Raw genomic sequence first — 57,671 nt, forward strand, 5'->3', positions numbered from 1 at the left:
ACGATTTTTCCCGCATGGACACAACACCCAATCCATGTCTCGCACTAGCGCATCGCCGTTGTTCATCCAGCCTGTGGCTGTTCCTGCTATTTCCCAAGCACCTTTACAGTAACCACATGTCGCCTTGTTTCCACTTCGCGCGTACGCCTTGCCTCCCTCGTTGAAGAAGTCGCTATAGGCCATTATTTGGCCGCCTGTAGTCGTGCGGTCGCCGTCGGCTGCAAGTCGATCAAACATTAGCATTCCCTGGAGGTTTGGTACAAAGGTTTGTCAAGTTCCGCGCGTCGACCCTCGCTAGCGCACGCATGTGCGCTTGCGTTCCTGCTGTTCCGGCATTCGCCATCCTCCCGGGAGACACGAACGCCAGCAATGGAACGTGGGCGAGTGATCGGCGCGGACATAGCTGCGGCTGCGTTTGCCGATCATGACGGACCGCTTGGCGAAGCCCATCAGAGAAATCCGAAAAAGGCCTCGGACAGGAAAATAAAGGCCAGGTCACCACACAGCGATAATTCTTGTGCCATTTGTGAATCAGACGCTCGCTGCTGTGCCTGCTAACAGAAGCCCGCGCAATGCGGGCTTTTCGTGTCCAGGTTTTCCGGCGTCCCTTTGCATGCGAGACCCTGTACTGCGGCCAAGCGGCCGCCCAGCGTGACATGCTGCGACACGCCGTCGAGCGTGGCGGCATGTCATCGTTGCGGGCGCTGCACCAGGACACTATGAGAGCGGACGTTGCTGACCGGGAACGATCCGATCACGCAGGTTTCACACGCACGACGCCAGCTCGGCCGCCTCCGCCACTGCCGCAGGCATTGGTCGTCGTCGCCTATGCTCGCTGTTCACGCAAATACTCACAGGCTCGCGGTGCTGTTTCCGTGCCTATTCGAGTTCCGCATGTAAGATGCGATGCGAGCAACTTTTGAACATGTCGCACGATTGCTCACGGGCGCACGGCGAATGAACGTCTGAACCGCGCTACCGTCGCGAATGCATCGACACGCACGAATGAAACTACGGAAAGTAAGCCTCACGGAACGCTGGCGGCTTGCATCGAGCCACCCTGGCCGCGCATATCGCGACCATCCAACCGGTGGGTCACCGGCCGACGGTCGAGCGCTTCAACCGTGCGAGCACGCGCATTAATGCCCTGTTACGGGAGGTTGGGATGGCGTGGGTCAATGCGCGACAGCGTCAAACGATTGACGGGGAAGGCAGCGTGACGTGTCCTGGTCTTTTCGTATTCGCGACGCCGCGCGCCAACCGGTACAGACACATATAGCGAGGCAAAACAGACAGACACAAAAAAACCCGCTCAAGGCGGGTTCATTTTTCGTGCATGTCAGCAATAAACACGGCGATTGTCCTGACAGCAAACTCAGGCAATCACTCCGGATTCAGGAAACCGTCTACATGCACTACGGCGATTGGTTGCGGGGACAGGATTTGAACCTGTGACCTTCGGGTTATGAGCCCGACGAGCTGCCAGACTGCTCCACCCCGCGTCAGAGAAAAGAGATTGTATAGGGACGCGGGTAAAACGTCAAACAATCGCACACGAATTCTGCGTGAAGCACGCAAGGGCGCAAGCCGGCACCGGCGCGCTCAAAGATCCTGAACCGTCGCGCCCTCGATCTTGCCGTCGATAATATCCGCACCGTACTGGCTCGCGCTGCGCTTGGCCACGCCGAAGTCCGCAAACGTGACCGGCAGCACGAGACGAAACACGCGGCTCGCCTTCGACCCGCTAATCGCGCCCGGCCGACACACGCGCACTGCGACGTCATAGCCTTCGGCATCACGCTTGTGACCGTCGAACTTGCCGAATTCCCGCGAAAAAACCAGCGGGTGCACTTCGAAGTCCTTATAAATCGCCGGGTAAGTTCGAGCCATGATGCCCTCCGCTGCACGCTGGTGCCTGAGTAGTCAAACTGTGAGTGTGATCCCTACTATACGCCGCGCGTGGCACACACCGGCTTTTTATTTTCAGTCGGCCATGCGCGCCCTCGCCGCGCGAAAATCGTCTGCCGCGCGTACACGCTGGTAAGCTACGGCTCCTGCGCCATTCAGCCCGAGAATTTCCCGTGAAAATCGCTACCTGGAACGTCAACTCTCTCAAGGTCCGCCAACAGCATGTGATCGACTGGCTCGAAACGAGCCGCACCGACGTGCTATGTCTTCAGGAACTGAAACTCCCCGACGAGAAGTTTCCGCGCGCGGAGCTGCAAGAGAAAGGCTACCGGAGCTGGTTCGCGGGCCAGAAAACGTACAACGGCGTAGGCATCCTCGTTCGCGAAGGAATCAGCGTCGACGAAACCACCATCGTGCGAAACATTCCGGGCTTTGACGACTTGCAGCAGCGCGTGGTGGCCGCGACGGTCGACGGCGTGCGCATCATCTCCGCCTATTTCCCGAACGGCCAGGCGCCCGGCACCGACAAATTCGCCTACAAGCTGCGCTGGCTCGCTGCGCTGCACGACTGGGTCCAAAGCGAAATGGCGCTGTATCCAAAGCTCGCGCTGCTTGGCGACTACAACATCGCACCGGACGACCGCGACGTGCACGATCCCAAGGCGTGGGAAGGCCAGAATCTGGTGTCGCCCGAAGAACGCGCGGAGTTCGTGCGCTTGACCGAGCTGGGCCTTGTCGACGCGTTCCGTCAGTTCGAGCAGCCCGAAAAAATCTACTCGTGGTGGGACTACCGGATGATGGCGTTTCGCCGCAACGCGGGTCTGCGTATCGACCACATCCTGCTGTCGAGGCCGCTTGCCGAAACCTGTACGTCATGCGAAGTCGACAAGGTGCCGCGCAAGTGGGATCAGCCGTCGGATCACGCCCCGGTCGTCGCGCAGCTCGGCTGATAGACCTCAAGCCGAAACGGCCAGCGTCTCCCACAAGAATCCGAACACCATCGCATCATGCTCGGCCTGCTCCAGTTCGTCGGAGCCGCCGTGACCGCCTTCGGTGTTCTCGCGATACCACACGTTGTCCACGCCAAGCGCCTGCATGCGCGCGGCCATCTTGCGCGCATGGCCGGGATGCACGCGGTCGTCGGCGCTCGAGGTGGTGAACAGCACCGGCGAATACTTCACTCCCGCCGACACCCGGTGATAGGGCGAGTAAGCGGCAAGCACGCGCGCGTCGTCGGGATTGTCAGGATCGCCGTATTCGTCGATCCATGAAGCACCCGCATGCAACAGGTGATAGCGGCTCATGTCGAGCAGCGGCACTTCGCAGACCACGGCGCCGAACAGCTCAGGCCGCTGCACCATGCACGCCGCCACCAGCAGCCCGCCGTTGCTGCCGCCCTGAATGCCGAGTTGCGCGGCACTCGTCACGCCGCTTGCCACGAGCGCTTCGGCCACCGCGATGAAATCGTCGAACGCGCGCTGCCGATGCCGGGCTTGCGCCGCCGTATGCCAGCGCGTGCCGAACTCGCCGCCGCCGCGTATGTGCGCGACCACGTACACGCCGCCGCGCTCGAGCCAGCCAATGCCCTGCCCCGTCAGGTAGCTCGGCAGCAAAGGAATCGCGAAGCCGCCATAGCCGCTTAACAGGCACGGCCGCGCGTGCGGGGCGGCGCCCGGCTGTTCTGTCTTGTCTGCGTGCTCAGCGGCCTGCATCTCGCGCGGCCCAATCACCGTGTAAGGCACACGTGTACCGTCCGCCGAAACGGCATGGCCGCGCGTCACCGCGAAGCGCGTCGCGTCGAATTGCGTCGGCCAGCGGTCGAGCAACTCCCAGTCGTTGAGATCATCGCGGGCAAGATCCGCGAGCCAATACGCCGGCGGTTGCAGGTAGTCGTCGGTATCGACGAACACCTCGTCATTCAGCGTCGACTCCACCGGGGAAACCTCCGCCTGGCCGTCCTCGCGCGACGGGAAAACGCGCTCATGCCACTGCCATGTGCCGTCGGCGGATTGTGTCGGCGCAAACAACAGGGTTTTGTTCTGCACGTCTTCGAGATACGAGACGATGAGCTGGCTGCGCGTATGGGTCCATTCGCACGCGGAAGTCTGCGACGTTGGCAGGAACAGCGGCGTGAGCTCACGCTCGCCACGCAGGAACGCGTCTTCGCGGATCGCCAGCAATGCGCCGCCTGGGTACACGTGATCATTGCAATGCCAGTCGAGGCGCGGCTCGAGCAACAGCCAACCGTGCCAGCCGCTCACCGCGACATGCGAGGGCACCTCGTAACGACGCCAGGCATCGGCGGCAACAGCGGCCTCCTTCGTTGTGTCGAGGTAATACGTGTGCGAGTCGAAGAAATCGACGCTGCTCACCACCGTATGCCGCTCTTCCACCGGATCGTAGTGTGCTTCCACGCCGATGTCGCTATACGCACCCCTGAACACCACCGGCGCGTCGGCGAGCGCCGTGCCGCGCGTCCAGCGCCGCACCTCGCGCGGATAACCGGAGCGCGTGAGGCTCTTGCGTCCATTGTCCCAGCCCACGTAAAGCGTGTCCCGGTTGATCCACGATGCGGTGTGCTTACCCGCCTTCGGGATCGCAAATCCGTCGTCGACGAAACGGCGCGCGTCGATATCGAACTCGCGCACCACCAGCGCGTCCGAGCCGCCCGGCGACATCGTGATCAACGCGCGATCGCCGTCGGGATAAAGAATATCGAGCTCGACACACATCCACGGCGTGCCTTCGGCCTCGCCCAGCGCGTCGAAGTCGATCAGGTTCTGCCAGTCGGGCTTGCCGCCGCGCCACGCTGCCCAACTGGTGCGCCGCCACAGACCTTTGGGGTTGCGCTCGTCCTGCCAGAGGTCGTACGCCCACTCTTTCCATCTGTCTGGAATAACCGGGCGTTCACGGGGCAAGTACGCATCGGCCAGCCGTTGCCGCAGCGTTTCGAATGGCGCGCCGCTGCACCACGCGACGCGCGTGCGGGCATTCTGCTGTTCGACCCATGCGAGAGCTTCGGGGTCGTCGAGCGCTTCGAGCCAGAGGAACGGATCGGGGGAAAGCGGCCAGGGTGAGGGAACGGCAGAAGCAGAAGGCATCGTAGGCTGTTGGAAGGAAACAGCGTTGATTATGCCTTGCCGGGTGAAGAGCCGCGGATGTGGTGCGGCCTGCGCCGCGATTCACACCCGCATGAGCGCTGCCGCCTGAACGCGAAGCCGCGCAGACAACGGCGGCCGACCGGACCACAACCAGGCCGGCCGCCGCATTCCAGCCAGGGGCGATCAGGGCTCGAGATTGAGTTCCTGAATCTTGCGCGTAATCGTGTTACGGCCAATGCCAAGACGCTCCGCCGCCTCTACCTTGCGCCCACGCGTGAAGTCGAGCGCCTCGCGAATCACTGCTGCTTCGAAACGGCGCGCGAGTTCGTCCATGACGTCCGCCGAATTCTCGCGCAACATGCGCGCGACTTCCGTGCGCAAGCCGCCTTCCCATGCGCTGACAGGCGCGGCGACCGGCATGCCCCCCGCCGGGCTCAGCTGCGCGGTCGGGCTCGCGCCATTGAGCGGCGCAGTCGCCGCGAGGCTTGCGTCCGCAGCGCCGATCACGGCGCCGCCACCGGCGAGATCCGTCGCGCCGGAATGAGCGGGACCGAGATCCGGCGGCAAGTCCTTGATCTCGATGGTCTGCGCAGGCGCCATCACCGTGAGCCAGTTAGCGAGGTTCTCCAACTGCCGCACGTTGCCCGGAAACGGCAGCGACGCGAGATAGGCGAGCGCTTCCTCGGACACGCGCTTCGGCTCCACGCCCAGGTCACGCGCGCTCTTTTGCAGAAAGTGTCGCGTGAGCAGCGGAATGTCCTCGCTGCGCTCGCGCAACGCCGGCAATCGCAGACGGATGACATTGAGGCGGTGATACAGGTCTTCGCGAAACAGCCCCTGACGCACGCGCGACTCGAGATTCTGGTGCGTCGCCGCGATCACGCGCACGTTCGCGCGCAGCGGATTGTGCCCGCCCACGCGATAGAACTGGCCGTCGGACAGCACACGCAGCAAGCGCGTCTGCAAATCGAACGGCATATCGCCAATTTCGTCGAGAAACAGCGTGCCGTTCTCGGCCTGTTCGAAGCGGCCCTGGCGCATCGCCTGCGCGCCGGTGAACGCCCCGCGCTCGTGACCGAATAGTTCGGATTCCAACAGATCTTTTGGAATTGCCGCGGTGTTCAGCGCAATGAAGGGACCGTTCGCGCGTGGGCTATGTCGGTGCAATGCACGAGCGACCAGTTCCTTTCCGGTGCCTGATTCGCCGGTAATGAGCACAGTTGCCGCGGAATGGGACAGGCGGCCGATCGCGCGAAACATGTCCTGCATCGCGGGCGCCTGGCCGAGCATTTCAGGTGCATCGGCGACGCGCTCGTCCCACGTCTGTTCGCCGCGCATGCTTTCGTCCACCGCGCGGCGGATCAACTCGACTGCCTTGTCGACGTCGAAGGGCTTCGCGAGATATTCGAACGCACCGCCCTGGAACGCGGCCACCGCGCTATCCAGATCGGAGAATGCCGTCATGATGATGACCGGCAAGCCCGGCACCTTGTCACGCACGGTTTGCAGCAATTCGAGGCCGGAGCCTCCGGGCATCCGGATGTCGGACACCAGCACCTGCGGGCTTTCGTGCTCGAGCGCCGCCGACGCCTCGCGCACATTTGCGAAGCTGCGCGTCGCGAAGTTTTCGCGAGCGAGCGCTTTTTCAAGCACCCAGCGAATCGATTGATCGTCGTCTACTATCCAGATCGGCTTCATATAGGTCTGTCAGAAGTCTTGAGATGCTTGCGATGTGCGCAGGCGTGTCAGTAGTCGAGCGGCAGCAGAATCTGAAACTCGGTATGGCCGGGCCGGCTTTCCACTTCGATCAGGCCGTCGTGTTGTTGCACGAACGTCTGCGCGAGCGTCAGACCGAGACCGCTGCCGTCCTCGCGCCCCGATACGAGCGGATAGAAAATGCGGTCACGAATGTCCTCGGGAATGCCCGGGCCGTTATCGACGATATGCAAGTCCAGTGCCAGCTTACATAAACGTTTCGAGATCGTGATCTTGCGCGCGATGCGCGTGCGCAACTCGATGCGCGCGTCGCCTTGCGAGATGCGTTCGCGCAATGCTTCGGCCGCGTTGCGCACGATGTTCAGCAGCGCCTGGATCAGTTGCTCCTTGTCGCCGCGCAGGTCGGGCACGCTCACGTCGTAATCGCGTTCGATAGTGAGGCCGCGCGGAAACTCGGCGAGAATCACCTGGCGCACACGCTCGCATACTTCGTGAATATTCACGTCGCCGACGATATGCGGATGACGGTGCGGCTCGAGCAAACGATCGACCAGCGTTTGCAGCCGGTCCGATTCCTTGATGATCACTTGCGTGTACTCGCGCAGCTCGTCGCGCTGCCGCTCTCCCAGTTCGAATTCGAGCAACTGCGCCGCGCCGCGAATGCCGCCGAGGGGATTCTTGATTTCGTGCGCGAGATTGCGAATGAGCTGCTTGTTGACCGCGGTGAGATCGTTGATGCGCTCTTCGCGGTCGGTGCGCAAATGCCGCTCGTTCTCGAACAGTTCCAGCAGCACATAGTCTTGCGCACTTTCCAGATAGCCGACAATCGCGTGCACGTGCAGCGGCTCGTGGCCAGGCCGCTCGAGTACGGCGTCCCGATGCGTCGCGTGGAAACGGTGCGCGGCAATCGCGGTGATAGTCGCGACGAGTTCGTCCGCATTCGAAAAGATGTCAGGCCACGCCATTTGCGTGAGCTGCTTGCGCGAGAGCTCGAGCATCGACTCCGCCGACGGATTCGCGAACGCCACCCGCAGCGTGCGCTTCTCGAGTATCAGCACGACGGTCGGCAGTGCCTCGAAGCCCTGCAACAGTCCGGAGGCGACTAGCTGTGCATCGTCCGACAGCGTCTCGACGTGCCCTTTTCTCGTCTTGATCAGATTCTTTAGAACCATCTTGCAGTCTGGCCGATAGGAGATGGTGGCAAATCCCTGCGCCGGTCTAACGAAAAAGGGACGGCGCCGCCGTCCCTTCGTGACCGATCGCGAGCGTCGGACAACGCGCTTCGCCGTTCAAAGGGCGAAGCGCCATTGCCGCTTACAGCGAGTAGTACATTTCGAATTCGATCGGGTGCACCGACTGACGATAACGTTGCAGCTCGTTCGTCTTCAGTTCGATGTACGCGTCGAGCATCGAATCCGTGAACACGCCGCCGCGAGTCAGGAATTCGCGGTCGCCGTCCAGCGCGTCGAGAGCCTGGTCGAGGCCGGCGCACACGGTCGGGATCTTTGCATCCTCTTCCGGCGGCAGGTCGTACAGGTTCTTGTCTGCGGCTTCGCCCGGGTGAATCTTGTTCTGGACGCCGTCCAGACCCGCCATCATCAGCGCGGAGAAGCACAGGTACGGGTTGGCCATCGGATCCGGGAAGCGCGTTTCGATACGGCGGCCCTTCGGATTCGACACGTGCGGAATGCGGATCGATGCCGAACGGTTGCGGGCCGAATAAGCCAGCTTCACCGGTGCTTCGAAGTGCGGCACGAGACGCTTGTACGAGTTCGTCGACGGGTTCGTGATCGCGTTCAGCGCGCGAGCATGCTTGATGATGCCGCCGATGTAGAACAGCGCGAATTCCGACAGGCCTGCGTAGCCGTTGCCCGCGAACAGGTTCTGGCCGTCCTTCCAGATCGACTGGTGAACGTGCATGCCCGAACCGTTATCGCCGACGATCGGCTTCGGCATGAACGTAGCCGTCTTGCCGTACGTGTGCGCGACGTTCTGAATGATGTACTTCATCTGCTGCAACCAGTCGGCGCGTTGCACGAGCGTCGAGAACTTGGTGCCGATTTCGTTCTGGCCCTGGCCCGCCACTTCGTGGTGATGCACTTCGACCGGAATGCCGATCTGCTCGAGCAGCAGACACATTTCCGAGCGCATGTCCTGGAACGTGTCGACCGGAGCGACCGGGAAGTAACCTCCCTTCGTGCCGGGACGGTGGCCGGTGTTGCCGCCTTCGAATTCCTTCGACGACGACCACGGTGCTTCTTCCGAACCGATCTTGACGAAGCAGCCCGACTGGTCCGTGTTCCACTGGACCGAGTCGAAAATGAAGAATTCCGGCTCCGGACCGAAGAAGGCGGTGTCGCCCAGACCCGAGCTCTTCAGATAGGCTTCAGCGCGCTTGGCGAGCGAGCGCGGGTCGCGCTCATAGCCCTTGCCGTCCGCCGGTTCGACGACGTCGCAGGTCAGCACGAGCGTGGACTCTTCGTAGAACGGATCGATGAAGGCCGTGTTCGCGTCCGGGACCAGCAACATGTCCGATGCTTCGATGCCCTTCCAACCGGCAATCGACGAACCGTCAAACGCATGGCCGCTTTCGAACTTGTCTTCATCGAATGCCGACACCGGCACCGAAACGTGTTGCTCTTTGCCGCGCGTGTCGGTGAAACGGAAGTCGACAAACTTGACGTCTTCGTCTTTGACGAGTTGAACGACGTCGGCCACGGATTTACTCATAACCTATCTCCTGATTAACGAATTCGGCGGGTTCAGCCGCCGCCCAATCTAGCTGACCCATCCCGGCGCGTCCACCCCTGTATCGTGAACAGCGAATGTGACGATTAGCCGGGGCAGATCGATCGGGACGAATTAAGCAGCAACCGTGCCATGCGTGCGCCAAGTCGGCGCGCCGCCACCTCACACGCGCTGTGGCGGGGAATGCGCGCACCGAAGGACATGCAGCCCTTATATCGCGAGCCCTACGCCAGCACCAAAGTGGGGCGTTTTGGGCGGCCCGCGTCTGCGGCCGTTTTATTTTGGTGCATGGCAGTGGAGATGCACCAGTTTAGGGCCTTGACGGTGCCGTCGTCGGCTTTCTTTTGCGGGGTTCCGGCAGTTCGGCAGGCACGGCGCGCTGCGCAAGCGCCGCGCTAAAATAGTCCTTTGACAAAGGAGACCGAGCCATGAGCACGCTGGAACAGCTGTACTCGCAAGCGGACAAACGCCGCACCGAAAACCAGTTGCCGTATGCCGGCGCGCTCTCGCCGGCCGAGGCGTTCGAGCTACTGCAACTCGATCCGCGCGCGCGTCTCGTGGATGTGCGCACGCGCGCCGAACTCGACTGGGTCGGCCGGCCGGTGATCGGCGATGGGCAGTACGCGCACGTCGAGTGGACGCGCTATCCGGGCGCGGTACCGAATCCGGAGTTCCTGCCTCAGCTGAGCGAGGTTGCGTCGCCCGATATGCCGGTGCTGTTTCTGTGCCGCAGCGCCGCGCGCTCGAAGCTCGCCGCCATCGCCGCGGCCCAGGCCGGCTTCTCGAAGGCCTACGACCTGCTGGAAGGATTCGAAGGCGACAAGGACGGCCAGGGGCATCGCAAGACCGTATCCGGGTGGTGCTTCCGCGGTCTGCCGTGGATCGGGGCTTGAGGGCTTGAGGGCTTGAGGGCTTGAGGGCTTGAGGGCTTGAGGGCTTGAGGGCTTGGGGGCTTGGGGGCTTGGGGGCTCGAGGACTGTAGGCTGATGGCTTGAGCGCTGTGGGTTCATCAGTAAGGCCAACCAGCCAGGCGCACCGGCCCGCCCTGGATTACGCTGATCGACCAAGCCAGGCCATCCCCCGTCGCTCACTCCCGCGGCTTTGCCGCCGCAGCCTCGTGCTCGACAATATCGCCGCCGAGCAGGTGCACCCCTTCGCGCAGCTTGACGAACGCCGCGGCTACCGCTTCCGGCTCGCCCTTCACGCCCAGGTCGATGTGATGACGCGCATAGACGCCGCCGCGCTCCGCGTCGCCCACGCTCGGCAAACTGAACACCCGCACGCCCGGGAAGTCCTGCTCGATCTTCTCCATGAGCGGCGTGAGACGCGACTCCGGCAATTCGAAAACCAGCAACGACTTCTCCGCGTGCGGCATCGCGTGGTGCAGATGCGCGTACTGCGTGTCGAGCACCCACTCGATCATCGGCCATGCCATGACCGGGAAACCCGGCACGAAGTAATGCTCGCGGATCGAGAAGCCAGGAATCTTGTTGTAGCCGTTCGGAATGATCTCCGCGCCTTGCGGGTACGTGCCCATATTCAGCCGATGCAGATTCTCCGGCGAGTTCAGGTCAAGCGGCGTGGTGGCCGTCGCCGGATACATGTCGCGGATGCGCTCCTGAATCAGCTTCTGCGCCTGCGGATGCAGTTGCAGCGGCACCCCGAGCGCGGCTGCCGCGCATTGACGCGTGTGGTCGTCGGGCGTGGCGCCAATGCCGCCCGTGGAGAATACGATGTCGCCGGACTCGAAAGTACGCCGCAGCGTCGCGGTAATGCGCTGGGGGTCGTCGCCGATGTACTCCGCCCAGCCGAGCGACAGCCCGCGCGCGCCGAGCAGTTCGATGACTTTCGGCAAATGCTTGTCGACGCGCCTGCCCGACAGAATTTCATCGCCGATGATGATGACGCCAAATGCCATTGCCGCCTCTTTGGTTGTCTGGTTCGTTGATCAATAAGGAATCGGGGCCGTCTGCCGCACGCCGCCGGCTTCGTCCGCGCGCATGCGCTGCAGCGCCCGCAGACAGTAGTAGCCGAACCACAGCGCCGAAAACACGAGGATGAACGCGTAAATCCAGATCGTCACCGCCGTGACGACCGGAAACAGCACCACGAGCCACACCGACGACGCCCACACCAGCGTGGGCAGCGACCCCAGCAGGCCGCTCGCGACGCCGATCAGCAGGAGCGGCAAGCGGAAGCGCCGCACCAGCGCCCGCCGCTCGTCGCGCGTGGCGTGCAGCGCGAGCGCGTCGTACGTCATCACGCGATAGGTGAGCCAGCCCCACAGCAGCGGCGGGATCAACGCAAAAAACGGCGGCACGAGCCACAGCGGCAGCGTCACGACCAGCAGCACGAGACATACCAGCGTCGTCCACAGCGCCTGGCCGAGGCTACCGTACCACGTTCCGCCGCGGCGCATTTCCAGGCCGGCGAACTGCCGCGTCGCCAGAAAGCGGATGACGGCCGGCATCGACAGTGTCGCAATCAGCAGCAGGACGGTCACGACAATGAGCGGGATCGTCATCGCAATCACGAGGAACGGCGCAATGGCCGCGTGCAGCGCCGAAAAACCGAGCGAGTCGAACAGACGGTAAAGCGTGACGGTAAACGACCAGCTTTCGAGCCAGCTGCGGGTCGCGCCGATCAGCGTCTGCCAGGAAAACCATAGGATCACGCCCCACCCGACCGTTGCCGCACAGAACGGCATGAAGGTCAGCCAGAGCATGCGCGGGTGGAGCGCGCTTGCGAGCGCACGCCCGAACGAGCGCAAAAGGTCATTCATGCGAGCTTGGTGCCGGTGAATGCAACGATGAAATGAAGGAAGCGGCGCGGCGGCCACTCAATACGGACCGCGCGCAAACGTGGACAGCATAAACCACGCAAGCGACCACCGGCGAGACCGGCAGCGCATCAAGCAGAAAGTCAGGCAGAAAGTCAGGCGGGTTCAGACCGCGGTCGCGCCGCTCTGGTTGCGGCGCCGCGCGGACAAACGCCGGCCGATGCGCACGAAAGCGAGCCAGTGCTGCGCCCAGAAACCTTCGCCGTAGGTGCGGCCCTGCAACTGGTCGCTGATACCGGTTGGCTCCATGTCGCGGCTCCACGACACGCTGCGAAACAACATGTCCCACCACGGAAACAGTACGCCGAAGTTGCAGCCGTATTTCAGACCTTCGTGACCATAGCCGATTGCATGATGGCGCCGATGAAACGTCGGGCTGACCAGCAAGCGCTCGCCGAGCCAGCCGAAGTACAGGCGGATGTTAGCGTGCTGGACGCTCTGCGCGAGATTCGTAATCGCGACGAGCACGACGAACTGCGACGGCGGCACGCCGATCACAAGCGCAATGATCGCGAAGAACGACGCCTGCAGCAGGTCGTCCAGCAGATGGTTGCGATCGTCGGCCCACAGGGACATCTGCTGCTGGCTGTGATGCACCGCGTGCAATTCCCACCACACGCCGATGCGGTGCTGCCAGCGGTGATACCAGTAACCGGCGAAATCGAGCGCGAGGAGGTACATGACGAACGTGACGAGCGGCTGCGTCGTGACGCCCGGCCAGAGGTTGTCGAACTCTATATTGGAGATGTTATGCAGGCGCAGCCACGCCTGAACGTTGTCGAAAAACGGCTGCAGTGCGAAGAAGAAAAACAGGTTCAGAATGCCGAGCTTCGCGATCCACGTGTAGATCACGTCGACGCGCACCGCCTTGCGGTTCTCCCACTGCTCGACCGGGCGCAGCGCCTCGAGCGGCCGCAGCACCGCGTACATGGCCAGCACCTCGATGATGCCCACGATTACCCAGTAGAGGCTGTCGTAGGTGTCTTCGTCGTAGTCCATCAGATCGAAGTGGAACAGCAGCGGCTGCACCACGTTGACGTACAGCAACGTCTGCGCGGAGGAGACGAAGTTGTCGAGCGAAGAGAAGATCAGATGGAACATGGCGCTGGTGGTGACTTCGATCTTTGCGGCGCGTTATCTCGCGACACGACCTTGCAACATGCCGCGGCTTTGACGCGGCATGGCAGGCCCTATTATCACGCGCCGTTGGGCGCCGTGACCGGCGCCCGATTAAAGAAATAGATGCCGTGCGGCGAGCGGCCAACGGCGATGGTCTGGATCAGCTTGCGCGTGCTCAGGTCGATGACGCCGATGTGCTTCGCAAAGCGGAACGTTACCCACAGATAGCGTTTGTCGGCGGAAAGTTCCATGTCGTCGGGCCCCGGCATCAGACCCGTGATGTCGCCCACGTTGGTGAGCGACTCTTCGTCGATGATGCTAATCGTGCTCGCGACACGGTTCGACACCGCAACATGCCTGCCGTCCGCCAGCGAGCGGAAGTTGTGCGCGCCGTTGCCCGTGTGGATCGTCTTCACGACCTTCTGCGTGTGCCAGTCCACCACCGCTACGTAGTCGGCGCCGGTCATGCCGACCAGCAGGTACTTCTCACCCGGAGTCATCCACAGCCCCGCTGGCACCTTGCCGACCTTCATCTTCCACTTGACGGTTTGCGTGGGCAGATCGATGGCGGCGAGTTCGCCGGACACCTGCAGCGTGACAAAGACCGTCTTGCTGTCGTTCGTGAAAGCCATGTGGCTCGGCATGACCGCGAGGGGCAGTCGCGACGCGAGCGTCATCTGGTTCTTCTGGCTGTCGTAGTGATAGATGTCGAGACGGTCGAGGCGCAGACCGGTCGTGACGAGCCATTTGCGGTCAGGCGAAAAACCGATCTGGTACGGGTCTTCTATGTTTTCGACCCAGCGCTGGACCTGCCCGGTTTTCGGGTCGACCAGCATCAGATTGTTCGACACCGAGTTTGCGACGATCAACGAAGAGTTGTCCGGCGTCGCCATCAGGTGATGCGGCTCCTTGCCGGTCGGCACCGTGCCAACCACCTGACGGCTCGTCTCGTCGATGAGGCTCAGCGTGGCTTCGGCGGAATTGAGCACGATCACGTTGTTGGCGCGGGCAGCGGGAGAAAAAAAGCCTGCGGCGGCGGCGAGAGCAAAGCCTGCGGCGAACGTGGCGGTCACGCCGCGAAGAAAAAATTTACGCATGAAAACTCACTTCGGAGAACGGCTGTCATTGTAGAACGTTTGCCGCTGCCCGAGGTTGACGTAGGTCGCGCCGCGCCACCGGGAAAATCAAGGGTCACATGTGGGCGCGTGTGGCGGGGATTGTGCGCTAACGCGCACAGAGCCCCGCACTGGGAAGCGAAAAAAGCTCATCTTATTTCCAGCACAAATAAACGGAACACGCTTAATAAAGTAGGCCGCATTTAAGACGGATTAGGAGTAATCCCTATTTTGTCCAAATAATCGCATCGATTTACATAAAAAAGTTAAGACAGAAAATATTCACCTCACATCTTTCGGATTTGGCTTATTTCTGGCTTTTGATCGAGCCTGGACAATCCTCGCGCGTTCATCGTCCAGCCCTCAACCCGGTGGACGTTCGAGTGGGCGCCGACCGATCCGGTCAATGAAAATGCGCCAACCCAGCGCCCGCGATGAGTAGTGGCAGGCAACCACATTGCCATTAATAATCGTCACTTTCCAGGCGCTTTAAACGGGCGATGACGCTTCCTTCGGATTATCGCGCCCACTCCGCCACACAAACAACAGCGCGGAGTTAATACGTGAACAAGACTTATCAATTAATCTGGTGTGAAGCAACATGCACGTGGGTAGCGGCCCCGGAAACGTCGAAGGCGAAGACCCGGCGCGGTTCGGCGAGCGCGAAAACCATCGCGCTCGCCGTGCTGGCCGCCGCCCTGTTCGGAGAAAACGCGCTGGCCGCGGGCGTTAACGCGACAGAGGTAGGTCCGGGCGCCAATGCGGCGGGAAACGGCTCGGTGGCAGTCGGGGTGAATACGACCGCATCTGGGGTGAATGCGATTGCCGAAGGCGCAAACGCCAATGCTTCGGGGGACAACTCTGTCGCGCTGGGCATGGGCGCCACGGCGAGTGGCGCCGGCTCGACCGCGACGGGCCTCGGCGCCCGCGCGTTGGCGGACGGCGCCACCGCCACCGGAACGGCTGCCGTGGCCGCTGGCCTGCGCTCGGTGGCGAGCGGCTTTAACTCGCATGCGAACGGCACCGACTCCATCGCGGCGGGTGCCGGCGCGACCGCCAGCAGTGACGGCAGCACGGCGTTGGGCGGTTCCGCGCAGGCCAATGCGACACTGTCGAGCGCGGTGGGATACGGCGCACGCTCTGACGGAATCAGCGCGGTTGCGCTCGGCTATGCCGCCACGGCGTCGAACAATTATTCGTTTGCCGGCGGTGCATCCGCCAAAGCCGCGGGCGACAACTCCACGGCTCTCGGCTATTCGGCCTCGACCACCGGCCTGAACTCGGTCGCCCTTGGCTATGCCGCCAGCGCGTCCGCCGACAACAGCGTGGCGCTGGGTTCCCGGTCCACCACCAGCGCAGACCTCACCAAGGCCGCCTACGTACCGCCCGGCGCCGCTCCCACGACAATAGCGGGGGCGACAGCAACGGGCGAAGTGTCGGTGGGTTCGTCGGGAGCGGAACGCCGACTGACCAACGTCGCCGCCGGTGCAGACGCAACCGACGCTGTCAACGTCAGTCAGTTGCGGGCCGCGACCACAGGCCTTTCGCGCTACTTCAAGGCCGACGGCGCCAATGACGGCAGCGACGACGCAAGCTCCACGGGCAATCGCGCGCTAGCCGTCGGCAGCAGCGCAGCGGCGAGCGGTATCCAGGCAGTCGCCGTCGGCGCCGGTGCAACGGCTAGCGGTGCGGACGCGGTCGCTCTCGGCTCAAGCACCACTGCCAGCGGTACTGATGCGGTCGCTCTCGGCGCAAGTGCAGCGGCTAGCGGTACCCAGGCGGTCGCCCTCGGCACAAGTGCCACGGCCAGCGGCACCCAGGCGGTCGCCCTCGGCACAAGTGCCACGGCCAGCGGCACCGAGGCAGTCGCTCTCGGCGCGAGTGCCACGGCCAGCGGCACCCAGGCGGTCGCCCTCGGCGGCTCGGCGCTCGCGGCGGGCCAGGCCAGCTTCGCCGCTGGCACCAGTGCCCAGGCCCAAGGCGGATTCAGCACCGCCGTGGGCGGCTTCGCCAATGCCGCCAGCGACGGCTCCACCGCGCTTGGCTACGAGGCGAGCGCGACCGGCGCCAATGCGACCGCGCTCGGCTACCAGGCACGCGCGCAGGCGGCAAACTCCGTTGCGCTGGGCCAAGGCTCTGTCGCGGACCGGGCCAACACAGTCTCCGTCGGATCGAGCGGCAACGAACGGCAGATCACGAACGTCGCAGCCGGAGTGCAAGGGACCGACGCGGTCAACGTCACCCAACTCAATACAGCAGTCGGCAACGCGTCGCGCTACTTCAAGGCCGGCGGCGCCAATGACGGCAGCGACGACGCAAGCTCCACAGGAGACCGTGCAGTCGCCATCGGCAGCAGCGCAGCGGCCAGCGCTCCCGAGAGCGTGGCGGTCGGGGCAAGTGCTACCGCAAGCGGCGCGAACGCGGTCGCTCTCGGCGGCTCGGCGTTGGCCGCGGGCCAGGCCAGCATCGCCGCCGGCACCAGCGCTCAAGCCCAAGGCGAATTCAGTACCGCCGTGGGCGGCTACGCCAATGCCGCCAGCGACGGCTCTACCGCGCTCGGCTACGAGGCCAGCGCGGCGAGTAGCAATGCAACCGCGCTCGGTTATCAGGCACGCGCGCAGGCGGCAAACTCGGTTGCACTCGGCAATGGCGCGTCGAGCTCTGGTGCCGGCGCCATTGCCGTAGGCACGGGAGCCAGCGCGCCCAGCGACGATGGCGTTGCGCTCGGCCAACTCGCCTCTGCACGGGGCGCCGGGTCGCTCGCTCTGGGTGCGATGTCGCAAGCGCAGGCACAAGGCTCGGTCGCACTCGGCCAACGCTCCATCGCGGATCGCGCCAATACCGTTTCGGTCGGCTCCGCCGGCAACGAACGCCAGATCACCAACGTCGCCGCCGGCACCGCGGACACCGACGCCGTCAACGTCGCGCAGTTGAAAGCCGTGAGCGACCAGGGCGCTGCCACCGCCGCGAAGCTCGACGGCGCGGTGATGTACGACCGTAACCCGGACGGCAGTGTCAACAGGAATAGCGTCACCCTCGGCGGCGACGCAGCGAGCGGCGGCACGGTCCTTCACAATGTTGCGGACGGCGTCGACAGTTCGGACGCGGTGAACGTCGGCCAACTGAACGCAGCGATTAACGGCGCGGTGAACAACGCGGTCGTCAATGCGGCGAACCCGTTCTTCAGCGCCGAGGGCGACCGCGACCTGGAAGGCGCCGTTTCGTCCGGCGTGCACTCGCTGGCCAGCGGGGCGAGCGCGCGCGCCACCGGGGTGAACGCCAGCGCCGTCGGCGCGAACTCGCTCGCCAGCGGCAGCGGGGCGACCGCGCTCGGCGCAGGCGCCACGGCAAGCGCCGTGAACTCGGTGGCCTTGGGCCAAGGCTCGATCGCGGATCGTGCCAACACGGTGTCGGTCGGCGCGGCGGGTCAGGAACGTCAGATCGCCAACGTTGCAGCCGGCGTGCAAGGCACCGATGCGGTCAACGTCAACCAGTTGCAACAGAGCATGGGCGGCACACTCGGCGCAGCGCGCAGCTATACGGACGACCAGATCCGTTCCGCGCGGCGCGATTCGTATGGCGGCACCGCATCCGCCCTCGCAATGGCCGGTCTGCCTCAAGCAGTCCTGCCTGGCCGCGGCATGGTTGCCATGGCCGGGGGCACGTATGGCGGGCAGTCGGCGCTCGCGATCGGCGTGTCGCAGTTGTCGGAGACCGGTAAGTGGGTCTACAAGCTGCAAGGCACCACGGACTCGCGCGGCCAGTTCGGCGCGTCGGTCGGTGCAGGCATGCACTGGTAAGAACGGCACCGTAGATCGACGCATCGCCGTTAGCCCGGCGATGCGTCGCAATGCGAATGCAGCGAGCAAATAGGCTCAGGTCCAATCCCGGCCTGAGCCGGGGTTCGCGCGATGGGCGCCCGCACAACGGAGCACGTCGCGCGCCCTTTTTCGCGTGGACCGGAAGGACCGTCAGCACCCCGCCTTGGGTTGGGCCTTGGGTTGGGCCTTCGGCTGGCCCTCGGGTTGCGCCTTGCGTTAGCCGCGCGACACGCCCGGCCCTCGCCCACCCCCGCCCACCTCAGCGCTGCATCGAATCCCACACCTTGTAAAGCCGCTTCACGGATACCGGCATCGGCGTGCGCAATTCCTGCGCGAACAGCGACACGCGCAACTCTTCCAGCAGCCAGCGGAACTCGGACAGACGCGCATCCGGCACCCCGCCACGCTGCGCGACGGCGCGCTGATAGTGCTGCAACAACGGCTGGAATTCGGCAAACTGCCGCGCATCGCGTGCGGGGTCCGCTTTCAGTTTGTCGATGCGCAATGCAATGCCCTTCAGATAGCGCGGGAAATGCGTCAGTTGAGAGTACGGGGTATCGACCATGAACCGCTTGCCGATCAGCGCATCGAGCTGATTCTGCATGTCGGCATGCGCGCTGGTGAATGACTTCGCTTGCACCAGCTTCTTCTGCACGGCCGCGTACTCGCCGAGAATCTGCCCGACCAGTCGCGCAATTTCCTGAGCCAGCAGGCTCAGACGGCTTCGCCCTTCGTCGCGCCGCGTGTGAAAGCTCGCGTCGTCGTCCGGCAACGGATCCTGCAGGCACGCGCGATCGAGCGCCGTGTCGACCAACTGGTCGCGCAGTTCTTCCTGCGTGCCGCGAGTCAGGAACTGCATCGCCATTTCTCGCAAGCCCGGCAGGTTTTTCTCCAGATACTTGATCGGTTCCTTCAACTGCAACGCGAACAGCCGACGCAAGCCCGCGCGATGAATCCGCGCCGCCTCGTCCGGCGAATCGAACACCTCGACGTCGCAGTGAGTGCCGCGATCCACCAGCGCCGGATAACCGAACAGCGTCTGCCCGCCGCGGCGGATTTCGAGCAACTCGGGCAGCTTGCCGAAATTCCACGTGGTCAGGTTTTCGTACAGCGCGGTGCCTGCGCTACCGCCGCCTGACGCGGCGCCCGGCGTGCCCGGAGCGGCAACGCCCGGAGCGCGCGCCGCCTTGTCAGCAGACGGAGCCCGCGACGGCGACGCCACTTCTCCCCGCGCCCCAGCGGCGCCAGCAGCACCAGGAGCGCGCGAAGCACCCGCAGTCCCCGCAAGCGCCGCGCCGGCCGCGCTGGAAGCGATCTTCTGGAAATGCTGCTGCGCCTGCCCGCCGAGCTCCGCGCGCAGTTGCGACAGATTGCGGCCCATCGCGAGCTGCCGCCCGTGCTCGTCAATCACCTTGAAGTTCATGAACAGATGCGGCGGCAAGGTCTCGAGTTTGAAGTCGGCCTGCCTGAGCGCGACCTGCTTCTGCTCGCGCACATCGGCGATCAACGCTTCCAGCAGACCGCCCGCGGCAAAACGGGGCGCCTCGTGACGCTCGACGAAGCCCGCCGCGTACTCCGGCAGCGGCACGCAGTGACGCCGCAGTTTCTGCGGCAACGACTTCAGCAGCAGTTGCGTCTTCTCCTTCAGCATGCCGGGCACGAGCCACTCGCAGCGCCGCGCGTCGACCTGATTCAGCGCAAAGAGCGGCACGGCGAGCGTGACGCCGTCGCGCGGGGAGCCCGGCTCGAAGTGATAGGTGAGCGCCATCTCGACGCCCGCCATCGTCATCCGTTTGGGAAACAGATCCGTCGTCACACCGGCGGCTTCGTGGCGCATCAGGTCGTCCCGCGACAGGTACAGCAGGCGCAGCTTGTCCTCCGGCTGGCCGCTCTTTTTCACCTCGTCGCGATACCAGCGCTCGAACGCCGCGCCCGTGTAAATGCCCTTCGGCAGTGCCTGGTCGTAGAAGCCAAAGATCAACTCTTCGTCGACGAGCACGTCCTGACGGCGCGACTTGTGTTCGAGCTGCTCGATGTCGGCAAGCAGCTTGCGGTTGTGCGCGAAAAATCCGAGCCGCGTGTCGAATTCGCCTTCGACGAGCGCGCCGCGAATAAACAGCTCCCGCGCCCGCGCCGGGTCCTGCTTGCCGAAGCTCACGCGCCGGCGGTGGTAAATCGGCAACCCGTACAGCACCGCGCGCTCGAACGCGGACACCTGCGCCGCGCGCTTTTCCCAATGCGGCTCGCTGAGCGACTTCTTCAGCAGATGCGCGCCGATCTTCTCGATCCACTCGGGCTCGATCCTCGCGATGCAGCGCGCGTACAGACGGCTCGTCTCGACCAGTTCGGCGGCCATCACCCACTTGCCCGCTTTCTTCACCAGCGCGGAGCCCGGCCACAAGTAGAATTTGATGCCGCGCGCGCCGAGGTAATACGGCTCGTCATCGGCTTTCAGACCGATGTTGCCGAGCAGGCCCGTGAGCAGCGCCAGGTGGATCTGCTCGAAGGTCGCCTCGGCTTCGTTCAGACGCCAGCCGTGCTCGCGCACCACCGTCAGCAACTGTGAATGAACATCGCGCCATTCGCGCAGACGCAGTTGCGACAGAAAGTTCTTGCGGCATTCCTCGTGCAACTGCTTGTTCGACTTCTTGTGCGCAATCGCTTCTTCGAACCAGTTCCAGATCTTCAACCACTGCAGGAACTCCGAACGTTCGTCGGCAAAGCGGCGATGCGCCTCATCGGCCTGCTGCTGCGCCTCGATCGGCCGGTCGCGCGGGTCCTGCACGGACAGCGCGCTCGCGATGATCAGCACTTCCTTCAGCGACTGCTGATCGCGTGCGGCGAGAATCATCCGGCCGACGCGCGGATCGAGCGGCAGACGTGCAAGTTCGCGGCCAAGCGGTGTGAGCTGGTTGTCGTCGTCGACGGCGCCCAGTTCGTTCAGCAGTTGATAACCGTCGGCGATCGCGCGGCCAGGCGGCGGCTCGATAAACGGAAACGTCTCAATCGCCGTCAGATGCAGCGACTTCATGCGCAGAATCACGGAAGCCAGCGACGAGCGCAGAATTTCCGGATCGGTAAAACGCACGCGGGCCTGGTAATCGCTTTCGTCATAAAGACGGATACAGATGCCGTCGGCCACCCGTCCACAACGCCCCGCCCGCTGATTCGCGGCGGCCTGCGAAATCGGCTCGACCTGCAACTGCTCGACCTTGTTCCTGTACGAGTAGCGCTTCACGCGCGCGAGGCCCGTGTCAACCACATAGCGGATGCCGGGCACCGTCAGCGAGGTTTCCGCGACGTTTGTCGCGAGCACGATGCGCCGCGCGTTCGAAGTGCGGAACACGCGCTCCTGGTCGGCGGCGGAAAGCCGCGCGAAGAGCGGCAGGATTTCCGTATGCGGAGGATGGTGCTTGCGCAGCGCCTCCGCGGCGTCGCGAATTTCGCGCTCGCCGGGCAGGAACACGAGCACGTCGCCGGGGCCTTCGCGACACAATTCGTCGACGGCGTCGACCAGCGCTTCCATCAGATCGCGGTCGCGCTCCTTGCCCGCTTCGCGCGGCGACCTTGCCCGCTCGCCGCGCGAAGCGTGTGAGCTCGCCGCGCCCGCGCCGCCCGAGTTGCCACCCGAGGTGCCTTGCGCAGCCTTCACCGCCGAGCTTTCTTCGGCAACCGGACGGTAGCGCACCTCGACGGGATAGAGGCGCCCGCTCACTTCGATCACCGGCACAGGTTTGTCCTCGCTGCCGAAGTGGCGCGCGAAGCGATCGGCGTCGATCGTCGCCGAGGTCACGATCAGCTTCAGATCGGGACGCTTCGGCAAGACTTCCTTCAGGTAGCCGAGCAGAAAGTCGATGTTCAGGCTGCGCTCGTGCGCTTCGTCGATGATTAGCGTGTCATACGCCTTGAGCAGCGGATCGGTCTGCGTCTCGGCGAGCAGAATGCCGTCTGTCATCAGCTTGACCGACGCGCCGGGCGACAGATTGTCGGTGAAACGCACCTTGTAGCCGACCACCTCGCCGAACGGCGTGCCGAGTTCTTCGGCGATGCGCCGGCCGGTTGCCGAAGCCGCGATGCGGCGCGGCTGCGTGTGGCCGATCAGCCCCGAGCCGCCGGCACCGAGGCCGCGGCCCAACGCGAGGCAGATTTTCGGCAACTGAGTGGTTTTACCGGAGCCTGTTTCGCCCGACACGATCACCACCTGGTTTTCGGCGATGGCTTGTGCGATCTCGTCGCGGCGGCCGGACACCGGCAACGCTTCCGGGAACGTGATGGGCGGTATCGGGTTCGGCGAAGCGGCCGGACGTGCGCTGCGGGGCGAGTGCGCCGCGCGCGGTTCTCGCCGCTCACCGCGCGGCACGTTGGGAGCGTTCGGGGCGTTCTGCGCATTCGGCGCATTCGGCGCATTCGGCGCATTCGGCGCATTCGGCGCATTCGGCGCATTCGGCGCGTTCGGCGCGTTCGGCGCATTCGCCGGATTCAGGGCGTTCGGGGCCTTCCGGGCGGCTCGACGCTCATTGCGCGGGTTGGCCGACGCCTCGGCGCCCGGCGCGGCACGCTGTGCCTTTTCGTTTGACGCGGCACGCGGCGCCTTTTCATTCGACGCGGCACGCTTCGCTTCGCCGCCCGGCGCCTCGCCCCCGGCCTCGCGCCCCGTACGGGGCGTGTTCGGCTTGCCGCGATTCGCCTCCTGGCCGGCGCGGTGCTGCGCGTCGCCAGGCTTTGTTTGATCGGCGGCCGGCGCCGCATTCTCGTTCGCCGCGGCGGGACTTTTGGGTACATTCGACATGGGGGCGCATTATAATCCCGGGCATGAATTCCCAAACCGACCTCGTCCCCGCGCCCGCGAGCGTTCCGGCCCCTGCCGGCACATCGGAAGACCTCGCACAGCACGCGCAATTCGTCGACTGGATGCGCTCAGTCGCCCCTTATATTCACGCGTTTCGCAACAAGACGTTTGTTGTCGGTTTTGGCGGCGAGGTGGTGCATCAAGGGCTGCTGAATGCGCTCGTGTCCGACATCGCGCTGCTCCAGGCCATGGGTATCCAGATCGTGCTCGTGCACGGCTCGCGTCCGCAGGTCGAGGAACAGATGAGCCTGCACGGTGTCGAGTCGGAGTTCTCGCACGGCATGCGCATTACGGACGCGCGCGCGCTCGAATCCGCGAAAGAAGCGGCCGGCGAAGTGCGTCTGGACATCGAGGCGGCCATCAGCCAGGGCTTGCCGAACACGCCGATGGCGCACGCACACATCAGCGTCGTGTCGGGCAATTTCGTCACGGCGCGCCCGGTCGGCATTCTGGACGGCGTTGACTTCGCCCACACCGGCGTGGTGCGCAAGATCGACGCCGATTCGATCCGCCATTCGCTCGCGAGCCGCAAGCTCGTGCTGCTTTCGCCGCTCGGTTTCTCGCCCACGGGCGAGGCTTTCAATCTGTCGATGGAAGACGTTGCGTCCGCCGCCGCCATTGCGTTGCGTGCCGACAAGATCGTGTTCCTGACTGAAACGCCGGGCCTCATGCAGGCCGGCGAAGACGGCCCTGAACTGATCCGCGAACTGTCGCTCGACGACGCCTACAAGCTGCACGAAAGCGGCGAAGTGACCGGCGACGCGGGCTTTTACCTGAAGCACTCGATCCGCGCGTGCCGGGGCGGCGTGGCGCGGGCGCACATCATCCCCTACGCGCTCGACGGCAGCTTGCTGCTCGAACTGTTCCTGCACGACGGCGTGGGTACGATGATCTCGTATGAGAACCTCGAAAGCCTGCGCGAGGCGACGCCGGACGACGTCGGCGGCATTCTTGCGCTGATCGAGCCGCTCGAATCGGACGGCACGCTGGTGCGGCGCGGCCGCCATCAGATCGAACGCGACATCGACCATTTCTCGGTGATCGAGCACGATGGCGTGCTGTTCGGCTGCGCGGCGCTGTATCCGTACACGCAGGAGCGCATCGGCGAAATGGCCTGCCTCACCGTCGCCCCCGAAGCACAGGGCACCGGCGACGGCGAGCGTCTGCTCAAGCGCATCGAGCAGCGCGCGCGGGCACGCGGCCTCACGCGCATTTTCGTGCTCACCACGCGCACCGAACACTGGTTCCTCAAGCGCGGCTTCGTCAAGGTCACGGTCGACGACCTGCCCGAAGACCGCCGCCGACTCTACAACTGGCAGCGCAAATCGCTCGTGCTGATGAAACAGCTCTGAGCGACCTTATATAAGCGCCTGGCCGTCGTCCCCCACATCGATTACAGGAGAAGCACAGCATGACTCGTATGGTTCAATGCGCGAAGCTCGGCAAGGAAGCCGAAGGCCTCGATTTCCCGCCGCTGCCGGGCGAACTCGGCAAGCGGATCTACGAAAGCATCTCGAAGGAAGCGTGGCAAAGCTGGCTGAAGCAGCAAACCATGCTGATCAACGAAAACCGCCTGAACATGGCCGACCCGCGCGCGCGCCAGTATCTGATGAAGCAGACCGAGAAGTTCTTCTTCGGCGAAGGCGCGGACACCGCGCAGGGCTATGTGCCGCCAGCGGGCGAATAAGCGACCGGTGCGCATTGAGTGAGAACGCCGGGTGCGCGCTCAATAACGGCTACGTGTAGGCGGGCGTGCGCCGCTGAATCTGCGTCGCGCACCTGCTGGCTACACCAACGAATCCGCGCCTCCAGCGCGGATTTTTTTCGTCGCTGCGCCGGCGCAAAACTCCCTGGACGGTACATTTTTGGCCCGTTTTAAACCCTTTCTGCAGACTGCCGCGATTCTCCCAATCCCCCGCCGGGCAAGGGATCGGGCGGCATCGCCCCGCCTACAGAACAAAAGCGGGTTTGCGCGATCCTCTGTCATCGTGCTAATATGTGCGTCGTTCCAACAGCAATTCACCTTCATTCGCGTTCTCTGACCTTGCGACACCAAGTGCTTGCACTGCGCGTGTCCATCGCGATGGAACAGTTTTTTATACAAGAAGGCTTGTCGGTCGTATCGCGGTTTGAGCTTGCCTGAGGCCCCCTCGTGAGGGTTCCGCCAACGGGTTTGCGCAAGCGGCGAGTCAAGCACCGGCCTTTTTCGTTTCAAGCCTTCCAGTGGCGTAGGGTTTGGCTTCCAGCCATCCGCGTCCTCATGCACCTGCCCCGTTCCACGGCCCGGCAAGTGCGACAGTCAGCACAATCTAGACGAGTGTTCTTTCGCGACCTGGCTCGCGAGGCATGGGCGCTTGCCGCTTTTTTGCGGCCTTGGCTGCGCTGCTGCGTTTTGTATCGACGCGCACCCACTCTTCGCCGCCGCGGCGAAGAGGCCCTCGCCCCGTTTGCGAAACTGCACTTTCCAGCAACCGTGGCGGAACGCATCATGAGTTTCGTCGCAGTCATCGGAGTTTTACCTTGACCGCTTCCAGCAACGGCTTCTGGCGACACCAACAAGAACAACGCCTTTCCCTCGACGACATCACGGTCGTCGACAACTCTCTGCTCAAGCGTGCCGTCGGCGCGATGGCGCTTGGCAACGCAATGGAATGGTTCGATTTCGGCGTGTACAGCTACATCGCCGTGACCCTCGGCAAAGTGTTCTTCCCGTCGTCGAGCCCGTCCGCCCAGTTGATCGCGACCTTCGGCACGTTTGCCGCCGCGTTTCTGGTGCGCCCGGTCGGCGGCATGGTGTTCGGGCCGCTCGGCGACCGCATCGGCCGTCAGCGCGTGCTGGCGATGACCATGATCATGATGGCGCTCGGCACCTTCGCGATCGGCCTGATTCCGAGCTATGCGTCGATCGGCATTCTCGCGCCGGCGCTGCTGCTCGTCGCGCGTCTCGTGCAAGGCTTCTCGACTGGCGGCGAATACGGCGGCGCGGCCACCTTCATTGCCGAGTTTTCGACGGACAAGCGCCGCGGATTCATGGGCAGCTTCCTCGAGTTCGGCACGCTGATCGGCTACGTGCTCGGCGCGGGCACGGTCGCGGTGCTGACCGCGACGCTTTCCAACGACGCGCTGCTGTCGTGGGGCTGGCGTGTGCCGTTTCTGATCGCCGGTCCGCTCGGGCTCGTGGGTCTGTACATCCGCATGAAGCTCGAGGAAACGCCCGCGTTCAAGAAGCAGGCCGAGCAACGCGAAGCCGAGGAAAAGGCGCTGCCCAAGCAGTCGTTCAGCCAGTTGCTCGCGCAGCAATGGAAGCCGCTGCTGCTGTGCGTCGGCCTCGTGCTGATTTTCAACGTCACCGACTATATGGCGCTGTCGTATCTGCCGAGCTATCTGTCGGCGACGCTGCACTTCAACGAATCGCACGGCCTGTTCATCGTGCTGATCGTGATGGTGCTGATGATGCCGGCCACGCTCGCGGCGGGCCGCCTGTCGGATGCGATTGGCCGCAAGCCGGTCATGCTGTTCGGCTGCGTGGGGCTCTTCGCACTGGCGATTCCCGCGCTGCTGCTCATCCGCATGGGCACGGTGCTGCCGGTGTTCGCCGGGCTGATGATTCTCGGCATGCTGCTGTCGTGCTTTACGGGTGTGATGCCGTCGGCATTGCCGGCGCTGTTCCCGACGAAAATCCGTTATGGCGCGCTCGCCATCGGCTTCAACATTTCGGTGTCGTTGTTCGGCGGTACGACGCCGCTCGTGACCGCATGGCTCGTCGACCGTACCGGCAATCTGATGATGCCCGCGTATTACCTGATGGGCGCGTCGCTGATCGGCATCGTCTCCGTGGTGGCGCTGCGCGAAACCGCCCGCCAGCCGCTGCTCGGCTCGGGCCCATGCGTCGCGACGCGCGCAGAAGCACACGCCGTGCTGCGCGGCGAACGCGAAGCCGAAGAGATGGACGAAGGCTACGCGGCGACCGCTACGGCGCGTGCCTGATCGAATGATGGAATGACGCAATGAGGCGCGGCGCTCTGCGCGCCGTGCGTGCAAATGCGTGCAGGACGGGCCGGCTTTGCAGCCGGCCCGTTTTCATTTGAGCAACAAATCGAAGCTCGCGTCGGCCCGCGCGCCGTCGACAACCAGCATGCCCGCCGACACCGGCAGCTTGAACCGCCGCGGTCCGGCACTGCCGGGATTGACGAAGAGCACGCCGTCGCGCTCGCTGATCGACGGCTTATGCGAATGGCCGGTCACCACTACGCCGATGCCCTGCTTGCGCAAATCGGCCGGCACGTCCGCGATGTCGTGCACGACCAGAATGGTGACCTGCTGCACGGTGAGCGTGGCGTGCGTCGGCAGCGAAGTGGCCCACTCGCCGGTGTCGTTGTTGCCGCGTACGACTGTCAGCGGTGCGATTTGCGAGAGCGCGTCGAGCACGGCCGGGTTGCAGATATCGCCCGCATGAATGATGGCGTCGCAGCCCGCGAGATAGTCGAGCGCTTCGGGCCGCACGAGGTTGTGCGTGTCGGATATCAAGCCAATGCGTGCTGGCGGCGAGGCGTGCGTGCGTCGAGTCATGAAGGCAGCCGCGCAAGCTTCGATGCAAGCATGCTCAGGCTTCCAGCACGTGTTCGATACGCCGGTCCGGCACCAGCCACCACGCGGCAGCAAGCGTATAGAGCGCCGCCGAAAGCCACGGCGCAACGAACGCGAGCACGATGCCCGCCAGATAGACCGCGACGGACACCCTGCCCTTGCGGTCGTTGCCGACCGCTTTCGCCAATGCTGAATCGTGGCCGTGCTGTCGAATGAGCAAGCGCGTGAGAATGAAATAGGCAATCGCGGACATGAAGAGCACGACGCCGTACAGCGCGGTCGGCCACGAAGCCAGATGATTTTCGCCCACCCAGTGCGTGACCGCGGGCAGCAGCGAGAGCCAGAAGAGCAGATGCAGATTGGCCCACAGCACGCCGCCGTTGACCTTCTGTACCGCATGGAACATGTGGTGATGATTGTTCCAGTAGATGCCCACGTAGAGGAAGCTCAGCACATAAGCACCGAACACCGGCACGAGCGGGCGCAGCGCGGCGAGATCGAAGCCCTCCGGCACCTTGATTTCCAGCACCATGATCGTAATGATGATGGCGATCACACCATCGCTGAAGGCTTCGACGCGTCCCTTGCCCATCGGCTGTTCCTCAAGTGAATGCGGGTTGGATTGCACCGCATCGCGGATTATCGGCGATGCCACGACGCCTTGTCGATCAGCGCCTCGCAGGTCACGCTACTTCAGGGGATGCAAACCATCCAGCAAGGTAGGAATCAATTCGCTGATGGTCGGATGAATGTGCATCGCGTACTGCAAAGTCGGATAGGGTGCGCCTGCCGTCATGATGTCGATGAACGTGTGGATCGCCTCGTCGCCTTCTATGCCGTGGATCGCTGCGCCGAGAATCTGCTTGCTGCGCGCATCGGCGAGCACCTTCATGAAGCCGTCGGTCTCGCCGCGTTCGCGCGCGCGGCCCACGCGCGACATCGGCATCGTCGCAATCAGTGCTTCGCGGCCGCTCTTGCGCACGTCTTCTTCGGAGAGGCCGACGCGCGCAAGCGGTGGATCGACGAATACCGCGTACGCCATGATGCGCGTGTCGACCGTGCGCGCGCCGCCCTCGAGCAGATTGGCCGCGACGATCTGGTAATCGTCGTAAGAGGTATGCGTGAATGCGCCGCGCCCGTTGATGTCGCCGATCGCCCACACGCCCGGCACGTTAGTGCGCAACTGGCCGTCCACAGGGATCGTGCCGTGCCGGTCGGTCTCGATGCCGGCTGCGGCAAGGCCCAAATCATCGGTGTTCGGCTCACGCCCGGTCGCGAACAGCAGATGCGACGCCTCGAGCGCCGGTACGTTCTGCTCGAAGCCGATGCACACATCATGCTCGCGATGCGGATGCGGCTCCACCCGCGAAGGCTGCACGCCGAAGCGGAACTCCACCCCTTCGCGTGCGAGCACCGTCTGCACCGACTCGGCGAGATCGGGATCCTCGCGTGTGAGCACCCGGTCGCCACGCACCAGCACCGTCACCTCACTGCCGAAACGGCGAAACACCTGCGCGAATTCGAGCGCGATATAACTGCCGCCGACAATCACGAGCCGGTCGGGCAGCTCATTCAGTTCAAGCAGACTCGAGTTGGTGTAATAGCGGACTCGCTCGATACCGTGAAGCGGCGGCACCACTGCGCGCGTGCCGGTGTTCAGGAAGATTTCGTCGGCGCTCAGCTCATGCAGCAGCGTGCCGTCCGGTGCGCTGATGGCAAGCGTGTGCGGCCCCGTGAAACGCGCGTGGCCGTTGAACACAGTGACGTTTTCCGTGCCGCGCAGCCATTGTTCGACGCCGTCGCGCGACTGCCCGATGATCTTGTCCTTGCGCGCCTTCACCGCCGCCAGATCGACGTTGACCGAGCCGCTCACCAGAACGCCGAGTCGCGCAGCGTGGCGCGCCACGTATGCCGCACGCGCGCTCGCCACATAGGCCTTGGTGGGCGTGCAGCCGACGTTCACGCAAGTCCCGCCAAAGGCCGCGCGTTCTATGACCGCGGTGCGGCGGCCGCTCTGGCCAAGCCGAACGGCGAGCGGCGCGCCGCCCTGCCCGGTGCCTATCACGACTGCGTCGAAGTGCTGTGCCATGGCGACTCTCCTCGCGGCTCGTATGCTGGTCGTTGCATCTTACGCCCAGTCGCCGCCAGGCCTGCGCCAGGCTGCCAATCGAGGTGGTCCGTGCGCGACAGCCGGCATCGTCACACGTGCAAGGTCCTGCAAGGCTCAGCTCGCCGCAGGCGCACACGCGTTTGCCAGTGCGCGCGCATAGGCGCTCGCGCCCACCGGCCGGCTGTACAGATAGCCCTGCTGCTTGTCGCAATCTATGGAGCGCAGAAACGCCGCCTGCTCGGGTGTTTCCACGCCTTCCGCGGTGACGTTCATGCCGAGCGAATGCGCCATCGCCACCACGGCCTGGGTGATCGCAATGGAGTCGCGATGATCCGGCAAACCGGCGACAAACGACCGGTCGATCTTCAGGTTGTGCAACGGGAAGCGCTTCAGATACGACAGCGACGAATAGCCGGTGCCGAAGTCGTCCACGGAAATGCGCACGCCGGTCGCGCTCAGTGCCTGAAGCATGGGCAGCACGGCGTCGCTGTCGCTCATCAGAAGCCGCTCCGTGATTTCGAGTTCGAGCGCCGCAGGCTCCAGCCCTGACTGGTCGAGACAGCGCCTGATCCGCTCGACGAGGCCGTCGTTGAACTGGCGCGGCGACAGATTCACCGCGACGATCAGGTCGGGTGCGAGCGTGCGCCGCCACTGCGCCGCCTGCTCGCACGCATGCGCGAGCACCCATTCGCCGATTTCGGCGATCAGGCCCGCGTCTTCTGCAACCGGAATGAACTCGGCCGGCGAGACGTTGCCCAGCTCGCTGTTGTACCAGCGCAGCAGCGCCTCCGCGCCGATGGTCCGGCCGCCGTGACTGTCGACGATCGGCTGATACACGAGGCTTAGCTCGTTGGCCGCGAGCGCGCGGCGCAGCGACTGCTCGATCACGAAGCGGCGCTGCAACTGCTGATTGAGCTCGGCGGTGAAGAACTGGAAGTTGTTGCGGCCGCGCTGCTTCGCGTGATACATGGCCGAATCGGCATTGCGCATCAGCGTGGGCGCGTCCTGCCCGTCTTCGGGATAGCGGCTGATGCCGATCGAAGCACCCAGGTAGTACTCGTTCTCCGCCACCGCGAACGGCACCGCAATCGCGTCGAGGATACGGCGGGCGAGCGCGACCAGTTGATCGTTGCAATCGCACGCACTCACCACGATCACGAACTCGTCGCCGCCCACCCGCGCGAGCGTGTCGTCGTGGCGCACGCAACCGGCGAGCCGCTCGGCGACGCTTCTGAGCAATGCGTCGCCGGCTTCGTGACCGGCGGTGTCGTTGACCTTCTTGAAACCGTCCAGATCGACGAACAGCACCGCGACGCTCACCACTTCGCCGCTGCCGTTCGGGCCGCCCGGCGCGAACAGGCTGTGCATCCGCTCGGTCAGGTAAGCGCGGTTGTAGAGGCCGGTCAGCGAATCGCGGGTAGCCAGGAATTTGAGCTGGCGCTGCGCTTCGCGCACCGGCCCGATATCGGTGAAAGAGATCAGCACTGAGTCGGGCTTGCTCTGCCCAGGCTTGAGGATCGGCACCACGTTTTCAGTGACCCAGATCACTTCTCCGTTCACGAGCTCGAGGGCGAGCGTAACGTCCAGCATCGGCTTGCCGGTTGCGAGCACCTGGTTCGTGGGCCGCTCCTCCTCCGCCACCGGCGAGCCGTTCTCGTGAAAGCTGCGCACCATCACCGTGCGAATGCTGCGTCCGACGATTTGCGGCCCGGTGCGCAGCATGCGCTGCGCGCTCGGATTGCAGGCCAGCACGACACCCGCGCGCGACTGCACGACGATGCCTTCGATCAGATGATCGACGACGAGCCGATGATGCTCCTCGCTATGCGCAAGACGTTGCGCCATCGCGTTCTGATGCACGGCGAGCCCGACGCTGCGGCCGATGTCGCGCAGCATCGTCTCTTCCTGCGCGGTAGGCCGGCGCGGCTCGCGATGATAGACGGCGAACGCGCCCAGCACGGCGCCCGTGTCGTTTTCGAACGGCACCGACCAGCACGCGCGCAAGCCGTACGGCAAGGCCAGCGCGCGATAGTCCGCCCACAGCGGATCGGTCTCGATGTCCTCGACCACGACGAGACGCCGTTCGAACATTGCGGTGCCGCATGAGCCCGCGCACGGACCAATCCGCACGCCGTCGATCGCTGCGCTATAGCGCCTCGGTAGCGACGGCGCGCCGCCGACGCGCACATGCACGCCGTCCTCGTCGAGCAGCAGGATCGAGCACGACGCGCCCTCGCCCAGCAGCGCTTCCGCGCGGCGACACACTTCGTCCAGCACTTCCGGCAGCGGCGTATTGCACGTGATGAGCCTCAATACGCTGCGCTCCGACGCCAGCACCTCTTCGGCCAGATCCGGCCGGACACGGCAGTCCTCGGACGTCGCACCCACCTCCCTACGTGATGTCGCTTCGTGGTTCATATATGCGCCCCCCAACCCAACATCGGCAAGATTATGTAAGCAGCGCACCAGGGTATACCCGCCGAATGCACAAATGTTTTTCGCGCACAGCGCGTGGGCCTGCCGTGCCCCGCACTCGCGCGGCGTGGACCGCGCCACCCAACGCAATGAAACGCAACATCTGGTAATCACCTTCGCGGACTGCTGCCTGTTCCGGCGTCTGCACGACGCGGGATTGAACGATCATCCGCTGCATGAGCAACCTCGCATCGTCAATCCATGAAAATTGTCCGCCCCGTCATGCTCGCCGCGCTGCTGATCGCGCATTCTTCCGCTCAAGCTGCGAGCTTCGATTGCAGCAAAGGCCGCTCGCTCACCGAAAAGATGATCTGCAACGACCCGGCACTGTCGCGCCTCGACGACACGCTGGGGCAACTCTACTGGAAAGCGCGGCGCAGAGTGAGCGACCGGCGCGCCTTCATCACAGACAGCGACAGCAAGTGGGCATGGCGCGAGGCCAATTGCCGTGACGCCGCGTGTCTCGGCACATGGTATGCGACGCGTATCGACGAGTTGCAGCAAGTGCTCGCGCGCATGCAACGAGGCTCGGCGGCGAGCGAGACCGCCTCTGCCTCTGCCTCCAACACCGCAACGCCGCCGCACGCCAGCGCTGCCGCAAAGCGCGGGCAACCCGAGCGGCCGGACAAGCCGCCGATGTCCACACCTTCTACCGCCGACACCGCGATGCTTGAATGCACGGCCTCGCATCCAGGTCTTGTGATCGGCGAGCAGTGCCCGAACGTGATCCGTCAGAACGGCAGTCCGTGGAAGTACCGGGCGCATGGCGACGACTGGTTCTGCGGCGTCGCGACGTTGGAACGTTCGTGAGCGCGGATCGAGCGGCTTCGTTTGTGGGGTCGTTAGTGGCTTCGTTCGCAGCCTCGTTTGCAGCCTCGTTTGCAGCCTTGTCTGCAGCTTCGGTCGATCAATGAAGCCGCGGCGGCAGGTCTTCGCCGGGCGCCTGCGCGCCAGGCTCGCCGTCCTCTTCGGGCCCGCCGGCGCCGAACAGCTCAGCACATACCTCGCGTCCTGTGTCGGTGAGGCGCGCGGTGCCGGCGCCCGCTTCGTCGAACGTCGTTTGCACGAGGCCGCCGTCGACGAGCACCGTCAACTGCCGGCGCAACACGCTCATCGGCACGTTGGCCTGCTTGGACAGCTTCGCCAGCGACCACGTGCCGCCGGGCGTCGCCCGTGCGGGCCGATCGCTTTGCGCGCGCCATAGTTGCCCGAGCATGGCGAGCAGCACCGGGTCGATTTCGTCGTCATCCATTTCTTGTCTCCTATCTATATATGCCGGACGCGGGTCTCCACACAGCTTGCCGCGCTGCTTCATGCCATCTGCGTAACCAGCTCGCCGAGTGTCTTTAGCGCCGCTTCGCTTTGCGCCGTCCACGGATAGCTATAGTTCAGCCGGATGAAATGGCGGAAGTGATTGCGCGTCGAAAACATCATGCCCGGCCCGACGGTTATGCTGCGCGCGAGCGCCGCCTGATACAGCTTCATCGAATCGACACTCTGCGGCAACTCCACCCACAGCACATAGCCGCCTTGCGGCGACGAGATGCGCGTGCCGGCCGGAAAAAACCGCCGCACCATCGCGCTCATGATGCTCGCCTGCTGGCGATAAACCTTGCGCACGTGCCGCAGATGCCGGTCGTAGCCGTCCTGACGCAGATAATCGGCAACGGCGACCTGCGGCACTGAAGGCGTCGTGAGTGTATTCAGAAACTTGAGCTTCTCGACCTGCGCGCGATAACGCCCGGGCAGCGCCCAGCCGATGCGGTACGACGCGGTCAGGCTCTTCGAAAACGACGCGCAATGCAGCACGAGCCCCTGCGTGTCGAAGCTTTTCAAGGTGGAGGGCCGCGTCTCGCCGAAATACAGTTCCTGATAGACGTCGTTTTCAATCACGGGAATCTGCTGCGCGGCGAGCAGTTCGACGAGTTGCTGCTTTCGCGCGTCGGGCATTCTGAAGCCGAGCGGATTCTGGAAATTCGGCATCACCATGCAGGCGGCGATCTTCTGCTTCGCGATCACCTGCGCCAGTGCGTCGATGTCGATGCCGTCGACGGGATGAGTCGCCACCTCGATCGCCCGCATGCCGAGCCGCTCGATGGCATGCAGCATCGCGTAGTAAGTCGGCGATTCGACGGCCACTGTGTCGCCCGGTTTCGCGACCGCCTGCAGACTGAGATTGATAGCCTCGGTCGCACCGAGCGTGATGACCAGCTCGCCCGGATCGACAGGCATGCCGTTTTCGGCGTAGCGGCGCGCAATCTGCCGGATCAGTTCCGGGTTGCCGGGCGGCAGATCGTCGATCAGGTTCCAGCTCGCCTGACGGCGCGCAATGGCGTTCGCATACTGATTGATGCGCCGCCACGGAAAAAGCGACGGGTCCGGGTACGGCGAGCCGAACGGCACGGCGTCGTGCGCGCGGATGCTGCGCAGCGTCGAGAGCACGAGACGGCTCACGTCGACTTCGGCGGCGACGGGCACGGCGGGCGCTGCCGGTGGCCGCGCTTTGCCGTCCACGCGCCGCGTCTCGGGTCTGAACGCGTTCACCGCCGCCTCGCGCACGAAATAGCCGGACTGCGGGCGCGTTTCGACGATGCCGCGGCTTTCCAGCAGCGCGTAAGCATGCAGCACGGTCTTGATACTGACGCCATGCTGCTGACTCGCCTGGCGCACCGACGGAATACGCTCGCCCGCCGCAAACACGCCGCGGCGCACGGCTTCGGTAATCTCTTCAGCGAGCTTTTCGTAGAGTTTCAAGGACCGGGCTCAAGAAAAGGGAACGTTTCGCGCACCTGCCTATGACAAAACGCAAGGCACCTGAACTGTACACCTTCCCTTTTTGTTTTTCTGTATGCTGCACTGCGATTGGAACACAGTAGTCTGGTCACATCGGCCAGAAGCCATGACAGACGACGCGCGGCACCCACATGAAGAACACCGACACTCGCAGCAAACCCCACGCCGACCCGAGCAGCGGCGCCCGTATCGAGCCATACACGCACCCGGCGGCGGGCTGGGGCGCGCTCAAGTACGTCGCCATCAACCTGATCAAGGAAAAGGTGACGGGCGGCAATTACCGCACGCTGCTCAAACAGAATCAGCCGGACGGCTTCGACTGCCCGGGCTGCGCGTGGCCGGACCGCGAGCATGCATCCACCTTCGAGTTCTGCGAGAACGGCGTGAAGGCGGTGGCAGCCGAGGCGACCAGCAAGCGCGTGACGCCCGCCTTTTTCGCCGGGCACACGGTGACCGACCTGATGAGCCAGTCCGACTTCGAGCTGGAACAGCACGGCCGCCTGACCGACCCGCTGGTCTATGACGCCCTCAGCGACCGCTACGTGCCGATCGGCTGGGACGAAGCGTTCGACCTGATTGCAAGCCACCTGAAGCGCCTGCCCGATCCGAACCAGGCCGCGTTCTACACGTCGGGCCGCGCGAGCAACGAAGCTGCGTTTCTCTACCAGTTGTTCGTGCGCATGTACGGCACCAACAATTTCCCCGATTGCTCGAACATGTGCCATGAAGCGACGAGCCGCGGCTTGCCGCATACCGTGGGCATCGGCAAGGGCACCGTCACGCTCGACGACTTCGAACACGCCGACACCCTGCTCATCTTCGGCCAGAATCCGGCGACCAACCATCCGCGCATGCTCGGCGAGTTGCGCGAGTGCGCGAAGCGCGGCGCGACGATCGTGTCGATCAACCCGCTCAAAGAACGCGGTCTCGAGCGGTTTGCAAGCCCTCAGCATCCGGTGGAGATGCTCACGCTGGGCAGCACGAAGATCAGCTCCGTGTTCATTCGTCCGAAAGTGGGCGGCGACTTCGCGCTCATCAAGGGCGTGGCCAAGCGCGTGATCGAGCTCGACGACGAAGCGCTGGCCTCCGGCCTCGAACGCGTGCTGGATGTCGCGTTCATCGCCGAACACACGGTCGGCTTCGAGGCCTTCGCAGACGATCTGCGCGCCGAAAGCTGGGACACCATCGTCGCTGAATCGGGCGTACCGTATGAAGACGTGCTGAAACTCGCCGACATCTATGCGAAAGGTCGCGCGGTGATTTCAACGTGGGGCATGGGCCTCACGCAGCACAAGAATTCGGTGCCGACAGTGCAACTGCTGTCGAACCTGATGATGATGCGCGGCAATATCGGCCGGCGCGGTGCGGGCCTGTGCCCGGTGCGCGGGCATTCGAACGTGCAGGGCGACCGCACGGTCGGCATCGAGGAGAAACCCACTCAGGCGTTTCTCGACCGGCTCGGCGACGTCTACCACTTCGAGCCGCCACGCGAGCATGGCCTTGACGTCGTCAACACCATCCAGGCGATGCTCGACGGCAAGGTAAAAGTGTTCATCGGCCTTGGCGGCAACTTCTCGATTGCGACGCCCGACACGCCGCGCACATGGGAAGCAATGCGTTCGTGCGATCTCACCGTGCACATCACGACCAAGCTGAACCGCAGCCATCTCGTGCACGGCCGCGACGCGCTGATCCTGCCAACACTCGGGCGCACCGAAATCGACTTGCAGAACGGCGTCGCGCAAGGCGTGAGCGTCGAGGATTCGATGAGCATGGTGCACATCTCATACGGCATGAACAAGCCGGCCTCGGAAAACCTGCTTTCGGAGATTGCGATCGTCGCGCGCATGGCGCATGCGACCCTTGGCAGCGACAAGGTGGACTGGCTCGCGCACGCCGCCGACTATGCGCTGATTCGCGACGGCATAGCCAAAGTGATTGACGGCTTTCACGATTACAACGAGCGCCTGAAGCGCCCCGGCGGCTTTCATCTTGGCGTCGCGTCGCGCGAGCGGATCTGGAAAACGCCGAGCGGCAAGGCGCAGTTCCTCGTGCATCCCATTGCGCTCGACACGCCGATGCATCGCGCGCGCCAGCAGCACGGCGAACGCCTGATGACCTTGATGACGACGCGCTCGCACGATCAGTACAACACCACGATCTATGGCCTCGACGACCGCTATCGCGGCGTGTATGGTCAGCGCCGCGTGCTGTTCGCCAACAGGGAAGACATTGCGATGCTCGGTTTCGCGGCCGGCCAGCGCGTGGATATCACGAGCGTGTGGGACGACGGCGTCGAGCGTCACGCGGACGGCTTTCTGCTGGTCGAATACGACATTCCGCGTGGCTGTGTCGGCGCTTATTATCCGGAGACGAATCCGCTCGTGCCGCTCTCTTCGGTCGCGGACGGCGCGGGCACGCCGACTTCAAAGTCGATACCCGTGCTGTTGAGGGCGTCGGCGCTGGAGGCGGCCGCTGCGTGATTTCGCTACGTGAGTGCGCTGCTTGATTACGCACGCGAGTGCGCTACGTGATTGCGCAACATGAGCGCGCCACCTGAGCGCGCCACCTGAGCGATCAAGCAGGCCCCTTTGCGAGATCGCGCTGCGTCAGATAAAGCCGCAGGTCGAATTCGATCTGATGGTAGCCCGGCTGCATGAACTCGCAGAGGCGGTAAAACGCCTTGTTGTGCTCGCTTTCCTTCAGATGTGCGAGTTCGTGCACCACGATCATCTTCAGAAACTCCGGCGCAGCCGCCTTGAATAGCGAGGCGATGCGGATTTCCTTCTTCGCCTTGAGCTTGCCGCCCTGCACGCGTGAGATGCTGGTGTGCAGGCCCAGCGCATGGCGCATCACATCGAGCTTGCTGTCGTAGACGACCTTGTCGATCTGCCCGGCGCTGCGCAAATGCTCGCGCTTCAATTCGGCGCAATAGGTGTAGAGCGCGCGGTCGGTCTGCACGTCGTGCATGCCCGGATAGCGTGCGGCGAGGTACGCGGCGAGCTTGTCGTCGGCGATCAGTTTCTTGACCTTCTCGAGCAGCGCGGGCGGATAGCCGCTCAGGTATTTCAGGTGGTGCATGGTGGCGGGCAGCCGTTAACGCTTTGCGTCCGCTTTGCGTCTGCTCTGGAACGCGAGGCGCTAAACGCGCAGTTTACACCGCTGTCCTGCGAGGATGCGTTACACACGCCAGACCGGTCCGCCTGGAAAGTCATGCTGATCGAGCGACGCCGCGTGCATTTCGATGCTATAGCCGGGACGTTGCGGCGGCATATAACGGCCGTTGCGAATCACGACAGGATCGACGAAATGCTCATGCAGATGGTCCACGTATTCGAGCACGCGGTTCTCCAACGACGCCGACACGCAGATATAGTCGAACAGCGAAATATGCTGGACGTACTCGCATAAACCGACGCCGCCTGCATGCGGACACACCGGCACGCCGAACTTCGCCGCCATCAGCAGCACGACGATCACTTCGTTCAGACCGCCCAGGCGGCAACTGTCCACCTGGCAGAAGTCGATGGCGCGCGCCTGCAGCAACTGCTTGAACATCACCCGGTTGTGGCAGTGCTCGCCGGTCGCCACGCCGATCGGTGCCAGCCGCTCGCGGATCGCGGCGTGACCCAGAATGTCGTCGGGGCTGGTGGGCTCCTCGATCCACCACGGGTCGAATTGCGCGAGATGCCGCATATTCGCGATGGCTTCGTCCACGTCCCACACCTGGTTGGCGTCCATCATCAGCTTGCGATGCTCGCCGATTTCCTCGCGCAGGATGCGCGCGCGGCGCATGTCTTCCGCAAGATTGCCGCCCACCTTCTGCTTGAAATGCGTCCAGCCCTGCGCGACGCCTTCGCGCGCGAGACGACGGATCTTGTCGTCGTCGTAACCGAGCCAGCCCGCCGAGGTCGTGTAAGCCGGATAGCCGTGCGCAAGCATTTCGCTCTCGCGCGCGGCTTTCGTGCTGGCATGACGATGCAGCAGCGCAATCGCTTCTTGCGGTGTAATCACGTCGGTCACATAGCGGAAGTCGAGGCAGCGCACCAGCTCTTCGGGACTCATGTCGACGAGCAGCTTCCACACGGGCTTGCCTTGCGCTTTCGCCCATAGATCCCAGACCGCGTTGACGACCGCCGCCGTGGCCAGATGAATCGCACCCTTGTCCGGACCGATCCAGCGCAACTGGCTGTCCGAAGTCAGCGCGCGCCAGAACGCACCCATGTCCGCGGCAATCTCCGCGAGCGTCTTACCGACGACGAGCGGCGCGAGCGCCTCCACCGCCTTCACGCAGATCTCGTTGCCGCGCCCGATTGTGAAGGTGAGGCCGTGGCCTGCCAGTGGAGCCGCTGCTGCCGGCGCGTCCGTTTCGAGCGTTACGTAGGTGGCCGAATAATCGGGCGCGGCGTTCATCGCATCGGAGCCGTCGAGCGAACGCGAAGTCGGAAAGCGGATGTCCCGCACCGACAGTCTGGTGATCGTGGTCATGTCTGCTCCAGGACGGCTATTTAAAGGCGACGATCAATCGTAGAGCACCGCGGCGATCTTCGGATCGTTCATGTTGCTCTTGTCGTACCAGTAAAAGCCGGTGTCGACCTTCTTCGGCAGCTTTTCCCCCTTGAGCGCCTTGACCGCGGAATCCACGACACATTTGCCGATGCCGATCGGGTTCTGCGTGATCGCGCCCGCCATCAGCCCGGAATTGATGTCGTCCTTCTGCTCCTTGCCCGAGTCGTAGCCGATCAGTACGACTTTCTTGCCCGACTCCTTCACGCCGATTGCCGCGCCTTCCGCCGAACCTTCGTTGGCACCGAAGATACCTTTGAGATTCGGGTTCGCCTGAATCATCGCCTTGGCTATTTCGGCGGACTTCAGGTGGTCGCCGCCGCCGTATTGCACGGAGACGATCTTCACGTTCGGATGTTTGCTTTTCATCTCATTGAGGAAACCGTCGCGCCTGTCGATGCCCGTGCGGCTCGTCTGGTCGTGCACGATCACGCCGACCTCGCCGGCATTGCCGATGGCTTGCGCCATCTTGTCCGCGGCGAGCGCGGCGGCGGCCAGATTGTCGGTCGCGCAGGTGGTGAGCGGAATGTCGCTGTCCACGCCGGAGTCGAACGCGATCACCGGAATTTTCGCGGCCTGCGCCCTTCGCAACAGCGGAATGGCCGCCTTGCTGTCGAGCGCTGCAATGCCAATGGCTTGCGGCTTTTTCGCGAGCGCCGCCGATAGCATGTCGATCTGCTTGTCGACCATCGCCTCGGTCTCCGGGCCCTCGAAGGTGATCCTGACCTTGTGCTCCTTGGCGCCCTGCTCCGCGCCCGCTTTGACCGCCTGCCAGAACTGATGCTGAAAGCCCTTTGAGACGAGCGGAATATAAACGTCTTCGGCATGCGCGAGACTGCTCGCGCCGACAAGCGCACTCAAGCCGACCACGACGCCGAATACTTTGCGATTCAACATGGACTATCTCCTCCTGAGGTGTGGACCCTTCTTCTTCAGCCGCCGGGGAAGCCTCGCGGCGCCTCCCCTTGTCGATTATTGATTGTCCGTTGCGGCTCAGCGCTTCCTGCGCCGCAGAATGTCGGTATAAACAGCGAGAATGATGATGAGCCCCGTCACCACGATCTGCCATTCCTGAGCGACCGACATGATGCGCAAGCCATTGGTCAGCACGCTCATGATGAACGCGCCGATGATCGTGCCGAGTATCGTGCCCGAGCCACCCGAAAGCGACGTGCCGCCGATCACCACCGCAGCAATCGCTTCGAGCTCGTAGCCCTGGCCGAGCGCCGGCTGCGCCGAGTTCAGCCGCGAGGCGATCAGCAAACCCGCGACGCCGCAAATCGCGCCGCCAAGGCCATAAATGGCGATTTTCCAGCGGTCGACGTTGACGCCGGAAAGACGCACCGCTTCTTCGTTGCTGCCGAGCGCGAAGGTGTAGCGGCCAAGCGCCGTGCGATTGAGCGTGATCGAGCTGGCTATCGCGAGAACAAACAGGATCAGCACGGCGTTCGGAATCGGCAGGCTCGGCAATAGATAACCGATCAGCGAGTCCTGCGAGATCATGTAGAAGTTTTCGGTGTCGGTGAAATAGATCGGCTTGTCCGCCGACACCACGAGCGAAAGCCCTTTGAGCAGCAGCATCATGCCGAGCGTCGCGATGAACGGCGGGATTTTCATTTTCGCCGTGAGTGTGCCGGAGATCGTCCCGCAGATCGCGCCAGTGGCAATGGCGGCCAGCACGCCGAGCCACATTGGCAGATGCCAGTATGTGAGGAACACGCCGCAAATGACTGCGGTGAAGGTCATCAAGGTGCCGACCGAGAGGTCGATGCCGCCCGTGATGATGACGAAGGTGGACGCAATCGCCAGCACGCCGTTGACCGCTGTCGCCTGCAGAATGCCGAGGATGTTGTCCATCTGCATGAAAGCCGGCGACGCGAAGCTGAAGAACACCAGCAGCAGAATCAGGCTCGCGAACGCCAGCAGCTTCTGCAAAGCCGACGGCGAGAAAATGCGGGCCTTCAGGCCGCTCAGGCGCCGCTCGCCGGTCAATGCAGGAGAATCGGATGGCAATGTCATAGCGTCCTCTTAAGGCTCACGCCGCTTTCAGGGTTGGGCGCTGCGTGGCCAGATGCATGATGCGCTCCTGCGTCGCCTCGGCCGCGTCGAGTTCGCCGGTAATGCGGCCCTCGCACATCACGACGATACGGTTGCTCATGCGCAGAATTTCGGGCAGCTCCGACGAGATCATCACAATTGCCTTGCCCTCGTCCGCGAGCGCGCGCAGCAGCTTGTAGATTTCGCTCTTGGCGCCGACGTCGATACCGCGTGTGGGTTCGTCGAAGAACAGCACGTCGCAGTTGCGCTCCAGCCACTTCGCGATGACGATTTTCTGCTGGTTGCCACCCGAGAGCAGCCGCACTTCCTGCGCCGCAGACGGCGTGCGGATGGCGAGCAGATTGATGAAATGGTTCGCGCGCCGGCGCATGCGCGCGCGGCGCAGAAAAAAACTGCACGACAGGAAGTGCCGCAGGTTCGACATGACGATGTTCGATTCCACGTCCATGCCGGTTGCAAGGCCGAAGCGCTTACGGTCCTCCGAGAGATAGCCGATACCGTGCGCCACCGCATCGCGCGGATGCCTGATCGACGCCTTCGCGCCCTTCACGAAGATCTCGCCGGACTCGACGGGATCTGCGCCGAACACCGCGCGCGCGACCTCGGTGCGCCCCGCGCCCATCAAACCGGCAAAGCCGAGAATCTCGCCCTGGCGCACCGCGAAGCTCACGTCCCGCACTAGCGGGCCGGCGTTCAGGTTTCTCACTTCGAGCGCCGTCTCGCCTTGCGCCGCGGCGTGGGCCGCGGGCGCCGCATCGCTTAACGTGCGGCCGACCATCATGCCGATGATCGCCTGAACGGTGGTGTTCGCGGCGTCGACGGTGGCCACGTACTCGCCGTCGCGCAGCACGGTGACGCGGTCGGCGATCTGCTTTAACTCGTCCATCTTGTGCGAGATGTAGACGATGCCCACGCCGCGCGCCTTCAGTTCGCGAATGATGCGGAATAGCTCGGCAATTTCCGCGTCGTTCAGCGCAGAGGTTGGCTCGTCCATGATGAGCACGCGCGAGTCGAACGATAGCGCCTTGGCGATCTCGACCATCTGCTGACTGGCGACCGTGAGATCGCCGACCATCGCACGCGGATCGAGCTTTACATGCATGCGCGAGAGGATGTCGCGTGCCTGTGCGTTCAGCCTGTCTTCGTCGAGAAAGACACCGAGCCGCCCGCGCGGCTCCCGGCCGATGAAGATGTTTTGCGCGACGGTGAGGTGATTCATCAGTTGGAGTTCCTGATGAATGATGCCGACGCCCACCGCTTGCGCGTCACGCGGGCTCGCAAAGTGGACCGGCTCGCCGTTCAGCAGGATGTCGCCCGAATCGCGCGAGTACACGCCGGCAAGGATTTTCATCAACGTGGATTTGCCGGCGCCGTTCTCGCCCATTAGCGCGTGGACTTCCCCCGACATCAGTTCGAATTGGACGTTGTGAAGCGCCCGCACGCCGGGAAAGCTCTTGCTGAGCTTGTTGACGGAAATCAGCGGGGTCATGGCGCAAAGCCAATGGCGATTGCACGGCAAACGCTCGTCTCAGCCCTCACGGAGGGACGCGAAAGCGCCGCAGGGCGCGGGGTGGTTCGACTGTAATCGCAACGAGAAGCCAGGCACATTGCTGGACCCCCAAACCGATGTGCGACGATTCTACGACGCCCGGCGGCAACGGCTCAAGTGCAGGCATTCCCGAGTGTCTGGAGTGGTTACGGGTGAAAAAGGTAGGAGTTGTGCAGAGTGTGGGATTAGGGCCGAGGTTTGGCGAGGCCCTCTACCTGAGCACCAGACTGCTGCGCGTGCAATCCGAGGCGGTCCACAACAGTGACTTGTCGCACGTTGAGTCTATGCTATTCACACAGGCAAACACGCTGGGCATGGTCTTTAGCCACCCGGCCCGCAAGGCGGCATTCAGCGAATACCTGAACCAGTTCCACGCGCATCTTCGCTGGCGCTCAAGGCACAGGCGCAATGCCGCGCGCCCGCTCGAAGCGCTGGCCGGGATAAAGAATCCACGAGGTGGCTGAGGAATTCGCCGGTCTGTCGCTACCGGGACAGTCTGAGTCTTTGGTCTGTTTAAGGACGGACCTGCGATGCGCGCGCGGCGCTGACGGACGACAGCGCGTAATCGACACGTTTACCACTCCAGTGCATCGACAGCTTTTTTACGCCCGCCCGAAGCGGGCTTTTTACGCGCGCGATCAGTCGCGCCCTGCTTTGCACGACATCAAGGCAGCCCGCCATTTTCAGTCATCCCGCCCTGGACTTTCGGACGCGTCTGATTGCCGTCGATGTATGGGCGAAACAGCATGCCAAACCGGACATTCAAGGGGACACATGCATGGCGGAACACGATCTGGTCACAAGCCTGTTCACCGGACGGCAGGCGTATCACCTCGATATACCCGGCACCGACAGTGCAGCGGCGCTTTCGGTCGTCTCGTTCGCGGCAACGGAAAAAATGGGTGCCCCCACCGAAGTGCGCATCGAGCTAACTCACCCAAAGCAGCTTGCACGCACCGACTATCTGAATCTCGACGCCTGCTTTTCCATCGTGGCCGACGGCGGGGCCGCGAAGAAGTTTTCCGGGTACATCGAACGTTTTTCAACGGCGCAGACCACGAAGGACTTCACAAAGTACGAGATCGTGCTGAAGTCGCATATCGGACGGCTGGCAGCGGTCACGCGACACAGGATATTCCAGCACGCTTCAACGCCGGACATTCTCGCGGAAATTATGCGCGGTCACGGAATGCGTGAGCATCAATTCAGTTTCCAGTTGCGCCGCCAGTACCCGAAGCACCGGTTTCGCATGCAACACGGCATGACCGATCTGGCCTATGTCCATATGCTGATGGAAAAGGCGGGCATCTACTGCTACATCGTCGAGACGGAATATGGCGACCAGGTGGTTTTTGGTGATGACCTGGACCACTACCTTTACGACAACCCGCAACGGATCGTGCCATATCGCGAAACAGCGGGCCTGGAAGCGGGCGGTATCGAGGCGGTGACGACGATCAGAACCCATGCCGTCACGGTGCCGCAGTCGTTCATTGTCGCGGACTACAACCCGGCGCAGGCCTGGGAGCGTTTTCGGGACACGGCGAACGTTGCCCCCGGCGATTCCACGACCTACGGTCGACCGTATGTCTACGGCACGCACCACCTTGACCAGGCAGGCGCGCAGTGGGAAGCGCAACTGCGCCATGAAGCAGCGATTGCCTGGCAGGTTGTCTACGAAGGAGAAAGCAATGTCCTGGCCTTGCAGCCGGGGTACGTGCTGGAAACAGATATGGTCCTGCCCGATGCGCCGAAAGGCCAGTTGATTGTCGAGGTTACGCACAGCGGCGCGCGCGATTCATCCTATACGAACAGCTACAAGGCGATTCCCGCCGACCGGCGCTTCCGTCTCAGGCTTGAACCGGAAAACTGGGCCAAGGTGACCGGCACCCTGTCGGCGCGTGTCACCAGCCCGGACTCCTATACCTACGCGTACATCACGAAGGACGGGCACTACCCGGTTCGATTCGACGCGGACTTTCAGACGTGGCCTAACGGCGGCGAGAGCGTGCCGCTGCGCCTGGCCAAACCCTTCGCGGGCAAGCTGCAAACGGGCATGCACTTTCCCGCGCTGGACGGTGCTGAGGCCGTGATTACCTGTCGGGACGGTGATCCGGACAAGCCCGAGATCAGCGCCTTCCATCACCACAGCCAGGCGCGCGACCTGGTGACGAACGACCGGCGCTGGCTGTCGCGCAACATGATCCGAACACAGGCGAACAACAAGCTTCGCATGGAGGACTGGGCGGGCCAGGAAGGCATCAAGCTGAGTACCGAGCATTCGGGCAAGTCGCAACTGAATCTCGGCTACCTGGTGGACAGCAAGCTGGAGTACCGGGGCGAAGGTTTCGAGGCGCGCACGTCCGGTTACGGCGTGAACCGCGCGGGCAAGGGCATGATGCTCACCGCCTACGACCGTCCAGGCGCGAGCGGCAAACAGCTCGACATGCAGGAAACCATCGCGCAGCTCGAGAGCGCGCTGGCGACCGCGAAGGCACTCGCCGCGTCCGCACAAAGCGCGAAAGCCGAACCCGTCGACACCGACGCGCAGCAGCAGATGAAGGACGATCTCGACGGCCTGAAAAAGCCGGGGCTATTAATGAGTACGCCCGCTTCGGCGGGGATCGTCGCGGGCCAGGGCATCCAGTTCGCGGCGCAGGAGAGCATCTCGACCGTGGCCGGGAAAAATGCCGACTGGAGCGTACTAAAGCGCTTCACCGTCGCCGCGGGCGAAAGCATATCGCTGTTCGCACAGAAGTTCGGCAGCAAGATTTTTGCGGCGAAAGGTCCAGTTGAAGTCCAGGCCCCGGGCGGCCCCATGTCCCTCGTTGCGGACAAGGACGTGAACGTCGCAAGCGTCAACGGTAAGGTGAAGATTTCGGCGGCAAAAGAAATCATCCTCGAATGCAGCGGCGCGTTCGTGCAGATCAAGGACGGCAGTATTACGCTCGGCGCTCCGGGCGATCTGTTCCTCAGGACCATTATACCGTGCAGAAACAAGGCAAGGCCGCCATGTACGGCGTTACGCCGTGGTCCGTGCTGCCTCAGCCCACTATCTGCCTTGAGTGCATGATCCACGCCGCCGGGCAAGGCGCGATGACCCTGGAGCGTTGATGATTCCCGCCTCTGTTGCCACGCAACTCCGCGAATACCGCAAGCGCCACTATAGCGGCCACGTCCTGGCGCTGGTGGATGGACTCCAGTATCAGCAGCACACCGGGCAGCAACTCACCCCCGAAGATGACACGGTGGTTTCGCTGTTTGCGGGCACGAAAGACATTGCGCTTGCGCACGCGGGGCCGTGGCTGGTTGACCCGAAGTCGGCTCGTGGCTGCGTTGCAGACCTTGGCGAACTGGAACAGGCCCGCCCGGGCGTGATCTGGCTGATTACTTCACACAGTCTCGCCAGGCAGGCCGAAAGGTTCCGCCCACACCTGAATACCCGACTGTCAACAGGGCGTTCTGCGCTGCTGCGTTTCTGGGACCCCAGGGTGTTGCATGCGCTGGACGCAGTGTGCAAGGACAAGCGCGAGCTTTTCAGGACCGCATACGAATGGCAATACCTCAACGAAGGACAACGGTTCACCATCAACGACCATGCAACTGACTGACGAACAATGGAAGCTGCTGAAAGTCTACGAAGACCGAAACTATGTGGACTTTATACGCGGGCATATCGGGCGCGATTACCCCGCACTGGCCGATGATCCGACCTTGCGCGAACGGCTTAACGCGGCGTTCGCGCGCACGAAGGAGCTCGGCTTTACACATGATGGCCCGATAGTCGATTTCCTCTACATGGAAGCGGGCGATCCGGGTTTCTACAAAATGCCAGCGGTGGCCGCATGGCTGAACAAACCAGACGTGCCGGCTGAACAGCGATTTGAAATGCTGTTGCAAGGGACGCGCAAAAAACAACAGGAAATGAAGGAGCAAAATTAATGGGTATCCCATTCCCGGCTACGCTAGGCGCAGCCTTGAACGCCCTGGCACAGACCGCCCCCATGCCGCTCCCGTTGCCATTGCCTGCACCAACTACGGGTCCAATGGGCGGCGCGGGTGCAGGCGCTGGCGCACACAGCGGATTGGGCTCGCTCCCACGCGATCGGTCGCGCGAACGCGAAAGACCGTGCAAGTGCCCGCCTGGGAAAGGGGCTGTGGCGCAAAAAAACCACAGCATGAATCCAGAGCCGCGTCGCTATCAGGCGCGCATTACCGGGTTCGAGTACTACATAGTGACGGATGGAAAGGGCAAGGAGACCAACCAGGGCTGGAATATGGAATGGGCATGGCAACCCACTGACGAACCTAAGCCCGTAACGTTTGATGGTTTTGTCAAAGCGCAATGCCTCTTGCAGGAAGCCAAAGGAAATTACGATCAGCTCATGGATAAATTTTTAGATGACGACGGGGAATTTATTTACGATTTCGATGGATTTAGCTCAACAAAAAAGCAGGCCATTCGCCAAGGCGATGTGGTTAGGAAGAACCCTCCAAGCAGACTGATGTGGTATTTCGAAACGCCACGATTCTATAAATTCATGCAGCCAACATTGACGAAGGCTGGTGTCCCATCGACTTGCACTGGATAAGGAATATCATGCACTTGCAGGCGTCATTCAGAGATAGTGCGTCTATACGTGAAGGGGATTTTATACTTCAACTTCGCCGTGTTCGCCCAGTGCTCTTGGAGCTTTCTACCAATGATGGAACCCTCGGTGGATCGTGGTATTTAAGCGGCAATGGGGAAGACAGTAAATTAGGATTGCCAGTATTCGACGGTACGGAACCGCAATCAGCTGCTATCGAAGAGCTGATTCGTCGCAGTCAGTACGAATTAGGGCGGCCTAAAAGTATAGATATTTGGAATGGAAAGCCTGGGCGAGGAAATGCATCCACTATTTCCATCATCATTGATTGCGGCAGCATTGCAAATCAATTTGAGTTGAGCATTAGTGAAAGGCAAAGAGGGGGGTCTCGATTGGGCTCATATCTTTCGTCAGCAAAAGTAGTATCCAAGGTGACGACAGAGTTTAATTGCCCCTTCGTTACCTTTGGTCCCCGCCCATATTTTGAGAAACAGGTATTCGATAATCGCCCCGGCGTGAGCTGGATGCTCTATCTGCCGCACGTTCTCACACCCGCAGAAGTGCCCGAAGCACGTGCGCTGATTCCGGTCATGCGCGACGGCCAAGAGCAGGGCACCATCATCGTCAGCGTGACGGATGACGTGTTCGACGTGAACAACCGCGAACACGTCAAGGCGGCAAACGATATCGAAATCCGCCTTGCTGACCAGGATCTCTTGCCGCGATTTGTGGATCTTTGATCTTGATGGTCAAGGGTCCCGGCTTCGCAAGCGGTGGCCGGGACCGTCAATCATTCAGCCGTTGTACAGATGTGCGCCGCCCATGCTTCCATCATCGGGCGGCGCTGCTCGAGCAGATCGGTTCTGTGATGAAGGGCGATCTGGACGGCCGGAAAAGCCGGGACTATTGATTAGCACGCCCGCTTCGGCGGGGATCGTCGCGAGCCAGGGCATCCGGTTCGCGGCGCGGGAAAGCATCTCGACCGTGGCCGGAAAAAAGCCGCGAAACTCTCGGGGATCGAGAAGGAGACAGGACCACTCTACGAATTTTTCCAGGCGAGCTGTTCCTGCAGTCGGGCGCACCCTCAAGCTTCTATTGACGATGCCGTTAGTCTTCACATGGACGCAAACATCATCACCCAAGCCAAGGCATTCTTCAAATCGGCGAGCATGGCAGCAGAAACCTGCGTTGTCGCGCGATACGGAGAGTTCGACATCTTCAAGGAAAGGCACTGTGCCGCATACGATGCCGCGCTGTTTCCGTTGCTCGCGGAGTACTTCGGCGAGATGACTCTGGATGAAGTCCTAAGCATCGTCGGGTGACACGATCCACGCTCAGTTCACGGCTTTCTGCAGATGATCTGATTCACGATGTCGCACAGCTCTCTGGCGCTCGGCGGATCAGGCAGCCGCGGGGAAAGTCTGGTAGCGGCTTCGGAGTGCGCGCATATAGCCACGGCCGTATGGCCCGTGCAAGGGATCGAAGCCCGTCCTCAGTGCGTCCATTATTTCCTCCCACGCGTTACGAGCGGCAACGAGCAACACTTCGGGTAGACGCCCAGCGCGGCCCGCCGCTCTCTCCCGTCGATCCCGCATTCGACACGCCAGCACTTCGAGCCGTTGGGCATGACTTCGAGGTCGATGCCGTGACTATCGGCCAGCTTAGAGGCCTTCTCACGCGGCGTGGCAGCGCGTGCGGCGGCATCGGTAAGCGGCATTCGGGTCCAGGGGCATATTTGTGCCCAATGCATTGGAACCTGCCCCCAGCGATGCCCCGCTTCCCTTGGGTCTCAATGGGAAACCATCGGCAATGTTGGCAAAGCGAAATGCCGCAAACCCTTGCCTTACACGGTCTTTAGTCAATCAAGGGAGACGTTGGGAAACAGCGTGGTGCCGGGGACCGGACTTGAACCGGCAAGCCGTTAGGCGGCGGATTTTAAGTCCGCTATGTTTACCAATTTCATCACCCCGGCGAGGGTGGGACAACCGCGTGGACGCGCATTCTACCATTCGCCGCGCGGCCGACCAACCGGCCCGCCAGCCGCCGGGCCAACCCGCCAGGCCGTCACCTCCACAGTCATCCGCCAGTCATAAACGTTCCCGATAATCCGCTGCGAAAACGTTTACAACCGAGCGGAAATCATGATCCCGACCATCAAGGACGTCGCCGCGCACGCGGGCTTTTCCATTGCGACGGTCTCGCGCGCGATCAACGCGCCGCACACCGTGAATCCCGTCACGCTCGACAAGGTCCGGCAATCCATCGACGCCCTGCAGTTCCGGCCCAGTCCGCTCGGCCGTCAACTGCGCGGCGAGCGCACGCGGCTGATCGGCGTGATCGTCCCGACGCTCGCCAATCCGGTGTTCGCAGAATGCCTGCAAGGCATCGACGAACTCGCGGCGGCGCAAGGCTATCGGCTCATGCTGATGACCACGCAGTACGACGCCGACCGCGAACGCCGCGCGATCGAAACGCTGCGCGAACATCGCGTGGAAGGTCTCGTTCTCACGGTCGCCGACGCCGACACGCATCCGCTGCTCGACGAACTCGACCGGGACGGCCTGCTCTACGTGCTGATGCACAACGACACGGTGCGCCGTCCGTCGGTCTCCGTCGACAACCGTCTGGCCGCCTACGACGGCGTGCGCATGCTGATCGCGCACGGCCATCGCCGCATCCTGATGCTCGCGGGCACGCTTGCCGCATCGGACCGCGCCCGTCAACGCCATCTCGGCTATGCGCAGGCCATGCAGCAGGCAGGACTCACGCCCGCGCCCGCGCCCGCGCTCGAAGTCGATTTCAACGCCGACGAACTCGCGCCCTCGGTGCTCGCCCACCTGACGCACGGCCCCCAACGCCCGAGCGCGCTTTTCTGCAGCAACGATCTGCTCGCGATGGTCGTGATGCGTGGCCTGCGCCGCGCGCGTCTGCAGATTCCGCGCGACATGTCGATTCTCGGCTTCGACGGCCTCGCGATGGGCGAACTGCTGTCGCCGCCGCTTGCGAGCGTCTGCGCGCCGAACCGTGAGATCGGCTGCGCGGCGTGGCGTCGTTTGCTCGCGCGCGTCACCGGCAGTTACGAACAGCTCGGCGACGCGCCACTCGCCTTGACGCTGCCGCACAGCCTGCGCGAAGGCGCGACCATTGCTGCCATTTCGGATCATGGCGGCCAACTTGCCATGCGTGCGGCCGCACGTTTTTCCTGAGTCCTTAGCAATTCGAAGGACCACACGCCATCGGACCACAAGCATGAACCACCCCCTCATTTCTTCCTGGAGAACCGCAGTGACCCGCTCGTCAACACGACTGACATCGCCGCTCACAACGCCACTCATACAGCCGCTGAAACCGGCAATGTGCCGCCTCGCGCGGTCCACCGCCTTCGCGCTCTTCGCCGGCGCGCTCATGACCGCCGCGCTTGCCATCGTCACGCCGCAAAGCGCCCGCGCGGAAGAAACCGCGATCTGCTACAACTGCCCGCCCGAATGGGCCGACTGGGCGAGCCAGATCAAGGCGATCCAGCAGAAAACCGGCATTCGCGTGCCGTTCGACAACAAGAACTCAGGCCAGTCGATCGCGCAATTGATGGCCGAGCAGAAGAGCCCGGTCGCAGACGTGGTGTATCTCGGCGTGTCCTCGGCATTTCAGGCGAAGGACAAGGGCGTGGTCGAGCCGTACAAGCCCGCCCACTGGAACGACATTCCCGCGAACCTGAAGGACCCGCAAGGCTACTGGTTCACGATCCACTCGGGCACGCTCGGCTTTTTCGTCAACAAGGACGCGCTCGAAGGCAAGCCGGTGCCGCGCTCGTGGGCCGATCTGCTGAAGCCGGAATACAAAGGCATGATCGGTTACCTCGATCCGTCGAGCGCCTTTGTGGGTTATGCGGGCGCGGTGGCGGTAAACCAGGCGCTTGGCGGCACGCTTGACAACTTCGAACCGGGCCTCGACTGGTTCCGCAAGCTGAAGGCGAATGCGCCGATCGTGCCGAAGCAGACCGCGTACGCCCGCGTCATGTCCGGCGAAATTCCGATCCTGCTCGACTACGATTTCGACGCCTATCGCGCGAAGTACAAAGATCACGCCAACGTCGAATTCGTCATCCCCAAGGAAGGCACGATCTCCGTGCCGTATGTGATGAGTCTCGTCAAAGGCGCGCCGCACGAAGCAAATGGCAAGAAGGTACTGGACTTCGTGCTCTCCGACGAAGGCCAGAAGCTGTGGGCCGACGCTTATCTGCGTCCGGTGCGCGCGAACGCCATGAGCGCCGAGACCGCCGCGAAGTTTCTGCCGGCCAGCGAGTATGCCCGCGCTAAAGCAGTCGACTTCGGCAAGATGGCCGAGAAGCAGGCGAGCTTCGGCGAACGCTACCTGCAGGTGATGCATTGAACGACATCACGTTCCCGCTACGCTGGCGCATCGCATTGCTCGCGCCGGCGCTGGCGGTTTTCATCGCATTCTGGCTGTTGCCGATGGGTGCGCTCGCGCAACTGAGCGGCGACGGCCACGCGTTCTCCACTTATCGCGCGATGCTCACGAATCCGCGCTACATGTCGAGCCTCGGCGCAACGGTGGTGTTGTCGGCGGCGGTCACGGCGGTCACGCTGGTGCTCTCCGTGATCGCCGGCTTGCTGCTGGCACGCCGCGAATTCGCGTTCAAGCGCACGCTGCTCGCGCTACTGACGTTTCCACTCGCGTTTCCGGGCGTGGTGGTCGGCTTCATGGTCATCATGCTGGCGGGCCGTCAGGGGCTCGTGGGCGCGCTCTCGCTCAAGCTCGCCGGCGACCGCTGGGTGTTTGCCTATTCGATGAGCGGGCTTTTTCTCGGCTACCTGTACTTCTCGATTCCGCGGGTGATCGTCACGGTAATGGCTTCGGCGACCAAACTCGATGCTTCGCTAGAGGAAGCCGCGCGTTCGCTGGGCGCGTCGCCCTGGCGCATTACACGCGACATCGTGTTGCCCGCTCTTTCGCATGGCCTGATCGCAGCGGGCGCCGTGTGCTTCGCGACGGCAATGGGCGCATTCGGCACCGCTTTCACGCTGGCGACCGACATCGACGTACTGCCGATGACGATCTACACCGAGTTCACGCTCAACGCGAACATGGTGACAGCGGCGGGTCTGTCGATCGTGCTCGGCATCGTCACATGGGCGGTGCTCGCTCTTGCGCGCAGCATGAGCGGCTCAGCGGTGGCGGCGAGCGCATGAGCGGGATCGACGACAAGGCAGCAGCACACATCCAAAGCAGGACCTTTTCATGAATTCAATCACTGCCACCTCACAGGCGGCACTTCCGAGGCGCCGCGCGCGCCTGCCTATGCCCGACGCCAGAGCATGGCTCGCGGCGGGCCAATGGTTCGTCACGCTGCTGCTGTGCGCGTTTCAGATCGTGCCGGTCGCCATGTCGATCCTCGCCGGTCTCACGGTCAACTACTTCAAGGGCATCTCGAGCGGCCTCACGCTGCGCTGGCTCGGCGAAGTGTGGACGCAATATCACGGCTCCGTGTTTCTTTCACTCGAAGTCGCGGCCGCGACGCTCGTCGTCACGTTGTTGACGGGCGTGCCGGCGGGTTATGTGCTGGCGCGCAGCAAGACGCGGCTTTCGCGCGTCATCGAAGAGTTTCTGGTGCTGCCCATCGCGCTGCCTGGCCTTGCATCCGCGCTTGCGCTGCTGGTGGTTTATGGCGGCTTCACGATGTTTCGCATGAGCGTCGCGTTTATCGTGGTGGGTCACGTGGTCTTCACGCTGCCGTTCATGGTGCGCGCGGTCGCCGCCGTATGCGCGAGCAGCGATCTGCGCACGCTGGAAGAAGGCGCGGCGAGTCTCGGCGCGAGCTTCGTGCAGCGCTTCGTGACCATCGTGCTGCCCAATGCAAGGCCGGGCATCGTGGCGGGCGCGCTCGCGGTGCTCACGCTTTCCATCGGCGAATTCAATCTGACGTGGATGCTGCATACGCCCGACACCAAGACGCTGCCGGTCGGTCTCGCCGACACGTATGCGTCGTTGCGCATCGAAATAGGCAGCGCCTACACGATTCTCTTTTTCATCATGACGATGCCGCTGCTCGTCGCCATGCAATGGCTCGGCGTCGATGCAACCGGCCAGCGCAATCCGCGCAAACACCGCGGCGCGGCTTCCAAGACATCCACCACGACGCTATGACACTCGCCTTTGCTCCCTCTTCCATTTCCGCTTCGGTTCCGATCACGCTCACGCAGTGCGCGAAGACATTTCGCGGCACACGTGTGCTCGAACCGGTCGATCTGCGCATCGAGGCAGGCGAGACGCTGGTATTGCTCGGCCCCTCCGGCTGCGGCAAGACCACCACGCTGCGCATGATCGCAGGCCTCGAGACGCCGGACGCCGGCGGCCGCATCGCGTTCGGTGACGACGACGTCACGGCACTGCCCATCGAAAAACGTCAGGTCGGCATGGTGTTTCAAAGCTATGCGCTGTTCCCCAATCTGACGGTACGAGGCAACATCGGCTACGGCCTGAAAATCCGCCGCATGCCCGCTGACATCGCGCGAACACGTGTGGACGAATTGCTCGGCATGATGCGTCTCACCGCGCATGCGGACAAACCCATCGATCAGCTGTCCGGCGGCCAGCGCCAGCGCGTCGCGCTTGCCCGCGCGCTGGCCGTGCAGCCGCGCGTGCTGCTGCTCGACGAACCGCTCACGGCACTCGACGCCCGCTTGCGTGACGCATTGCGCAGCGAAATGAACGCGCTGTTGCGCGACCTCGGCATCACCACCGTCTACGTAACGCACGATCAGGCCGAGGCAATGGAACTGGGCGACCGCATCGTCGTGATGAGCGCGGGGCGTATCGAGCAGATCGGCGCACCGCGCGACATTTACTATCGCCCGGCGAATCGCGCGGTTGCGCAGTTTGTCGGCACGATCAATCGCGTGGCAGGCGAGCGCCGCGGCAACCTGCTGACGACCACGGGCGGCGAAGTGCCGCTGCCGCCGGCGCAGCGGCACGCCGCGGCACAAGCCGATGCTAAGCACGAAATTTTCTTTCGCCCCGAGGACGCCTTCCTCGCCGATCCGGCTCGAGCGCACCTGCGCGGCACCGTGCAAAGCAGCGCATTTCTCGGCGAACGCACGCGCCTGACCATTCACGGCGCCGCTCCCGATGCGTTATTCATCGACGTGGCAGGCCGCGTCGAACTCGCACGCGGCACGCCGGTCGGCCTTTGCATCGGGCAGGACGCGCTGATTGCGCTATCGTAATGAAGCCGCGCCTTGCATCCGCGCGCAACCAACAGGACTACCCCATGCTGCTGGCTCAAATTAGCGATCTGCATATCAAACGGCCTGGCGCGCTCGCCTATCGCCGTGTCGACACCGCTGCATATCTCACGCGCTGCATCGCCGCATTGAACGCGCTCGATCCTCGCCCGGACGCAGTCATCATGACAGGCGATCTCGTCGATCAGGGCGAAGCGCAACAGTACGAGCACCTGAAAGCGCTGCTCGCACCGCTCGCCATTCCCTACCTGCTCCTCGTCGGCAATCACGACGACCGCGCCGCGCTGCGCGCCGTTTTTCCCGAGCGCGCGGAATTGCACAGCGGCGGCGAGTTCGTGCAGTACGCGGTGGATGTCGGTCCGCTGCGTCTGATCGCATTGGATTCGCTGGTGCCGGGTCAAAGCGCCGGCACGCTATGCGACGCGCGGCTTGCGTGGCTCGCGGCACAGCTCGATGCGGCGAGCGGTAAGCCGACTGTGGTCGCGCTGCATCATCCGCCGTTTGCTTGCGGCGTGGGACACATGGACAAGTTGCGGCTCGATCCGCTCGCGGCGCACAGGCTCTCTACGCTGATCGCGCGTTATCCGAACGTGGAGCGTGTGATCTGCGGACATGTGCATCGTCCGATGTTCGTGCGCTTTGGCGGCACCATTGCGTGCGCGGTGCCGGCGCCCGCGCATCAGGTGGCGCTCGACCTTCGCGACGATGCGCCGTCGGCGTTCATGATGGAGCCGCCCGCGTTTGCGCTGCATCGCTACGATGCGGTGACTGGCATCGTCACGCATCACGCCTATGTGGACGCCGCCGAGGGTCCTTATCCGTTTTATGAGCCCGAAGGCGCGTTGATCGACTGAACGCGTGTGCTCACGAGGCGCTCAACGCTTGACGAAGGTCTGACGCACACGCCGCGACACGCTGAAATAAGGTATGCCGAGCGCAGCGGCGACAAGCGCCTGCATGAGACCTTCAAACGGAATCGCGATGTGAACGCCGATGGCGTGCGTCATGTAATCGCCCAGCAGATACGCGCCTGTACGCATCACGAGAATCGCGCAGAGCCATGCCTGCACGTGGGTCGGCAAACGTGCCGACCTGCGCCACGCGAGCAGCGCGAACCAGCCAATGCCCGCCACCATGAATGCGCCGATCAGCACGTCCAAGCCGGTCATTACCATCACCGTGCGATACCAGCCGTGCGTGCCAGGGCGCACGGAAACGGCGAGCAGTTCCCATTCGAGCATCAGGTGCAGCGAGTCGCGCATCGCCCATGCAGTGACGAACGCCCACGCGGCCAGACCGGGCAGCGCGACAAGCAGGCAGCCGCCAATGCGCCGCGGCGCGGCTTCGCCATGCGCGTGACGTCGGGTCGTGGACAGGTTGGATCGTTTCATTGAATCGTGCGAAATGGCTGGATAGCGCGGCGATTCTACGAACCTTGGGCAAGCAAATCGCGCATTTTTGTCACAAGCGCAAGATGGTGCCGGCGCGGGTGCCAGCCCGAGTGCCAGAGAGCATGCGCTTCTCGCCTGTGCAGTTCGCCGCCGACACCCCGCCGTGGACACCCCGCCGTGGACAGCCCGCCCGCAGCTTGCGCAAGCAGGCCAGTGAGCCAGCACGATCTGATGCCCTCCGGTATGATCGGCACGCTCGAGGACCGCGCACGCGCCGGTCCGCTCACTGTCTTCTGTCATGTCCACGTCCAACGCGTCCACCCCCGCTTCCGCCGACCGGTCGCTGCGCGGCCTCCTGCTTCTGCTTGCCACCATTGCCGGCGTCGCGGTCGCGAACATCTATTACAACCAGCCTCTGCTCGATAACCTGCGGCACTCGTTCCCCGCGAGCGCGTCGTGGGTCGGCGTGGTGCCGGCCGTCACGCAGCTGGGCTACGCCGCCGGGATGTTGCTGCTGGCGCCGCTTGGCGACCGCTTCGACCGGCGCGCGCTGATCCTGCTGCAAACCGCGGGCATGTGCGTCGCGCTGGTCGTGGCGGCGGCCGCGCCGGCGCTGCCGGTGCTGGTCGCCGCGAGCCTCGCGATCGGTGTGCTCGCCACCATCGCGCAGCAAGCGGTGCCGTTCGCCGCCGAACTGGCGCCGCCTGCAGAGCGCGGTCATGCGGTGGGCACGGTGATGAGCGGCCTGCTGCTCGGCATCCTGCTCGCACGAACGGCCGCGGGCTTCGTCGCGCAATACTTCGGCTGGCGCGCGGTGTTCGCCGCCTCCGTGGTCGCGCTGCTGGCGCTCGCGGTGGTCATCGTCTTACGGTTGCCGAAGAGCAAGCCCACCTCCACGCTGTCCTACGGCAAGCTGCTCTTGTCGATGTGGCATCTGGTCGTCGAACATCGCGCATTGCGTGAGGCTTCGCTGACCGGCGCGGCGATGTTCGCCGCGTTCAGCATCTTCTGGTCGGTGCTCGCGTTGCTTCTGGCCGGTCCGCCCTTTCATCTCGGACCGCAGGCCGCGGGTCTG

General features: G+C 63.4%; 46 protein-coding genes, 2 tRNA genes and 1 pseudogene (2 of these 49 cut by a window edge). 23 read left to right on the top strand and 26 right to left on the bottom strand.

Going from position 1 to position 57,671, the window contains the following annotated elements; translation table 11 throughout:
- From F757_RS35795 to F757_RS0114680, 3 genes are all read right to left on the bottom strand, one after another.
- Positions 1-237, bottom strand: partial view of a PAAR domain-containing protein gene (locus F757_RS35795; RefSeq protein ID WP_198021398.1) — the beginning only. It extends 264 nt beyond the left edge of the window; the window shows 237 of its 501 coding nt (coding positions 1-237); it begins with the start codon at positions 235-237; the stop codon falls past the left edge of the window.
- A gap of 1,188 nt (positions 238-1,425) precedes the next feature.
- A tRNA-Met gene (locus F757_RS0114675) sits at positions 1,426-1,502 on the bottom strand.
- 100 nt (positions 1,503-1,602) lie between these two features.
- Positions 1,603-1,890: a hypothetical protein gene (locus tag F757_RS0114680; RefSeq protein ID WP_027212056.1), complete on the bottom strand. Its 288-nt coding sequence runs from the start codon at positions 1,888-1,890 to the stop codon at positions 1,603-1,605.
- A gap of 191 nt (positions 1,891-2,081) precedes the next feature.
- On the opposite strand from F757_RS0114680, the gene xth reads away from it, so the two are divergent.
- Positions 2,082-2,858 (top strand): exodeoxyribonuclease III, encoded by a 777-nt coding sequence (xth, locus tag F757_RS0114685; RefSeq protein WP_027212057.1) that lies wholly within the window; start codon positions 2,082-2,084, stop codon positions 2,856-2,858.
- Positions 2,859-2,864: 6 nt separating this feature from the next.
- Here the strand turns inward: xth and F757_RS0114690 are convergent, their stop codons facing one another.
- The 4 genes from F757_RS0114690 to glnA all read right to left on the bottom strand — a co-directional run bounded on the left by F757_RS0114690 (position 2,865) and on the right by glnA (position 9,455).
- Positions 2,865-5,009 carry a prolyl oligopeptidase family serine peptidase gene (locus F757_RS0114690; protein ID WP_027212058.1) on the bottom strand — a complete coding sequence of 715 codons (2,145 nt, stop codon included), beginning with the start codon at positions 5,007-5,009 and terminating at the stop codon, positions 2,865-2,867.
- 183 nt (positions 5,010-5,192) lie between these two features.
- Entirely contained in the window at positions 5,193-6,707 is a 1,515-nt protein-coding gene (ntrC, locus tag F757_RS0114695) for a nitrogen regulation protein NR(I) (protein ID WP_027212059.1), read from the bottom strand.
- A 47-nt stretch (positions 6,708-6,754) separates the two neighbouring features.
- Positions 6,755-7,897 carry a nitrogen regulation protein NR(II) gene (gene glnL / locus F757_RS0114700; protein ID WP_027212060.1) on the bottom strand — a complete coding sequence of 381 codons (1,143 nt, stop codon included), beginning with the start codon at positions 7,895-7,897 and terminating at the stop codon, positions 6,755-6,757.
- A 142-nt stretch (positions 7,898-8,039) separates the two neighbouring features.
- Complete coding sequence (glnA, locus tag F757_RS0114705) at positions 8,040-9,455, bottom strand: type I glutamate--ammonia ligase (RefSeq protein WP_013338740.1); 1,416 nt, start codon at positions 9,453-9,455, stop codon at positions 8,040-8,042.
- A gap of 446 nt (positions 9,456-9,901) precedes the next feature.
- Here glnA and F757_RS0114710 point away from each other — a divergent pair, with 446 nt between their 5' ends.
- Positions 9,902-10,366 (top strand): rhodanese-like domain-containing protein, encoded by a 465-nt coding sequence (locus F757_RS0114710; RefSeq protein ID WP_027212061.1) that lies wholly within the window; start codon positions 9,902-9,904, stop codon positions 10,364-10,366.
- 194 nt (positions 10,367-10,560) lie between these two features.
- On the opposite strand, the gene F757_RS0114715 is transcribed toward F757_RS0114710, so the two are convergent.
- The 4 genes from F757_RS0114715 to F757_RS0114730 all read right to left on the bottom strand — a co-directional run bounded on the left by F757_RS0114715 (position 10,561) and on the right by F757_RS0114730 (position 14,528).
- Complete coding sequence (locus F757_RS0114715) at positions 10,561-11,391, bottom strand: competence/damage-inducible protein A (RefSeq protein WP_027212062.1); 831 nt, start codon at positions 11,389-11,391, stop codon at positions 10,561-10,563.
- Between the two features lie 30 nt (positions 11,392-11,421).
- A complete protein-coding gene (locus F757_RS0114720) occupies positions 11,422-12,255 on the bottom strand; it encodes an EI24 domain-containing protein (protein WP_027212063.1) in 834 nt (277 codons plus the stop codon).
- 162 nt (positions 12,256-12,417) lie between these two features.
- On the bottom strand, positions 12,418-13,413 hold the full coding sequence (locus tag F757_RS0114725; protein ID WP_027212064.1) for a sterol desaturase family protein: 996 nt from the start codon (positions 13,411-13,413) through the stop codon (positions 12,418-12,420).
- A 95-nt stretch (positions 13,414-13,508) separates the two neighbouring features.
- The gene (locus F757_RS0114730) at positions 13,509-14,528 is read right to left on the bottom strand and encodes a YVTN family beta-propeller repeat protein (RefSeq protein WP_027212065.1); all 1,020 of its coding nucleotides are present in this window, start codon (positions 14,526-14,528) and stop codon (positions 13,509-13,511) included.
- Positions 14,529-15,109: 581 nt separating this feature from the next.
- Between F757_RS0114730 and F757_RS0114735 the strand changes: the two genes are divergently transcribed.
- Positions 15,110-18,346, top strand: a complete 3,237-nt coding sequence (locus F757_RS0114735; protein ID WP_027212066.1) for a YadA-like family protein — start codon at positions 15,110-15,112, stop codon at positions 18,344-18,346.
- 280 nt (positions 18,347-18,626) lie between these two features.
- Here the strand turns inward: F757_RS0114735 and hrpA are convergent, their stop codons facing one another.
- Positions 18,627-23,156: an ATP-dependent RNA helicase HrpA gene (gene hrpA / locus F757_RS0114740; RefSeq protein WP_027212067.1), complete on the bottom strand. Its 4,530-nt coding sequence runs from the start codon at positions 23,154-23,156 to the stop codon at positions 18,627-18,629.
- A gap of 23 nt (positions 23,157-23,179) precedes the next feature.
- Between hrpA and argA the strand changes: the two genes are divergently transcribed.
- From argA to proP, 3 genes are all read left to right on the top strand, one after another.
- Positions 23,180-24,568: an amino-acid N-acetyltransferase gene (gene argA, locus F757_RS0114745; protein WP_027212068.1), complete on the top strand. Its 1,389-nt coding sequence runs from the start codon at positions 23,180-23,182 to the stop codon at positions 24,566-24,568.
- 59 nt (positions 24,569-24,627) lie between these two features.
- On the top strand, positions 24,628-24,903 hold the full coding sequence (locus F757_RS0114750) for an oxidative damage protection protein (protein WP_013338731.1): 276 nt from the start codon (positions 24,628-24,630) through the stop codon (positions 24,901-24,903).
- Between the two features lie 833 nt (positions 24,904-25,736).
- Positions 25,737-27,203, top strand: a complete 1,467-nt coding sequence (gene proP, locus F757_RS0114755; protein ID WP_027212069.1) for a glycine betaine/L-proline transporter ProP — start codon at positions 25,737-25,739, stop codon at positions 27,201-27,203.
- 93 nt (positions 27,204-27,296) lie between these two features.
- Here the strand turns inward: proP and F757_RS0114765 are convergent, their stop codons facing one another.
- From F757_RS0114765 to F757_RS0114780, 4 genes are all read right to left on the bottom strand, one after another.
- Positions 27,297-27,785 (bottom strand): metallophosphoesterase family protein, encoded by a 489-nt coding sequence (locus F757_RS0114765; protein WP_027212070.1) that lies wholly within the window; start codon positions 27,783-27,785, stop codon positions 27,297-27,299.
- A 34-nt stretch (positions 27,786-27,819) separates the two neighbouring features.
- A complete protein-coding gene (locus F757_RS0114770) occupies positions 27,820-28,395 on the bottom strand; it encodes a TMEM175 family protein (RefSeq protein WP_027212071.1) in 576 nt (191 codons plus the stop codon).
- 96 nt (positions 28,396-28,491) lie between these two features.
- On the bottom strand, positions 28,492-29,892 hold the full coding sequence (locus F757_RS0114775) for an FAD-containing oxidoreductase (RefSeq protein WP_027212072.1): 1,401 nt from the start codon (positions 29,890-29,892) through the stop codon (positions 28,492-28,494).
- Between the two features lie 135 nt (positions 29,893-30,027).
- The gene (locus tag F757_RS0114780) at positions 30,028-32,331 is read right to left on the bottom strand and encodes a putative bifunctional diguanylate cyclase/phosphodiesterase (protein ID WP_027212073.1); all 2,304 of its coding nucleotides are present in this window, start codon (positions 32,329-32,331) and stop codon (positions 30,028-30,030) included.
- 73 nt (positions 32,332-32,404) lie between these two features.
- Here F757_RS0114780 and F757_RS0114785 point away from each other — a divergent pair, with 73 nt between their 5' ends.
- Positions 32,405-32,593 carry a hypothetical protein gene (locus tag F757_RS0114785; RefSeq protein WP_027212074.1) on the top strand — a complete coding sequence of 63 codons (189 nt, stop codon included), beginning with the start codon at positions 32,405-32,407 and terminating at the stop codon, positions 32,591-32,593.
- Positions 32,590-33,198, top strand: coding sequence for a lysozyme inhibitor LprI family protein (locus tag F757_RS0114790; protein ID WP_027212075.1), 609 nt, complete (start codon positions 32,590-32,592; stop codon positions 33,196-33,198). The genes F757_RS0114785 and F757_RS0114790 overlap by 4 nt, the downstream gene beginning before the upstream one ends.
- 97 nt (positions 33,199-33,295) lie before the next feature.
- Here F757_RS0114790 and F757_RS0114795 read toward each other — a convergent pair whose 3' ends face one another.
- Both F757_RS0114795 and F757_RS0114800 read right to left on the bottom strand, forming a co-directional pair.
- Positions 33,296-33,640 (bottom strand): transcriptional regulator, encoded by a 345-nt coding sequence (locus F757_RS0114795; protein ID WP_027212076.1) that lies wholly within the window; start codon positions 33,638-33,640, stop codon positions 33,296-33,298.
- 59 nt (positions 33,641-33,699) lie between these two features.
- Complete coding sequence (locus F757_RS0114800; RefSeq protein WP_027212077.1) at positions 33,700-35,142, bottom strand: aminotransferase-like domain-containing protein; 1,443 nt, start codon at positions 35,140-35,142, stop codon at positions 33,700-33,702.
- A gap of 170 nt (positions 35,143-35,312) precedes the next feature.
- On the opposite strand from F757_RS0114800, the gene F757_RS0114805 reads away from it, so the two are divergent.
- The gene (locus F757_RS0114805; RefSeq protein WP_027212078.1) at positions 35,313-37,664 is read left to right on the top strand and encodes an FdhF/YdeP family oxidoreductase; all 2,352 of its coding nucleotides are present in this window, start codon (positions 35,313-35,315) and stop codon (positions 37,662-37,664) included.
- A 94-nt stretch (positions 37,665-37,758) separates the two neighbouring features.
- Here the strand turns inward: F757_RS0114805 and F757_RS0114810 are convergent, their stop codons facing one another.
- From F757_RS0114810 to F757_RS0114830, 5 genes are all read right to left on the bottom strand, one after another.
- Positions 37,759-38,262: a YgjP-like metallopeptidase domain-containing protein gene (locus F757_RS0114810; RefSeq protein WP_027212079.1), complete on the bottom strand. Its 504-nt coding sequence runs from the start codon at positions 38,260-38,262 to the stop codon at positions 37,759-37,761.
- Between the two features lie 99 nt (positions 38,263-38,361).
- Positions 38,362-39,669, bottom strand: coding sequence for an L-fuconate dehydratase (locus tag F757_RS0114815; RefSeq protein ID WP_027212080.1), 1,308 nt, complete (start codon positions 39,667-39,669; stop codon positions 38,362-38,364).
- Positions 39,670-39,702: 33 nt separating this feature from the next.
- Entirely contained in the window at positions 39,703-40,644 is a 942-nt protein-coding gene (locus tag F757_RS0114820; RefSeq protein WP_027212081.1) for an ABC transporter substrate-binding protein, read from the bottom strand.
- 96 nt (positions 40,645-40,740) lie between these two features.
- Positions 40,741-41,766 (bottom strand): ABC transporter permease, encoded by a 1,026-nt coding sequence (locus tag F757_RS0114825; protein WP_027212082.1) that lies wholly within the window; start codon positions 41,764-41,766, stop codon positions 40,741-40,743.
- 16 nt (positions 41,767-41,782) lie between these two features.
- Positions 41,783-43,294, bottom strand: a complete 1,512-nt coding sequence (locus tag F757_RS0114830) for a sugar ABC transporter ATP-binding protein (RefSeq protein WP_027212083.1) — start codon at positions 43,292-43,294, stop codon at positions 41,783-41,785.
- A gap of 137 nt (positions 43,295-43,431) precedes the next feature.
- Here F757_RS0114830 and F757_RS33550 point away from each other — a divergent pair, with 137 nt between their 5' ends.
- From F757_RS33550 to F757_RS0114865, 7 genes and pseudogenes are all read left to right on the top strand, one after another.
- Entirely contained in the window at positions 43,432-43,818 is a 387-nt protein-coding gene (locus F757_RS33550) for a hypothetical protein (protein ID WP_051376768.1), read from the top strand.
- A gap of 314 nt (positions 43,819-44,132) precedes the next feature.
- A pseudogene (locus F757_RS33555) lies at positions 44,133-46,468 on the top strand (type VI secretion system Vgr family protein).
- On the top strand, positions 46,468-46,965 hold the full coding sequence (locus F757_RS0114845) for a DUF4123 domain-containing protein (protein ID WP_027212084.1): 498 nt from the start codon (positions 46,468-46,470) through the stop codon (positions 46,963-46,965). The pseudogene F757_RS33555 and the gene F757_RS0114845 overlap by 1 nt, the downstream one beginning before the upstream one ends.
- Positions 46,952-47,296: a hypothetical protein gene (locus F757_RS33560; RefSeq protein ID WP_156923618.1), complete on the top strand. Its 345-nt coding sequence runs from the start codon at positions 46,952-46,954 to the stop codon at positions 47,294-47,296. The genes F757_RS0114845 and F757_RS33560 overlap by 14 nt, the downstream gene beginning before the upstream one ends.
- 215 nt (positions 47,297-47,511) lie before the next feature.
- Positions 47,512-47,946, top strand: a complete 435-nt coding sequence (locus F757_RS35180; RefSeq protein WP_232221407.1) for a Tox-REase-5 domain-containing protein — start codon at positions 47,512-47,514, stop codon at positions 47,944-47,946.
- 89 nt (positions 47,947-48,035) lie between these two features.
- On the top strand, positions 48,036-48,683 hold the full coding sequence (locus F757_RS35800) for an immunity 52 family protein (protein ID WP_442856645.1): 648 nt from the start codon (positions 48,036-48,038) through the stop codon (positions 48,681-48,683).
- 378 nt (positions 48,684-49,061) lie between these two features.
- A complete protein-coding gene (locus F757_RS0114865) occupies positions 49,062-49,265 on the top strand; it encodes a hypothetical protein (protein ID WP_027212086.1) in 204 nt (67 codons plus the stop codon).
- Between the two features lie 182 nt (positions 49,266-49,447).
- Here F757_RS0114865 and F757_RS36920 read toward each other — a convergent pair whose 3' ends face one another.
- Positions 49,448-49,693 (bottom strand): Arm DNA-binding domain-containing protein, encoded by a 246-nt coding sequence (locus F757_RS36920; protein ID WP_332258133.1) that lies wholly within the window; start codon positions 49,691-49,693, stop codon positions 49,448-49,450.
- Between the two features lie 137 nt (positions 49,694-49,830).
- Positions 49,831-49,915, bottom strand: a tRNA-Leu gene (locus F757_RS0114875).
- Positions 49,916-50,084: 169 nt separating this feature from the next.
- Between F757_RS0114875 and F757_RS0114880 the strand changes: the two genes are divergently transcribed.
- From F757_RS0114880 to F757_RS0114905, 6 genes are all read left to right on the top strand, one after another.
- Entirely contained in the window at positions 50,085-51,149 is a 1,065-nt protein-coding gene (locus F757_RS0114880; protein WP_027212087.1) for a LacI family DNA-binding transcriptional regulator, read from the top strand.
- A 148-nt stretch (positions 51,150-51,297) separates the two neighbouring features.
- Positions 51,298-52,332 (top strand): ABC transporter substrate-binding protein, encoded by a 1,035-nt coding sequence (locus F757_RS0114885; RefSeq protein WP_198021399.1) that lies wholly within the window; start codon positions 51,298-51,300, stop codon positions 52,330-52,332.
- Positions 52,329-53,153, top strand: coding sequence for an ABC transporter permease (locus F757_RS0114890; RefSeq protein ID WP_027212089.1), 825 nt, complete (start codon positions 52,329-52,331; stop codon positions 53,151-53,153). Before F757_RS0114885 ends, F757_RS0114890 begins: the two co-directional genes overlap by 4 nt.
- A 49-nt stretch (positions 53,154-53,202) precedes the next feature.
- Positions 53,203-54,108, top strand: a complete 906-nt coding sequence (locus tag F757_RS0114895) for an ABC transporter permease (protein ID WP_027212090.1) — start codon at positions 53,203-53,205, stop codon at positions 54,106-54,108.
- A complete protein-coding gene (locus F757_RS0114900) occupies positions 54,105-55,187 on the top strand; it encodes an ABC transporter ATP-binding protein (RefSeq protein ID WP_027212091.1) in 1,083 nt (360 codons plus the stop codon). Before F757_RS0114895 ends, F757_RS0114900 begins: the two co-directional genes overlap by 4 nt.
- A 44-nt stretch (positions 55,188-55,231) precedes the next feature.
- On the top strand, positions 55,232-56,059 hold the full coding sequence (locus F757_RS0114905) for a phosphodiesterase (RefSeq protein WP_027212092.1): 828 nt from the start codon (positions 55,232-55,234) through the stop codon (positions 56,057-56,059).
- Positions 56,060-56,080: 21 nt separating this feature from the next.
- Here the strand turns inward: F757_RS0114905 and F757_RS0114910 are convergent, their stop codons facing one another.
- Positions 56,081-56,596 (bottom strand): DUF2569 domain-containing protein, encoded by a 516-nt coding sequence (locus F757_RS0114910; protein WP_027212093.1) that lies wholly within the window; start codon positions 56,594-56,596, stop codon positions 56,081-56,083.
- A 298-nt stretch (positions 56,597-56,894) separates the two neighbouring features.
- Here F757_RS0114910 and F757_RS0114915 point away from each other — a divergent pair, with 298 nt between their 5' ends.
- On the top strand, positions 56,895-57,671 hold the 5' portion of the coding sequence (locus tag F757_RS0114915) for an MFS transporter (protein WP_027212094.1). 423 nt of this gene lie beyond the right edge of the window; the window shows 777 of its 1,200 coding nt (coding positions 1-777); the start codon lies at positions 56,895-56,897; its stop codon lies off the right edge, out of view.

The sequence above is a fragment of the Burkholderia sp. WSM2232 genome, from assembly GCF_000472545.1.
Classification (GTDB): Bacteria; Pseudomonadota; Gammaproteobacteria; order Burkholderiales; family Burkholderiaceae; genus Paraburkholderia.

What these genes read in the sequence shown, in the direction of transcription:
- F757_RS0114680 (WP_027212056.1), bottom strand. Translation starts at nt 1,890, where the DNA reads ATGGCTCGAACTTACCCGGCGATTTATAAGGACTTCGAAGTGCACCCG.
- F757_RS0114690 (WP_027212058.1), bottom strand. Translation starts at nt 5,009, where the DNA reads ATGCCTTCTGCTTCTGCCGTTCCCTCACCCTGGCCGCTTTCCCCCGAT.
- ntrC (WP_027212059.1), bottom strand. Translation starts at nt 6,707, where the DNA reads ATGAAGCCGATCTGGATAGTAGACGACGATCAATCGATTCGCTGGGTG.
- glnL (WP_027212060.1), bottom strand. Translation starts at nt 7,897, where the DNA reads ATGGTTCTAAAGAATCTGATCAAGACGAGAAAAGGGCACGTCGAGACG.
- glnA (WP_013338740.1), bottom strand. Translation starts at nt 9,455, where the DNA reads ATGAGTAAATCCGTGGCCGACGTCGTTCAACTCGTCAAAGACGAAGAC.
- F757_RS0114710 (WP_027212061.1), top strand. Translation starts at nt 9,902, where the DNA reads ATGAGCACGCTGGAACAGCTGTACTCGCAAGCGGACAAACGCCGCACC.
- F757_RS0114715 (WP_027212062.1), bottom strand. Translation starts at nt 11,391, where the DNA reads ATGGCATTTGGCGTCATCATCATCGGCGATGAAATTCTGTCGGGCAGG.
- F757_RS0114720 (WP_027212063.1), bottom strand. Translation starts at nt 12,255, where the DNA reads ATGAATGACCTTTTGCGCTCGTTCGGGCGTGCGCTCGCAAGCGCGCTC.
- F757_RS0114725 (WP_027212064.1), bottom strand. Translation starts at nt 13,413, where the DNA reads ATGTTCCATCTGATCTTCTCTTCGCTCGACAACTTCGTCTCCTCCGCG.
- F757_RS0114730 (WP_027212065.1), bottom strand. Translation starts at nt 14,528, where the DNA reads ATGCGTAAATTTTTTCTTCGCGGCGTGACCGCCACGTTCGCCGCAGGC.
- hrpA (WP_027212067.1), bottom strand. Translation starts at nt 23,156, where the DNA reads ATGTCGAATGTACCCAAAAGTCCCGCCGCGGCGAACGAGAATGCGGCG.
- argA (WP_027212068.1), top strand. Translation starts at nt 23,180, where the DNA reads ATGAATTCCCAAACCGACCTCGTCCCCGCGCCCGCGAGCGTTCCGGCC.
- F757_RS0114750 (WP_013338731.1), top strand. Translation starts at nt 24,628, where the DNA reads ATGACTCGTATGGTTCAATGCGCGAAGCTCGGCAAGGAAGCCGAAGGC.
- F757_RS0114765 (WP_027212070.1), bottom strand. Translation starts at nt 27,785, where the DNA reads ATGACTCGACGCACGCACGCCTCGCCGCCAGCACGCATTGGCTTGATA.
- F757_RS0114770 (WP_027212071.1), bottom strand. Translation starts at nt 28,395, where the DNA reads ATGGGCAAGGGACGCGTCGAAGCCTTCAGCGATGGTGTGATCGCCATC.
- F757_RS0114775 (WP_027212072.1), bottom strand. Translation starts at nt 29,892, where the DNA reads ATGGCACAGCACTTCGACGCAGTCGTGATAGGCACCGGGCAGGGCGGC.
- F757_RS0114780 (WP_027212073.1), bottom strand. Translation starts at nt 32,331, where the DNA reads ATGAACCACGAAGCGACATCACGTAGGGAGGTGGGTGCGACGTCCGAG.
- F757_RS0114785 (WP_027212074.1), top strand. Translation starts at nt 32,405, where the DNA reads ATGTTTTTCGCGCACAGCGCGTGGGCCTGCCGTGCCCCGCACTCGCGC.
- F757_RS0114790 (WP_027212075.1), top strand. Translation starts at nt 32,590, where the DNA reads ATGAAAATTGTCCGCCCCGTCATGCTCGCCGCGCTGCTGATCGCGCAT.
- F757_RS0114795 (WP_027212076.1), bottom strand. Translation starts at nt 33,640, where the DNA reads ATGGATGACGACGAAATCGACCCGGTGCTGCTCGCCATGCTCGGGCAA.
- F757_RS0114805 (WP_027212078.1), top strand. Translation starts at nt 35,313, where the DNA reads ATGAAGAACACCGACACTCGCAGCAAACCCCACGCCGACCCGAGCAGC.
- F757_RS0114810 (WP_027212079.1), bottom strand. Translation starts at nt 38,262, where the DNA reads ATGCACCACCTGAAATACCTGAGCGGCTATCCGCCCGCGCTGCTCGAG.
- F757_RS0114815 (WP_027212080.1), bottom strand. Translation starts at nt 39,669, where the DNA reads ATGACCACGATCACCAGACTGTCGGTGCGGGACATCCGCTTTCCGACT.
- F757_RS0114820 (WP_027212081.1), bottom strand. Translation starts at nt 40,644, where the DNA reads ATGTTGAATCGCAAAGTATTCGGCGTCGTGGTCGGCTTGAGTGCGCTT.
- F757_RS0114825 (WP_027212082.1), bottom strand. Translation starts at nt 41,766, where the DNA reads ATGACATTGCCATCCGATTCTCCTGCATTGACCGGCGAGCGGCGCCTG.
- F757_RS0114830 (WP_027212083.1), bottom strand. Translation starts at nt 43,294, where the DNA reads ATGACCCCGCTGATTTCCGTCAACAAGCTCAGCAAGAGCTTTCCCGGC.
- F757_RS33550 (WP_051376768.1), top strand. Translation starts at nt 43,432, where the DNA reads ATGTGCGACGATTCTACGACGCCCGGCGGCAACGGCTCAAGTGCAGGC.
- F757_RS0114845 (WP_027212084.1), top strand. Translation starts at nt 46,468, where the DNA reads ATGATTCCCGCCTCTGTTGCCACGCAACTCCGCGAATACCGCAAGCGC.
- F757_RS33560 (WP_156923618.1), top strand. Translation starts at nt 46,952, where the DNA reads ATGCAACTGACTGACGAACAATGGAAGCTGCTGAAAGTCTACGAAGAC.
- F757_RS0114865 (WP_027212086.1), top strand. Translation starts at nt 49,062, where the DNA reads ATGGACGCAAACATCATCACCCAAGCCAAGGCATTCTTCAAATCGGCG.
- F757_RS36920 (WP_332258133.1), bottom strand. Translation starts at nt 49,693, where the DNA reads ATGCATTGGGCACAAATATGCCCCTGGACCCGAATGCCGCTTACCGAT.
- F757_RS0114880 (WP_027212087.1), top strand. Translation starts at nt 50,085, where the DNA reads ATGATCCCGACCATCAAGGACGTCGCCGCGCACGCGGGCTTTTCCATT.
- F757_RS0114885 (WP_198021399.1), top strand. Translation starts at nt 51,298, where the DNA reads ATGTGCCGCCTCGCGCGGTCCACCGCCTTCGCGCTCTTCGCCGGCGCG.
- F757_RS0114895 (WP_027212090.1), top strand. Translation starts at nt 53,203, where the DNA reads ATGAATTCAATCACTGCCACCTCACAGGCGGCACTTCCGAGGCGCCGC.
- F757_RS0114900 (WP_027212091.1), top strand. Translation starts at nt 54,105, where the DNA reads ATGACACTCGCCTTTGCTCCCTCTTCCATTTCCGCTTCGGTTCCGATC.
- F757_RS0114905 (WP_027212092.1), top strand. Translation starts at nt 55,232, where the DNA reads ATGCTGCTGGCTCAAATTAGCGATCTGCATATCAAACGGCCTGGCGCG.
- F757_RS0114910 (WP_027212093.1), bottom strand. Translation starts at nt 56,596, where the DNA reads ATGAAACGATCCAACCTGTCCACGACCCGACGTCACGCGCATGGCGAA.